The organism is Rhodococcus sp. no. 34, assembly GCF_054589475.1.
This window is the reverse complement of the sequence record NZ_BAAILK010000046.1, coordinates 871,811-929,481: the sequence shown is the minus strand read 5'-3', so window position 1 is coordinate 929,481 and position 57,671 is coordinate 871,811. Positions and strand designations below refer to the sequence as shown.

The following is a 57,671-nucleotide window of genomic DNA, read 5'->3' as shown; positions in this document are numbered from 1 at the left end:
TGGAGCGGGGATCAACATGATGTTGACCAACGACGATCTCGAGGTTGCACTGGCGCTTCGCAGTTGAATTGTGCGTAGCGTGGGGTGATGGACGCAGTGAGAGTGTTGATCACGGGTGCGACCGGATACATCGGCGGACGCCTTGCCCCTCGCCTGGTCGAAGAGGGCCACCGCGTTCGAGTGGTGGTGCGCAGCCCGGAGAAACTACGCGATGTTCCCTGGCATGATTCCGTGGAGATCAAGCGTGGGGATCTGACCGACAGTGCCACCCTCTCAGGTGTTTTCGACGATATCGACGTGGTCTACTACCTCGTTCACGCCATGGGTGGGGGAGGGTCGTTCTCGGATATCGACAAGCGAAGCGCGGAGAACGTCGCCGCCGCTGCCCGCGATGCGGGGGTGCGACGGATCGTCTACCTGGGCGGGCTTCATCCGTCCGACCGAGAGTTGTCGACTCACTTGCAGTCCCGGCTCGAAGTCGGTCGGATCCTGCTCGACTCCGAGGTTCCGACGGTTGTGTTCCAAGCTGGAGTGGTGATCGGATCGGGTTCGGCGTCCTTCGAAATGGTGCGCCACTTGACCAATCGACTTCCGGTGATGACCACACCCAAGTGGGTGCACAACAACATTCAGCCGATCGCAGTGCGTGACGTACTCCACTATTTGATCGCAGCCGCGGCGACGACGCCGGAGGTCAACCGCGCCTTCGACATCGGTGGGCCCGATGTCATGCAGTACGGCGAGATGATGAACACCTACGCCGACGTCGCAGGATTGGTACGCCGACGCATCCTCGTCTTGCCGGTCCTCACCCCGCGTCTGGCAGGTCACTGGGTGGGATTGGTCACGCCGATCCCACGGGGCTTGGCGATGCCACTGATCGAATCACTGCAGAACGACGCGGTGATGCACAACCACGACATCGACGACTTCATCCCGCCTCCCGCTGAGGGCCTCACGCCGTACCGGGAAGCTGTGCGTTTGGCGCTTCGCAAGATCGAGACCGGTGAGGTGGAGACGGCGTGGTCCGGTGCGACGATCGCGGGAGCGCCGTCCGATCCTCTTCCGTCCGACCCGGACTGGGCAGGGGAGGCAGTTTACGTAGACCACCGCGAACGTGACTGTGCTGCGGATCCGAAAACCCTCTGGTCGGTCGTCGAGTCGATCGGCGGCGAGAATGGTTGGTATTCATTCCCTTTGGCGTGGGCCATCCGGGGGTGGATGGACCGCGCGGTCGGCGGGGTCGGACTGCGCCGAGGTCGACGCGATCCCCGTCGGCTCAACACCGGTGAAGCCCTGGACTTCTGGAGGGTCGAAGAAATCGACCGAGGCAAGTTGCTCCGTCTGCGAGCCGAGATGAAGGTCCCCGGCGGAGCATGGTTGGAGTTGCGAGTATCAGAAGGCCCAGCCGGTGCCGACGGACGGCCGGTGGGTTCGCACCTCGATCAGCGTGCGGTCTTCTTCCCTCGCGGGCTCGCAGGTCGGGCGTACTGGTATTCGATCCTGCCTTTCCATGGAGTCGTCTTCCAGGGGATGATCACCAACATCACTGGTGCCGCCGAGCGTGAGATGGCTGCAGTGCAGGAAACGGCTGGGGTGCAGGAATCAGCTGGGGCGAAGGACACGGAAAGTGCCGCCGATTAATTGGTATGACTTCCGAACTTCGGCGCGTTATAGTGAATAGCCCCACGAAAGACGCGGGGCACACACGGGGCTGAACGGTTTCGACTGCGTGTGTTGAGTTAGGGGAAGCGTGTCGGTGCAGGCAAGAGACCACCGTAAGCGTCGCTGCAAACCTATAAGCGCCGATTCCAATCAGCGCGACTACGCTCTCGCTGCCTAAGTAGCGAAGCGTGTCTGTCAGCCCGGGGTTGCCCTCGACCCGGTTCCTGGCATCAGCTAGAGGGCTTTACTGTTCGGCTCGGTCACGGAGTCGGATGGGACATCAAACAGTGACTGGGATCGTCATCCTGGCTTGTTCGCGAGACTGGGAGATCCAAGTAGAGACTTAGCGAACTGCACACGGAGAAGCCCTAGCGATTCAACGTAGGACCCGGGTTCAATTCCCGGCAGCTCCACAACAGGTCGGGCCGGAGAGCACACGCTCTCCGGCCCGACCTTTTTGTTGCCTTGCTGCTGTTTTGTTGCGGCGCTTTGCTGCCGCGCTCGGGACTTCTTGCGATCAGGAGCCGAAGAATCCCAGGTCGACCGAGCCGACGAAGCCGGGAGCTTCCTTGGCCAGCGGCTTGCCGTCCAAATCGGTAGGCAATGCAACGCCCAGGCTCTGGAGGATTGTCGGGGTGATGTCGGCGATCGTGTACGAGTCTGTGTTCGTACCGGCCGCGTATCCCGAGCCGCGTGCTATGACGAATGTCGTTGCTTCCGCGGGTGTCTGACCGCCGTGCCCGCCGATGGGCTTGTGCCCATGATCCGCAGTGACCAGTACGGTCCACTTCTCACCGGTCTTTGCTGCGCGCTGATCGACGGCATCGACAATCTTGCCCACCTGAGCATCGACCGAGGCGATGGACTCTTCGTACGCAGCGCCGTTGGTGCCGCCGCTATGTCCCGCGCCGTCCACCTGATCGAGTTGGGTGAAGATCAGGTCAGGTCCCTTGTCTGTGATGTCGCGGGCGACGGCGTCTGCCGTCGCAGCGTCGGTGGCCGCTCCGGAACCTGCATCGGCAGTGGTGACGACAACGTCGGCTTTCGGCGTGCCGCTGGATGCGATGTTGTCGATGCCGCCCCAGGTGGAGATCGACTCGGTGAGCAGAGAGGGCTGTGCTGTTTCCAACCGTGTGAACACGCTCGGGTAGAGGTCGAAGCGGGCGCCTGCGTACGTGTTGTCCTTGACACCGTGCTTGGTGTCCCAGACTCCGGTCAGGATGGTCGACCACGACGGTCCGGAGATGGTGGTGTGGCCGAGGATGGAAGATTCTCCGCTGGTTCCTTCGGCGATCAGCTTCTGGAGGCGGGGAGCGTCGGCGGTCTTGATGTGGCTGAGCATAGTGCCGTCGAGGCCGATGACAACTGTCTTCTCGGCGGCCGACGGATTGAGGTCGGACGATCCGGGAATTGCTGCAGCAGTTGCAGTTCCGGCAGCAACAGCGCCGGCGAGGAGGAGTGTGATAGCGGCTGAGGTGCGTGCGATTTTCTTGGTCACGCTAAGCATCTTGCGATAGGACTAGACCAATTGCACTACCTGGATGTGAGGGTTGTCCTGTTGTTCACGGCAGATTCAGATTGGACTAGACCAATGTTTCCTCAGGCGGCCCAACCGTCGAGGATGACGCTGACCGCGTGATCGAGGTGAAGGGGCTCGCCGTCCCATCTTGGGATGATCGCGTCGTCGGGTATGTCTCCGCGCAGTAGGCCATCAGCGAATCCCTCGGTCGGTGGTGCTGGGTCGATGACGTCACCATTGGCGTAAAGGAACTCGAACTTCTGCTCGCCGAGAGTAGTGATCGTGAACTGGCCGTCATGCAGCGCGCGGTGGCAGGTGCCGCACAGCATGATCAGATTGTCCAAGTCCGTATTTCCGCCGCGTCCCCAGAATTTCACGTGATGTGCGTGTAAGAAGCGAGTCCGCCCGCAACCCGGTGTGCGGCAACATCCGTCGCGGTAATTCAATGCCAGCATTTGTTTGGCGCTGACGACGCGGGTCCTTCGGCCCAGATTCAAAACGCATCCCTCCTTTGTCGTTCCCAGGCGAAGTTTCGCGTTGCAGAGCACTTCCTCGGCGGCACTTTGGGGGAGCGCGGGTCCACTCGGTACGCGGACGGTGTTCGCTTCGTGGAAGAACACAACTTCGTTCGCGGCGGCCTTGGACGTGCGGTCTGTGACTGCGGCGGTGGCGAGCTCTGCCATCGCGACGAGTCCTGGTCCGATATTTCCGGCCGGGTTCTTTGTAGCCTTCTCGTCGACAGGGCGGATGGCAGCGGTTCGGGTGCGTTCACGTTCCGCCACCGCCAATGCTGCGAGGATTCGGGCGCCGTCCTGTGCGGGCAGGCGTCCTTTGATGACAAACTCGCCCGTATCCGAGTCCCAATGCCAGCGGACCTGAAGATGTTCGGGCGCTTTGCTTTTGCCGGATTCATTGTCGGTTGCTTTACGCAGACCTGCGGCGAGACGATCGATCTGGGCTGCGGGCGCCTCGCATCCGAACCGAACCATCTGCTGTTCGTTTGACGGCGTCGTGACCCGGGTGAGTGCGCGAACCTTCGAGTAGGACAGCCGGCCTTGCTCGAAGGCCTTCCGCATCTCGGGCAAAGGTCGGAGCGCTTTGGCGACGCGAACATATTCCCTGCCGGTGTGCAGGCTCATTCCACATTTCCACGACAGCCAGTGGGCGCACGAATGAAGTCCAGGGCCGGTCCAGCCGCGGTCTTCGTCGAATTTTGACAGGAGGGTAAGGAATCGAGCCGTGGCCGCGGCGATCTGGCCGGCGAGGGCGCAGATTTCCGAGCCGAGCTGATCCACGTCGTCTCGGTTGGAACCCTGCGTATCTTCATCGATCAGTGCTGCGTTCTCGGTTAATGCTGCGTTCATGGTTGCCCCCCGGCTCGCGTTCGACATCATTTCGAATGTACGTTCGATGGTAGATGTGGGTGCCGACACCTTCACGGATACGGGGTGAAAGCGTCCCCGCGGGGACGTCTAACTGCTGCCGATCGAGTACTCGGCGTAGGTGCCGACATCCTTGAAGCCGAGGTTTCGATAGAGCTGTGCGCCGTCGCTGGACGCCTGAAGTACTGCTGTTCGGGCACCTCGCTCGCGGGCGATGTCGAGTGCGGCAAGGGTGACCGCCGAGCCGAATCCGCGTCGGCGCGCCGTTTCGAGTGTGACGACGCCGTACAGTCCCGCGACGTCGGCGGCAAAATGGACCTCGGCTCCGGCGACAGGCTGGGAGTTCGCGTATCCCACGACAAACGAACTCCGCGAGCGCTCATCGAGGATGTCATCGGCGGTGTCTTCGAAGAAACGTATTACTGCGATTGAGGGCGGCGACCAATTGGCGGCCATCACGGCGGCGTAGTCGGCGAGCTGCGAACGAGTCGTCACTCGCTGAACGCACAGTTCTGAGACAGGCGTTGGGCGTGGGACGGCGTCCAAGTCTGCCGTCATCGCTCTTTCTTCCTCGGAGCGCACGCAGCCGAGGGCTGACAAGCGAGCGCCGAGGTCAGAGGGCTTGTCGCGCGGACCTGTCCACCAGGAGAACGGACGACCGGTTGCTCGAAGCCACGCGAGTACGTCGAGTAGTCGTCGGTCTTCTTCCGGGCCTTCAGCAGCAGGTACAGCGAAGCGCGCACCAGCGATGATGTTGAAAGTGTCGTCGGCGAGGCCGCTGTCTGCGACGACAACATCCGCAGTGACCGTGACCGATGCAGTCGGCAAGTGTTCATGCAGGTGGCAGGCATGGGAAACCAAGTTGGCGTCCATGGCGTCGAGGACGTCACCGACGAGTGCTTCACGATTCACAAAAGAAATTCTACGAACCCCATCCAAATGGTTTTCGGCTCCGAATGCCATGCATGACGCCCAACCGACGGCAACAGCAGGACGGTGACCAGCACCTGGTGGTGCTAGTCCTGCCTGGAGGAAAGGTCTCGAGCCATCGCCCGGCTCGCGCCTGGCACCTGTCCAACCTTCGGATGCGCCCGTTCACCGCTCAGCTTCGCCTCTCCGGTGTGAAAGCGGTGCAGGCTCGCTATCGAGTTCGAGGTTGGAACGGTGCGGAGCGCAGTCCGGTCGCCGACGCCCGCGCCGCACTCGACGCGATAACGAAACGTAATTCACAAGCTCAGGTGATCCTGTTGGGGCACTCGATGGGCGGACGGGTCGCCGCCGAACTATGTGGCGATCCGGCGGTGGTCGGTGTGGTCGCGCTGGCGCCGTGGTGGCCCGATGGAACGTCGGTGAATCTGCGTTCGGACACACCACTGTCAGTCCTTCACGGCACGGCTGACTCCTGGACCGATCCGGAGGTGTCGCGGCGAAAGGTCGACGAACTGCAGGCGTCGGGTAAGAGCGCTGAATGGATCGGCATCGACGGCGCAGGCCACTTCATGCTCCGTCGGGCGGCGACTTGGCATCGCCTCGTCGCGGATGCAATCGCAGGAATGAGTCGCGGGGTAGCCGCAACAAAGATGGGAGAACGACGATGAGTTCCGACAAGCGCAAGGTGGCCGTCGTCGGTAGTGGTGTCGCAGGTCTGACAGCGGCGTGGGTGCTCAGTAAGGACAGTGACGTCACCCTCTACGAAGCGGATTCACGGCTCGGCGGGCACGCGGACACCCATTCGGTCACCGACCCGGAAGGGCGAAGCCTCGCCATCGACACGGGGTTCATCGTCCACAACGATCGCACCTATCCGACATTGTTGCGATTGTTCGCAGAACTCGATGTGCCTACGCAGGAATCCGACATGAGTATGTCGGTCAGGTGTGGGGGTTGCGGGCTCGAGTACTCGGGAGGCCAAGGGTTGCGCGGCGTTCTCCCGACGCCGGGGCTCCTTGTCAACGGCAGCTTTCTGTCCATGTTGATGGAGGTCAAGCGCTTCCATCGCCGTGCCCGCGCCCTGCTCGACAACACGGATCCGTCGGCACCCGACCAGACACTGGGAGTGTTTCTGCGCAGCGGCCGGTTCTCCGACTACTTCACCGCTCACTTCATGACTCCGCTCGTGTCGGCAGTCTGGTCGTGTGATCCCGGCTCGGCGCTGAAATATCCCGCGCGGTACCTGTTCTCGTTCCTCGATCACCACGGAATGCTGAGCGTCACTGGATCGCCTACCTGGCGAACAGTCACCGGTGGATCGGGCGAATACGTTCGTCTCGTCGCCAAAAGCATCGGGGACATCCGCCTGAACACGCCGGTTCGCGCCGTCCACCGGTTCGACGATCGCGTCGACATTCGTGACGGCGACGACCAGATCCAGACCTTCGACGCAGCCGTGGTCGCAACGCATCCGCAGCAAGCGCTGAAGATTTTGGCGGATCCGACGCCTGCCGAATCCCAGGTCCTCGGCGCAATGCCGTACTCCGTCAACCACACCCAACTTCACACGGACGAAAATGTGCTGCCCGGCAACACCAATGCGCGCGCGTCGTGGAACTACTACATCCCTGAATGCAACGCGAAGCCGGATCACGTTCTGGTCAGCTATGACATGACGAGGTTGCAGCGGCTGCCGGAGACCGGTCGGCGCTACCTGGTGACGTTGGGGGGAGACGAGATGGTGTCCCCGGACTCGGTGATCGATCAGATGACCTACGAGCATCCGCAGTACACACCCACCTCCGTCGCCGCTCAAGCGCGGCTTCCCGAGTTGGACTCGGACGTGCTCGCGTTTGCCGGTGCGTACCACGGATGGGGCTTCCACGAGGACGGCGCACTGTCCGGCCTGCGCGCCGCCGAACGCGTCGGAGGTCGGTGGCCGTGACTGCACCCATCACGCCGTCCATCGTTCATACGAGCATCCGACACGTACGAACGGAGCCGTTGCACAACGAGTTCGAGTACCGAAGCTACAGCTGGCTCGTCGACGTCGACGATTTGCCCGAGCTTCCGAAGGCTTTGCGGCCCTTGGCGAAGTTCGACGCCGGGGATCACCTCGGCGACCCCACTCGATCGATTCGTGCCAACGTCGAGACTTTTCTGGCAACCAACGGATTGGAGTTCGCCGGCGGTCGCATCCTCATGCTTGCGAACGCGCGTGTGTTCGGCCATGTGTTCAACCCGCTGAGTGTGTTCTGGTGTCTGAACGACGACGGCAGTCAGCGGTGCGTCGTTGCCGAGGTTCACAACACCTACGGCGAACGGCACTGCTACCTGCTCGAAACCGACGAACGTGGCGCGGTTCGCACGTCCAAAGAGTTCTACGTATCTCCGTTCAACGATCTGGACGGCGAGTACCGGATGCGACTTCCGCTACCCGACACCGCGCTCGCGCTCTCGATAGTTCTGGCCCGTGACGGCAAGGCGCCCTTCGTGGCCACGGTGTCCGGTCGTTGTGTGCCGGCGACGACGCGCGAGATCGTGCGCAGTGCGCTCGCCATCCCGCTGGCTCCGCTCCGAGTCGCCGCGCAGATCCGATTTCAAGGAATCCGGCTGTGGGCCAGGCGCTTACCCATCGTTCCCCGACCGCAACATCACCCGCAGGAGGCAGTGCAATGACCACAACCACTCTCGGCACCGAACCTTCCGCTCACGCGATCGAAACCGAGCGGTGGCCGGGCGTCGCCACCGTGCCGAGTGGGCTCAAAGTGCGGGTTGCATCACCGGTTGCCCGCGCCCTGTTCCACAAGGCGGTCGCACGTTTGCCGCTGCGCGTCCAGATGCCCAACGGTGAGTTCTCCGGTGGCGGTAGCCCCGATTCGCCGTTGATGGTCATTCACCGCCCAGACGACTTCGCTGCTCGTGTGGGTGACAGTGGTTTGATCGGATTCGGGGAGTCGTACATGGCGGGCGATTGGGAAGCATCCGACCTCACTGCGGTCCTGGAAGTCTTCGCCTCCCGCGTGGCGACGCTCATTCCCGACTTCCTGCAGCGGCTACGAGGCCTCTACATTCCGAAGCAGCCTCGCAGTGAGCGGAATTCGACGCAGAACACGCGCTCGAACATCTCCCGGCACTACGACCTCTCGAACGAGATGTTCGAACTGTTCCTCGACGACACCATGACGTATTCCAGTGCTCTCTTCGAGGATCTGTCGGTAGGAGCGACCCCGTCGTGGGACGTGTTCGCAGCGGCGCAGCATCGGAAGATCGATCGACTGCTGGATGGCGCAGGTGTCGGACCCGGTTCGCGAGTGCTCGAAATCGGCACAGGCTGGGGAGAATTGGCGATCCGAGCTGCCCAACGGGGAGCGACGGTGCGCTCGGTGACACTTTCGGTCGAACAGCAGGAATTGGCAGCGAAGCGGATAAGCGCTGCGGGACTGGCAGATCGCGTTCAGGTCGACCTTCTCGACTATCGGCAGGTACAGGGGGAGTACGACGCCGTTGTGTCGGTCGAGATGATCGAGGCCGTCGGCCACCAGTACTGGGGAAGCTACTTCCAGACGATCGACGCCCTGCTGGCGCCGGGTGGGCGCGCGGCGATCCAAGCCATCACGATGCCGCACGATCGAATGCTCGCGACCCGCAACACCTACACCTGGGTGCACAAGTACATCTTCCCCGGCGGATTTCTCCCGTCGGTGCGGGCGATCGAGGACGTCACCGAGCGCATGACAACCCTGCGGGTGCGGGAGCGGATGTCGATGGGCGATCACTACGCGCAGACGTTGCGACTGTGGGACGAGCGATTCAGCGCTCGCACCGACGAGGCGTCCGCGCTCGGGTTCGACGCAGTGTTCGCGCGCATGTGGCATTTCTATCTCTGCTACTCCGAGGCGGGGTTTCGGTCGGGGTATCTCGACGTCCAGCAAATTGTTCTCGATCGGAGGAACCAGCGATGACTGCCACAATGGATCGAACGACACAAGGTACCGGCGTTGCGGGTCGTCTCTCGGACATCCTCAGTCCACTTGTCGGCGGCGAACTTCCGGTGCGGTTGACTGCATGGGACGGCAGCACAGCAGGTCCGGAAGATGCTCCGAAAGTGACGCTCTACAGCCCGAACGTTTTGCGACGCTTGCTCTGGAATCCCGGCGAGTTGGGGGCTGCGCAGGCATATGTTCTCGGTGAACTCGACGTCGAGGGCGATCTAGGCGATGCACTCACACACGTGTGGAAGGTGTCTGCCGAGCGGGGGCTCGGGTCGATTACCCCGACACCGTCGCTCGTCTTGGCCGCGGTCAAGGCTGCGCGATCCTTCGGAGCTTTCGGGAGACCTTTGGCTCCGCCGGCGTCGCAGGCTCAGGTGAAGGGGCGCCTGCACAGCCTCGCCCGCGACCGCGAGGCGATCGGGCACCACTACGATTTGTCGAACGATTTCTACCAATTGATCCTCGATGAGAACATGGCGTACTCCTCGGGCTATTGGACTTCCGATGCACCGGACTACACGCTCGAAGACTCACAGTCAGACAAGCTGGACCTGGTGTGCCGCAAGGTCGGTCTCGATCGAGCGCGAGGCTTGCGGTTTCTCGATGTCGGCTGTGGTTGGGGCTCGCTCAGCCTGCATGCAGCGCGGGAGTACGGCGCCAGGGTTGTCGGAATCACGATCTCGGCGGAGCAGAAGGCTTTTGTCGACGCGAAGGTCCGCGCGCTCGGTTTGGAAGACTGGGTCGAGATTCGCCTCCAAGATTATCGAGAGATTCCAGACGGTCCCTTCGATGCGGTCGCGTCCATCGAGATGGGTGAGCACGTCGGTGAGGACAACTATCCGACCTACGTGAAAGCGCTCCACGACAATGTTATTGCCGGTGGCCGTGTGCTGATTCAGCAGATGTCCCGCACTGGCCCGCACCCCGGGGGAGGTCCGTTCATCGAGTCGTTCATCGCGCCGGACATGTACATGCGGCCCGTCGGTCGCACTGTTGCGATGATCGAGGAAGGTGGACTCGAAGTGCGGGACGTCCACGCCCTGCGTGAGCACTACGTGAGGACCGTCGACGCGTGGATCGAGACCTTCGAATCGAACTGGGATCGCGTCGTGGATCTCGTGGGTGTCGAAGTCGCCCGGGTGTGGCGTCTCTACCTCGTCGGCGGAGGAATGGCATTTCGGGACGGCAGGATGGGCGTCGATCAGATTCTGTCGGTCCGGCCGCACGGTGATGGTCGATCGGATATGGAATCGGTCCGGCCGCAGTGGGTGTCGCGGCGATGAACGGATTCGACTGGGGCGCATTCGGAGTGGTCACGCTCACGAGCCTGTTGGCGATCGCCGTCGGAATGGCAGTGACAGCCACCATCGGTGTACGGATCGGGCGGCACAATGTTGTCGACGTGTCGTGGGGCGCCGGCTTCGTTCTGATCGCGCTCGTGTCCGCGGTAGTTGGAACCGGCGACATCTGGCGCCGGTTGCTGATGCTTGCGCTGGTGGCGATCTGGGGTCTGCGGTTGGCGACGCACATGGCGATCAGATCCCGCGGCAAGGGTGAAGACCCGCGGTACGAAGAAATGCTCGGACGAGCGACGGGTAATCGAACGCTGTATGCGATCCGCAAGATTTATCTCACGCAGGGGATTTCGTTGTGGTTCGTCTCCCTGCCGATCCAGGTCGCAGCAGTATCGAACGGTAGCTTCGGGCTTCTTGTTGTGCTCGGAATCGTGCTGTGGATTGTCGGCGTCACGTTCGAGACGGTCGGCGACCGGCAGATGGAGGAATTCAAATCCGATCCGGGTAGCCGTGGCCACATCATGGATCAAGGCTTGTGGGCGTGGACGCGGCATCCCAACTATTTCGGCGACGCATGCGTCTGGTGGGGGATCTTCCTCGTCTCGGCGTCCGTGTGGCCGGGAGTGTTGACTGTCCTCTCGCCGATCGCCATGACGTACTTCCTGGTCTTCGCCACCGGTGCGCGGTTGCTCGAGCGACATATGGAACAGCGTCCGGGTTATCGCGAGTATCAGCAGCGGACAAGTTACTTCATTCCGCGCCCGCCGAAAGCCCGATCCGGGACGTAGGCTCTTTCGGGTGAGGCGAGAGCATGGGTGATCTGAAGCTGCCGGGTGCGGTGGGAGCGGTCGCCGTCGGCGGAGCATTGGGGGCACTGAGTCGATACGGGCTTGGGGAGCTCTTTCCCCACATCTGGACGACACTGGTCATCAACGTCGTCGGCTCGTTCGTTCTGGGTGTTCTCGCGGCCCTCCTCGTCCACAACAAGGTTGGGTACCTCTTTCTCGGCACCGGGTTCTGTGGTGGCTTCACCACTTTCTCGTCCTTCGCGGTTCACGCTGTGACGGAGAGTCCGTGGCGATCGATTCTCTATGTACTCGGGACGCTGATTCCCGCGATCCTCGCCGCTGCACTGGGCAAAGGGCTCGGTGAACGCTGGATCCGCGCGCGGGACGGCGCGCCGGCATGACAGTTCTCCTGGTGGCGCTCGGCGGCGGCGCTGGTGCGAGTGGCCGGTACCTGTTGGCGCGGTATGTGCCCGCGTACAAGGGATTCCCGGCTGCGACGTTCGCCGCGAACGTGATCGGCTGCTTCCTCCTTGGATTGTTCACCGGGGCAGCTCTTTCCACCGAGATGGCCGCACTTCTGGCGACCGGATTCTGCGGTGGCTTGTCCACCTACTCGACCTTTGCGAACGAGAATGTCGGGATGGTCGAGAGGCGCCAGACGGCCCTCTCGCTGATCTACATCGTCGTCAGTTTGATCGTCGGACTGTCCGCTGCGTGGTTGGGAATCCAGATCACGGATTGACGGATCCGGCGCCGAGCGTGCACGCCACGCGGCCAGGGTAGACAATTGTCCACAGTCGCGTCGACACAGTGGTCGACCACCGGGCCGAGGGGGATTCGTGGCGCACGAACGAGCAGGACAAGTGGCTCTGCCAGAGGATCTGATCAATGTTCCTCATCTGGTCACCGCGTATTACACGCGCACTCCGGATCCCGAGAACCCGATGCAGCAGGTACTTTTCGGCACTTCAGGACATCGCGGTTCCAGTCTCGACTCGGCGTTCAACGAAGCTCATATCCTGGCGACAACCCAGGCGATCGTCGAGTACCGCGCTTCGCAGGGAATCGACGGCCCGCTGTTCATCGGCCGGGACACACATGCGCTCTCGGAGCCGGCCTGGCTGTCGGCCTTGGAGGTCCTGGTCGCCAACGACGTCGTCGTCCTCGTCGATTCACGCGACGCCTACACTCCCACCCCGGCTGTCAGTCACGCGATCTTGCGATACAACTCGACGGGCCCGGAGGCCAAGGCCGACGGCATCGTCGTGACACCGTCACACAATCCGCCTCGTGACGGTGGCTTCAAATACAACCCGCCGCACGGTGGGCCCGCGGACACGGATGCGACGTCGGTTATCGCCGATCGAGCGAACGAGCTTCTGCGCAAGGGGCTTTCCGGGGTACGGCGTGTGACGGCGGCACAAGCGCTGGACCGCGTCGAACGCTACGACTTCCTCCGCTACTACGTCGAAGACCTCCCCAGTGTCCTCAACATCGACGCGATCCGCGATGCCGGAATCAGGATCGGTGCAGACCCCCTCGGCGGGGCAAGCGTCGATTACTGGGGCGCGATTGCCGAAACTCACCGACTGGACCTCGAAGTGGTGAATCCACTCGTCGATCCGACCTGGCGGTTCATGACGCTGGATACGGACGGCAAGATCCGCATGGACTGCTCGTCGCCCGACGCGATGGCGTCGCTGATCGGGATTCGGGATCGCTACGACATCGCGACCGGAAACGATGCGGACTCCGACCGCCACGGCATCGTCACTCCCGACGGCGGTTTGATGAACCCGAATCACTATCTGGCCGTTGCCATCGAGTACCTGTTCGCGAACCGGCCAGGTTGGGGCGCAGATACCAAGGTCGGCAAGACCCTCGTGAGTTCCTCGATGATCGACCGTGTCGTGAGCAGCCTGGGCCGCGAATTGCTCGAGGTTCCGGTCGGGTTCAAGTGGTTCGTTCCCGGATTGCTCGACGGGTCTGTGGGATTCGGCGGCGAGGAAAGCGCCGGCGCGTCCTTCCTCCGACACGACGGTTCCGTCTGGACGACGGACAAGGACGGCATCATCCTTGCGTTGCTCGCGTCGGAAATCACCGCGGTGACGGGAAAGTCTCCGTCAGCGCACTACGCCGCGTTGGCCGAGAAGTTCGGGAGCCCGGCGTACGCACGTATCGATGCGCCCGCGACACGCGCACAGAAGGCAGTCTTGGCAAAACTGTCTCCCGACCAGGTGAGTGCAACCGAGCTGGCGGGTGAACCGATCACCGCGACACTGACTGCCGCGCCCGGAAACGGCGCGGCGATCGGTGGTCTCAAGGTGACGACGGAGAACGCGTGGTTTGCAGCGAGGCCGTCCGGCACGGAGGACGTGTACAAGATCTATGCCGAGTCGATGAAGGGCGCCGATCATCTGGCTCAGGTCCAGGCAGCGGCCAAGGACTTGGTGTCCGGCGTCTTGAAGGCGAACTAGCCCGCGGACCGCTCATGTCGCCCGGCTAGAATTCCGGGCGACATGAAAACTCGTGCAGCCAAGCTGCCACAGGAAATTTGGGTACTGGTCGCCGCCAGCTTCGTCATCGCCCTCGGATTCGGGTTGGTCGCCCCGGCACTACCTCAGTTCGCGCGCAGCTTCGACGTATCGGTCACCGCCGCCACGATCGTGATCTCGTCTTTCGCTTTCATGCGGTTGGTGTTCGCGCCGATGAGCGGCACTTTGGTACAGAAACTCGGTGAGCGGCCGGTCTACATCGTCGGCCTTCTCATCGTCGCGGTCTCGACCGGTGCGTGCGCTTTCGCGGGGGAGTACTGGCAACTTCTGCTGTTCCGGTCGTTGGGCGGCATCGGGTCGACCATGTTCACGGTGTCGGCCCTCGGGCTGATCATTCGCATGTCACCGTCGGACAGTCGCGGCCGCGTGTCGGGTCTGTACGCGACAAGCTTTCTCATGGGATCGATCGGCGGCCCGCTGGTCGGCGGTGCGCTGTTGCAGTTCGGTCTGCGGATGCCGTTCATCATCTACGCAATTGCGTTGGTGATCGCCGCGCTCGTTGTCTTCGTGAGCCTGCGTGGATCTCATTTGGCGTCACCGGACAAGGCTGTCGATGTGAAGTCGATGACTCTCACAGAAGGCCTCCAGTCTCCGGTGTACCGGGCAGCGCTCGGATCGAACCTCGCCTTCGGTGGCGTGATCTTCGGAGTTCGCGTTGCCATGGTTCCCCTGTTCGTCGTCGAGTTCCTCGGCCGAGACCCCTCGATTGCGGCCTACGCCCTGACGATCTTCGCCGTCGGCAATGCGTTGGTGTTGATCGTCTCCGGACGACTCTCGGACCGCTTCGGACGCAAGCCCTTTGTCGTGAGCGGCCTACTCATCTGCGGTCTGGGAACCATCGCAATGGGATTCACCGACAACCTCGTGGTGTTCTTCGCCATTGCCGCAGTGACTGGTGTCGGCTCCGGCCTCATGAGTCCGGCCCAGCAGGCCGCGGTTGCCGATGTTGTCGGATCGACGGCCCGAGGTGGACCCGTTCTGGCGGTATTCCAGATGATGTCCGACATCGGTGGGGTAGTGGCGCCGATTTGTGCCGGGCTGATCGCCCAACATGTTTCGTACTCGGCGGCCTTCGCAGTGATGGGAGCCGTCGTTGTCGTGTCGGCGACGGGGTGGTTGTTCGTCCCGTCGCGAACGAAGCCTGTCGAATCCGTTGTAGAAGATCTGACTGATGTGACGGTGCTAACGGATACTCCTGCGCGGACAAACCTGGACTGACCGGGCATTCTGTACTCTCGATCGGGTGGCAATTCGCATCGTGAGTCTTGTGGCCCGATTGGGTTTGGCGGCCGTCTGGCTGATTTCCGGGGGACTCAAGTTCTTTGATCCCGTTCAGACGAAGATCGCGGTGCGCGCCTATCAACTATTGCCCGAGTCACTGGTGGGTCCGGTGGCGACGGCTCTTCCCCTGGTCGAAATAGTCCTGGGCCTGCTGATCCTCGTCGGGTTGGCGGTGCGAGCATCCGCTGCAGTCTCGGTGGTCATCCTCACGGTTCTCATTGCGGTGATCATTTCGGTGTGGGCCAGGGGATTGTCCATCGACTGCGGATGTTTCGGCGGCGGAGGTGCAGCCGACGTCGGCGCTTGGGACTATTCGAAGGAGATTCTCCGCGACCTGGGCTTCTTGGCACTTGCCGTCTGGCTGCTCGTGTTCCCGCGTTCGCCACTCGCGTTGGGGCCCGGATCACGCGCGGCGTTCTCAGTGGATACTCAGTCTTCAGTGGCAAGGTAAGCAATCGGTAAATCGTTTCGACGCACGAAGGACTGCATCAGCGTGAGCACCAAGAGCAGCAAGAACAAATACTCTCCGGAACCGGTCTCGAGCCGCTCCACCTACATCATCGGTGGCCTCGCGGTGCTCGTGATCGCGGCCCTCGTCATCGGCGGTGTCTTGTGGACGAACAGCAAGAACAAGCCCCAGAACGACGGTTACGGCTCCGTGCAGAGTTCCGAAGTTGCCGTCACGGTGCAGGACAACGGAGTGGTGCTGCTCGGCAAGCCCTCCGCCGCGACAACCATTGATCTCTTCGAGGATCCGCTGTGCCCGGCCTGTGCTGCTCTCGAACACCTCAGTGGCCAGGCTCTCGCGGCCGCTGTCGACAACGGTGACGTCGCCGTGCGGTACCACATGCTGAACTTCCTCAACCGGGCGTCGGGCAGCGGTGACTACTCCACACGGGCCGGCGCCGCTCTGCTCTGCGTTGCTCAGGGCGGCGACGCGATCGCGTACTCCGCATTCCACAACAAGCTTTTCGCGACCGACACGCAGCCGGCCGAGGGCGGCAGCAGCGACCACACCAACGACGACCTCGCCCAGATCGCTCGTGATGCGGGCGCATCCGAGGACGTGGCAACCTGCATCTCTTCCGGTATGAACGTCGAAGCCGCCGCGGCCAATGCCGCAGCCGCCAGCCAGGCGCTCAAGGATGTCGGGTCGAACGGGACGCCCACGGTAGTGGCGAACGGCAAGATCGTTGACACGGGCAGCAGCGACTGGGTTTCCAAGCTCTCCTGACGATGGTCCACCAGACGCTTCGATAATTCCGAACGATATCGGGCGATTATTGTCGCTATTCACGAATCAATTGGTCGATCAACATTGATTCATGGAAACTGCCGAACGAGTGAAGTCGTACGAAATTCCGCAGCGCACGGTGGCGTTGAGTGCGCTCCTCGAGGATGTCGGCACGTCGATTCTCACGGCGCCTCGGGGAGCGGACCTTTCACACGAGGTCGGATCGGTAGCAATATACGAGCCCGGTGTGGAGTCCGAACTCGGTCCCAGATCCGTGGTTCTTCTCGTCGGAGTCGAGGGACAGGCGAACATCGCTTCGACGGCGGCCCTGCTGCGCCGCTCCGGCGTTCAGGTTGTGGTGGTCCGGGGCGGGTGTGACCCGGGCGCCGTAGATGGCGAAGTCGCCTCGTGGAATGGCGTCACTGTGTTGTCTGCCTTGCGTGGTACTTCCTGGGCAGACCTGACCGGACTGATCCAGCGAGCGTTGTCCGCGCGAGGATCGAGTGCCTGCGGTCGGTCGGACGGTTCGGACGGAGATCTGTTCACCTTTGCCAATGCGGTCAGCGCTCTCTTGGATGCACCCATCACAGTCGAGGATCGCAATTCTCACGTCATCGCGTTCTCCGGTCGGCAGGACGAGTGTGACGATTCCCGGATTGCGACCGTTCTGGAGCGGCAGGTCCCCGACCAATACCTTCGGCTGATCGAAGAAGCCGGCATTTTCGACAAGATATACCGCAGTAGAGAACCGGTATGGATCTCGGGCGCGTCACTGGGTACTCGCCTCGATCGTGTCGCGGTCGCCATTCGTGCCGGCGACGAATACCTGGGATCGATGTGGGCTGCCGTCGACGGCAACCTGACACTTGCTCGAACGCGCGCGTTGGCGGATTCGGCTCAGCTTGTCGCAGTTCGCATGATCGAACTTCGCACGGCTGCCGATCCTGTGAAGCGGCGACAATCGGAGTTGCTTGCGGATCTGGTGGAAGGTGGTTCCGCTGCGACATCGGCTATGGAACGCGCCGGGCTCGGCTCGGGTTCGGCGATGGTGATCGCGCTGGGTAGACGCTCGGGCCTTCACCGTGACAGACCAGACGGGACCGCTCATCTCGGGCGGCTTGTGGATGCCTTCGCAGTACATCTAGGAGCGGTATACGGCCAGTCAGTAGTCGCGATGATCAACGGCATCGGATATGCAGTGGTGGCGCTTCCCAGTAGATCGCACGGCGCAGACGCGGATGCCGCACGCATCTCGTCGGATTTCCTCGAACGCGTCCGAGCTCATGACGACACAATCCTCGGCGTCGGTCGAGTCATGTCCCGGCCAGAGGACCTCGGACGATCGCGGCGCGACGCCGATCATGCGCTCGATGTTCTACGTACGCGACGCATCGAAGGATGCGTGGCTACCTTCCGGTCGGTGTACGTCGACGCGTTGCTGTTGCAGGTGTCACGGGAGTCCGCCTGCCGAAGGCTTTTCTCTCTTGGGTCCGCTCACGGCTATCGCGCGCCACGACGACGAACATTCGACGGTGTACCTGCCGACTCTCGAGGCGTGGTTAAGCGCATTCGGTGACATCGGAGCGGCGTCTGCATCACTTCACGTGCACCCCAACACGTTTCGGTACCGTTTGGGTAAGTTGCGAAGTCTGCAGCTCTTCGATCTCGACGACGCCGACACTCGGTTTCGCCTGATGGTTCACCTGCGGATACGGCACCTTCAATGATCAGAATGTTGACTTCAAGTATTCCTGGCCCTTCGAATGCGAGAATCGATCAATTCGCCTGTGCGGTGAGCTTGTCAGAGTATGAGGGAGACCTGTGGATCTGCATCGCTTGACCCTGCTCCGCGAGCTCAACTACCGTGGGACCATCGCTGCTGTTGCACAGGCTCTTTCGTACAGTCCGTCCACAATATCTGCACAGCTTTCGCAACTCGAGACTGAGATCGGCGTTCCCCTGCTGGAACCTGTGGGGAGACGCCTGCGTCTGACCGCCCAGGCACAGATTCTCGTCAGGCACACGGAGGCGATTCTGCTCCAAGTCGAGACAGCGGAAGCGGAGATAGCGCATTCGATGCACGAGTTGAGCGGAACAGTACGAATCGCGTTGTTCCAGACTGCGGCGCTTGCCCTGTTGCCTTCCGTGCTGAGTGCACTCTCGCTCGCACATCCGATGTTGCGCATCGAATTCGCGCAGGCGGAAACCGAGCAGGCGTTGCCTCAACTACTCCACGATTTCGACTTGGTCGTCGGTGAGGAGTATCCCGGCCATCTTCTGCCTCGCCCGACGAATGTGTCGATGGTCGAGCTCACCCGTGATCCGATCAGGCTGGCGGGTGCCGGCGAACGCGAAGGCGAGGCAGCGGATTTGTCGGAATTCGCGGATCGAGTGTGGGTCATGGAACCGGTCGGCGCTGCCTCTCGTGCTTGGGCGGTAGAGCGCTGCCGTGCATCAGGTTTCGAACCGGATGTGCCGTACGAGACTGATGACGTCGTAGTGCATCGCAGGTTGGCCGAAGCGGGGTTGGCGCTCGCGCTCCTTCCCGACCTGCTCTTTGTCGGATCCACGTCGTCCTTACCTCTCGTTCGGATCGGCGAACCGGAGTTCTACTCACGAAGCCTCTTCATGGCGAGTAGATCGGGAAGCAGTGCACACCCGGCGATCTTGACCTGTCAAGCGGCCTTTGCCGCCGCTGCCAACTGAACCTGAATCGGCGCGCGCGGCAGCGGTGGCCACGGTGATCGTTCGAAAATTGCGAACGTAATCAGCCGGAAAATGTCGCTTTTCACCAACGGATCACTCGGCCAACATTAGTGGACAAGCAGACGTTGGCGGCTGGCAGCCCAGCTAAGTCGTTGTCCAACAGCAACTGTCAGCCGGTGTCCGATCAATCAACAGCAAGGCAGACCCCATGAAAGCTCGATCAGCGTGCACGATGGCCGTCGTGGTCGCAGGTGCACTGTCGGTAACGTCGTGTGGCGGTGCTTCCGGCGGCTCGAATTCCGGCGAATATGCTTTGGACGGAACATTTGTCACCGTCATCAAGGAGGACCCGGGTAATCTGAACCCGTTGGTAACCAACAAGGTTGCCGCCCAGATCGTCGGCGCATACGCTTACGACTCCCTGGTGGACATCGAAACAACTCCCGGCCAGGTGAGATCGTATCTGGCCGAGAGTTGGGAAGAGTTACCGCAGAAGGTGAGTTACACCCTGCGCCAGGGAATCACATGCGCCGACGGTACGTCGTTCACAGCTCGATCTGCTGCGGACAACATCAACTGGATAGCCGACCCGGTCAACGGCTCGTCGCTACGGGGCAAGGTGGTTCCGGATTCGTCAGTCGCGACCGCGCAGGGAAACACCGTCACTGTGGAGACTTCTGAACCCGCACCGTTCCTGTTCAATTCGATCGGATCGTTGAAGCTCGCGTGCCCGGGCGCGCTCTCCGATCCCGACAGCGTGAAGACGGCCAGCAACGGCACCGGGCTGTTCGAGATCACCGAAGTGGTGGCAAACGATCACATCACTCTGAAGCGTCGCGACGGATACAGGTGGGGGCCCAACGGTGAAACTACCTCCGAGACAGTCGGAGTGCCGAGGACCGTGACGATCAAAATCGTCACGGATCCGAGTACGACGGCAAACTTGCTACTCTCGAAAGGCGTCAACGCGGCTACCGTGACCGGTGCAGACGAGGAGCGGATGGATGCCGCCGGCCTCGAATCAAGGTCGTACGAGACGATGACCGATCAGTTCATATTCAACCAGTTCGACGGCATACCCACTGCCGATCAGGCTGTGCGGAAGGCACTACTGCAGGCTGCAGATCTCGACGCGTACACGAAGATCTCGACTGCCTCGAAAGGTGAACGCGCACAGTCGTTGGCCGTAATCGAGCCGAGAGCCTGTCGGTATGACAGCGTCCAGGGTTCACTCCCGCCGGTAGACTCGGCAGCCGCAGCGAAGACGTTGGACGCTGCCGGCTGGGTGGCGGGCGCTGACGGTAAACGATCCAAGGACGGTCGACCGCTCGAGATCTCGGTGGTGTACATCAATTCAGTTGATGCCAAGGCCGGCGCTGCCGAGTATCTGGCGAAGCAATGGGAAGCGATCGGCGCACGAGTTGAGCTCAGAGGGGGAGACGACAGTTTCGTTCTCGCCAATACTTTCTCGGCGACGGACCGAAGTGCATGGGGGGTCGCTGTCGGGTTGACCATTCAAAGCAACACTCCGACAACCTTCCCCGCCTACTTCTCGGGGCCGGTTCCTCCGGGCGGCACCAACTTCGCCTTCGTGGACAACAACAAGTATTCAGAGGCAGTGGCCAAGGCCGTCTCGTTGCCGGGACAGGAGTCCTGTCCGTTGTGGAAGCAGGCAGAACAAGCGCTGTTCGACAGTGTCGACGTCGTTCCCGTTGCAGTTGCCCCGAACAACATGTACTTCAACGGTGCTGTTTCTCTCAGCAACCCGTTTGCCGGCGTCGTGCCTGGCGCGTCGATACGCGTCCTGCGGTAGCGCAGATGACAACACGACAGAACTTGCCGCGGCCGTCCGCCGCATGGGTCACGTTCCTCGGTCGGCGCATCCGTCGCCTGTTCATATCGATGGTTGTACTCGTGACGATCTCGTTCTTCATGATTCGTCTGATCCCGGGTGATCCGATTCGTAATGCGCTGGGTATCAACGCGACCGAGGATCTTGTATCGGCTCGTCGCAGCGAGATGGGACTCGACCGGCCACTGTGGCAGCAATACGTGCTTTTCTGGAAGGGTTTGCTGACCGGTGATCTCGGTGAATCGTTCACTTTGCAGCAACCAGTCGGAGCGATCATCTCGGATCGGCTGCCGGCGACGCTGGAACTGGCAGTTCTGGCTTTGGTGACGATGATGCTGTTTGCCGTTCCGATAGGTCTGGTAGCTGCCGCGCTCACCCGGGGTGGTCGTCGGCGAGGACTCGAACTCGGATACTCCTCGATCAGCGGATTTGTCGCCGCGGTCCCGGAATTCCTGATCGGCGTGTGTCTGGTCTACGTGTTCGCGATCTCGACGCACGTTTTTCCCGTTGCAGGTAGAGGGGGAGTCGAGTCGTACGTGCTGCCGGTCGCTGCACTGTCGATCGGAAGTATCGCGGCCATGTCACGAATTGTGCGAGCGGAGACGCTGACCGTGCTGGATCAGGATTACATCAGGACAGCACGTTCGAAACGAATGTCGTCGTCGCGCCTTTATCTGCGCCACGCACTACCGAATCTGTTGACGTCTGCTCTGACGATAGGTGGACTTGTGCTCGGCGGTCTGATCGCGGGAACCGTTCTGGTGGAAACGATCTTCGCGTGGCCGGGTCTGGGTCAGACGATCGTTGCGTCGATACGCGGGAAGGACTACCCCGTCGCTCAAGGAGTGATCATTGTCTACGGCTTGATCGTTCTGCTGGTGACCCTACTGGTGGACATCGTCTTGGTCCTGCTCGATCCACGCTCTGCCCTCAAGGAGAATTGACATGGTCGAGATGAGTTCGACCTCGCGGTTCAGAGCGGTGTTCAGGTCGCCGCTCGGGATATCTGCAATGGTCGGTGTGAGTGTGGTCGTGAGCCTAGCGGCGGTGGGACCACTGATCTGGGGTGAGGCGTCGACGGCCACTGATCTCATGGCACTCTCGGCGAAGCCCAGCTCGGAACACTGGTTCGGAACCGATGCTGCCGGCCGCGACGTGCTGGCGCGGGTGATGACCGCTGCGCGGTTGTCGGTCGTGATGGCGTTGTGCGCGACGGCGATCGGCGTCGTTCTCGGTGTCCTGTTCGGATTTCTGCCCGCAGTTCTGCCCGTTCGCACCGCAGCCTTCGTCACCAGCAGCACCGGCATCGCACTGGCATTCCCGGCGTTGTTGCTGACCATCGTGTTTTCGATTTCGATCGGGGCGAATGCGACAGGAGCAGTGTTGGCTATCGGATTCGCCATGGTCCCGGCGTATGCCCGATTGGCGCAAACGATGTCGGCGTCGGTCGCCGGTCGTGATTTCATCTCTGCAGCAGCGACCCTCGGTGTCTCTCGGACAAAGATTCTGCTGCGGCACATCCTGCCGAATGTCCGAGAGCCCCTGATCGTGAATGCCAGTATCAGCGCAGGCGGATCCTTGATTGCGTTTGCCGGGCTCTCGTTCCTCGGTCTCGGAGTGCAAGCACCCGATGCAGATTGGGGAAGGTTGCTCAATGAAGGCCTGAGCAAGATCTACGTCAATCCGGCAACCGCATTGGCACCGGCCGCGGCCGTGATAATAGCCGGGCTCGTTTTCACGCTGTTGGGTGAGACTCTGGCTCGCGCATACGGAATCGATTCGATAATCGGCAGGCGACCCAGGTACTCGGAGCCTATGGATCCGATCGAGGTTGTCGGCGATGTGGAAGTGCGGGATGAAATAGTTTTGAGGGTGCGGAACCTTGTCGTGTCGGCGCCTCGAGGCGACAATTGGAACGAGTTGGTCAAGGGTGTCAGTTTCGATATTCGCCGCGGCGAAATCGTCGGCATAGTCGGGGAATCCGGCTCCGGGAAATCCCTGACATGTATGGCTGTCGCGGGTCTACTCGAGGATCCGCTGACCGTCACCTGTAATTCGGTGCGCTTCGACGGCACCGAGCTCAGCCAGAACGGCCGCGTGCCGAACAAGACAAAATCGGCGCGATTAGCACACCAACTCGGAACACGTTTGGCGATGGTATTCCAGGACCCGTCTACTTCGCTGAATCCTGCGGTGAAAGTTGGCCCTCAGGTTGCAGAGTCCGCGATTCTGCATCAAAAGATGAACCGGAGAACCGCTCTTGCCCGAGCCGTCGAGCGGCTGGCGGCAGTACGGATCAGCGATCCCGAACGGCGTGCGAATCAGTATCCACATGAATTCTCTGGTGGGATGCGCCAACGCGCGATGATTGCGATGGGACTGATGGGCGCGCCTGCACTGATTGTGGCCGACGAGCCGACGACGGCCCTCGATGTGACCGTTCAGCGTGAAGTCCTGACCCTCCTTCAATCGATCAATCAGCAGGAAGAATCGGCAATTCTTCTGGTGTCGCACGATATTGCCGTCGTGACGGCACTGTGTTCTCGGGTTCTGGTGATGTATCGCGGATGCATCGTGGAGGACATCGCCGTAGTCGATCTGGTTGCCGGCGCCGCACGCCATCCATATACCCGCGCGCTGCTCGACGCCGTTCCGAACATGGATGCAGTACCGGGGTCCGCGTTTGCCACTATCTCGGAAGACGCCGTCTTCGAGTTCGAACCCGAGGCGGTACCGTTGTGAGCACGCTCGAATTTCGTGATCTTTCAGTTTCTTTCGGCAGTGGGCGCAGTGCCACGCCGGCAGTTCGCCAGGTTGACCTGCTCGTGCCGACCGGGACCGTGGTCGGCCTCGTAGGTGAGTCCGGTTCGGGTAAATCCACGATCGCACGGGCAGCGGTCGGATTGCACGAACCGTCGTCGGGTCAGATTCTTCTCGACGGCGTCGACATTGTTCGTGCGCGGGGGAGTAATGCCCGACTTCGTCAAACTATCCAGATGGTATTTCAGGATCCGTTCTCGTGTCTGGACCCGCGCATGACGATCGGAGCGTCGATCGACGAGGCTCTGACCGTTGCCGAGCGCAGGACGGGTAGTCGATCGAGCAGTCGTGAAAGGAAAGCGCGCACCGACGAGTTGCTGTCGATGGTCAGCCTGGATCCTGGCCGGGCGGCCTCGTTACCGGGAGGATTGTCCGGTGGCCAACGTCAGCGTGTTGCCATAGCTCGGGCACTTGCAGCAGAACCGGCTGTGTTGCTTGCGGACGAAATCACCTCGGCTCTTGATGTTTCCGTCCAGGGTGCGGTTCTCAATCTCCTGATGGACATCCAGCGGAGTCATTCTCTGACGGTGCTGTTCATCAGTCACAATCTCGCAGTCGTTCGGCAGGTGTGTGACGGGGTCGCTGTGATGAGTGGCGGCGTCATCGTCGAGCATGGACCGGTACTCGACGTGCTCGAACGGCCTCAGCACGCATACACGCGTGAACTCATCAGCGCTGTACCGCGTTTCGGTGTCCCGCTCACACCCAGAGGTGGCTCGACATCGTGAACCGCGTTGTGGGACAGCGCGGGAACGACACCGATCTCGAGTGAAAACAGGCTCGCGATTCCCGTAGAACATTGGGCAGTCGCGGATGAGGGATTCCCCGCCGTTCCGACGGCGGGGAATCGTCGTCTCTGGTTCGACGGCGTCGAGGGTTTCGTAGCGAGACACTAATTTCGAGCCGAAGTCGTTTGTCACGAACAAGATTTCAATCTTCTGATTCAGCAGAGTGGTGTAGATGGGTTCGGCCCATGACCATTCAACAGGAGGCTGAGAATGCACGTTTACATTTCCGTCGACATGGAGGGAATCGCGGGGATTGCCACCTTGGACCAGACCGTGCGCGGTGGTACCGGCTATGCGCGGGCGCAAGTGCTCATGACGGAGGAGACCAACGCTGCGATAGCAGGGGCATTCGACGCCGGAGCGACGGCTGTCGTCGTCAACGACAGTCACGGTTCGATGGACAACCTACTGCAGGCGGACTTGGACCCCCGAGCCCGCCTGGTCTTCGGTTCGCCGAAGATGCAATGTATGGCGGAGGGGCTCACGACTGAACACGATGTCGCTCTCTTCATCGGGTATCACGCGCCCGCTGGTGGCCCCGGCCTTCTCGCCCATACCTTTTCGAGCTTGTTCGCAGACGTGCGCCTGGATGGCCGCACCGTCTCGGAAACTGACATCAACACGCTGTACGCCGCGACTCAGAGTGTGCCGGTAGGACTCGTCACCGGAGACGACATCATCTGCGGTTTGGTCGACGCAGCTTCACCGACTACCGAGACTGTAGTGGTCAAGACTGCACACGGGTGGTCGGCCACGAATTCGCTTCCTCCGAAACTCGCACGCGAGAAGATTCGCGAGGGCGCGCAGCGTGCTGTGCGAAAAGCTGATTCGTTGAAGCCTGTGGAATTGAGAGACGAGTGGGTGCTCGAGATCGTTCATCCTACGACTACAAGCGCCGAGTTGGCGGAAGGAGTTCCCGGCTCGCGACGGACTTCTGATCGTGCGGTCGCTCATCGACTCGGGAACGTCGAAGACATTCTGGGATTGATCACGGTGAACGCACAGATGGCGTCGTCAGGCTTGAGGAGCTTGACCAAGTGGATGTGATTGACCGCGTAGTGGATCCGTCGACTTCGACGAACTCACTTCGACGGATATTTGCGCTGTTCCTCCATCGAACTCCCCGAAAGTATGGAACTCATGACTGCAACTGAAGATCTGTCCTGGTACATGAACCCCGGCGCCCGCGCATGGCGAACTACGCAGTTGGGCGGTGACGCCCATACCTTTCATCGTGGTCTGCCCGGTTACCTTCCGACGCCGCTCGTCGAAATCTCTTCGCTGGCACATGAATTGAACGTCAGCAAGGTCTTCGTCAAGGACGAGTCCTCGAGACTTGGACTCCCAGCTTTCAAGATCCTCGGTGCTTCCTACGCAATATCGAGGGCATTGTCTCGGCGATTCGGATACGCAGACGAGGCATTGCCCCTGCGCGAGTTGCGAGATCGACTGGTAGACGAATCCGTGCGACTTGTTGCCGCGACGGATGGAAATCACGGACGTGCGGTCGCTCATGTCGCTCGTGACCTCGGTCTACCCGCTCGGATCTTCTATCCGGCGTCCTTGACAGTTGCTGCCAAGGATGCAATCGCGGAGGAAGGCGCGGAAACGGTGGAGACGGACACGTCTTACGACGAACTTGTAGCGGCTGCATCGGAATCCGCGCAAAGCGAGGGATCGGGTGCCGTCCTGATCCAGGACACGGCATGGCCTGGGTACGAAGAGGTGCCACGCTGGATCGTCGAGGGATATTCGACTCTCTTCGCGGAAGCTGACGAACAGCTACTCGCGGTGGGAATCGACCGTATCGACATGGTGGTTGTCCCCGTCGGGGTCGGATCGCTGGCGCAGGCCGCGGTGAGGCATTACCGCTCGATTCCGCATCCTCCGGTGATACTCACCGTCGAAGCGGAACGCGCGCCTGCTCTGGTCGCATCACTTCACGCCGGGAGAAGCGTGTCGGTGCCGACCACCGACACGATCATGGCCGGCCTGAACTGCGGCACACCGTCAGCGGTGGCGTGGCCGTCGCTCCTTGCCGGGGTCGATGCCGCCGTGACTGTATCCGAGGACGAGTCGGTCGCCGGCGTAGGTCGATTTGCCGAGCTCGGGGTCGATGCAGGGCCCTGCGGTGCAGCGACTCTAGCCGGGGCCAGGCGCGTGTTGATCGATCCGGCAAGGCGGGCACAGACGTTGGTGCCTAGTGACGCTGTCGTGCTTTTGTTCAGCACGGAAGGAAGTGCTGCGAATCCGCTCCCGGCTCCGATCGTCACAGTGGGCGTTGTGCCCTCGTGATCACCTCGGATGGTGCCGTGACTCCAACTGTCGAACCAGCGGGACGGGCGCTTCGAGGACCACGCCCCACCGGGGCTGCACGATGCTGACCTTGCGCGATGGGTCTGTCCTTGTATTGACCGACCGTATTAATCACCCGGCCGAAGTGCTGATTGTCGGGATCTACCAGGATCCGGCCGGGCCGGTGATCGCCGCGCCAGGAATAGGCGTCGACGCGCGAACCGCCGCCGAGTTGGCTGCACTTCTGTCCGCTGTGGGCGCTACCGGGAAACCTGAAGAGGTCACGCGAATTCCAGCACCCTCGGAGACAGGCGTTCGCAGTGTGGTGGCCGTGGGACTAGGCGAGCAACTCGCAGTCGACGACGAGCAGATACGCAAGTCTGCGGGTGCTGCTGCGCGCACACTGAGCGGAGTCGAATCCGTGGTGTGCACAATGTCCCTGCTCGATCTCGCCGCCACCGCTGAGGGTCTGGCGCTCGGCGCGTTTTCCTTCGATGCTCACAAGGCCGATCGACCCGACAGGGTGGGCAGCTGTCCGCTGTCGACGATCCTCCTCGTGGTGACAACCCCGTTGTGCGAAAGTCTTCTGAGCGTGCTTCGCCGATCGGTGGCCCTCGTCGACGCGGTGACCTCGGTCCGTCAGCTGGTCAACACTCCGCCAAACCTCCTGTACCCCGAGGAGTTTGCGCGGCGGGTGCAGGATCGCACCGAGGGGTCGGGCCTAGTCGTGCAGGTGCTCGACGAATCAGATCTTCTTCAAGGAGGATTCGGCGGGATTCTCGGAGTCGGACAAGGCTCGGCCAGGCCGCCCAGACTGGTCCGCATGCACTACTCGTGCGCGGTCGCCGAAGCGCCGACGGTCGCTCTGGTCGGCAAGGGAATTACGTTCGACACCGGCGGAATTTCGATTAAAGCGGCAGTCGGCATGGAACATATGACTTCCGACATGGCCGGCGCCGCAGCTGTCCTGTTCACTTGCATACTCGCCGCAGAACTTGCTGTGCCGGTCAACGTGATCGTCTACGCACCGATGGCGGAGAACATGCCGTCGGGATCGGCGCAACGTCCGGGTGACGTCGTGACTCAGTACGGCGGGACGACCGTCGAAGTCGTCGATACCGACGCCGAAGGACGACTCGTGCTTGCCGACGCGATTGTGCGCGCCTGCGAAGACGAGCCGGATTACCTCATCGACGTTGCCACCCTGACCGGTGCGCAGACCGTCGCGCTGGGGAGCCGAACGTCGGGGGTGATGGGGACCGCCGAGTTCCGCGATCGGGTAGCAGCAATCGGCCTCGAAGTCGGGGAGCGCGCGTGGGCGATGCCGTTGCCCGAAGAACTGCGTGAGGTTCTCGAATCCAACGTAGCCGATATCAAAAACATTGCCCCACAACGTGAAGGGGGCATGCTAGTTGCAGGACTTTTTCTGCGAGAGTTCGTCACGTCATCGGTTCAGTGGGCACACGTCGATATCGACGGTCCGGCCTACAACATCGGAAAGCCTTGGGGGTACAACGGAATGGGCGGAACTGGCGTTCCGGTCCGAACTCTTTTCGCCGTTGTCGAAGATATTGCGCGCCATGGCTGAAGTGCCCTGGTACCAGGGTGCCGGGATCTCTGGTACCTGAGTACCAGTCCAGATGGACGTGAAGACGATGTGGCCGAATTAATTGAGCGACAACATTGTTACGTGAAAGTTCATCGATTTCGAGAGGAAGTAACTGTGTACAACACTCAACGTGATCGAAAGGCTCGCAGGTCGAGATTTTTCTCGCTTGCCGTGTGTGCAGCCCTTGTTGCGGGCGCCTCAATTGCTTGCAGTTCCGGCTCGAGCACGGCGTCGCCAGGGTCGATCGATACCGGATCGTCGTCGGCGGGTTCGTCTTCGCCTGACAGACCTCTCGAACCCGCCTTGACGGCGAAACTCGATGCCTTGCTTGCGGGCGCCGTGGACGGCGCCGGGATTCCCGGCGCGATCGTGGGTCTCTGGAGTTCGGAGGGGAGCTATGTTCGGGCGACCGGCGTTGCCGATACAAGCACGTCAGAACCGATGAAATCGGACATCTATCATCGAATCGGCAGTGTGACAAAGACATTCACAGTTACGGCGTTGTTGCAACTGGTCGACGAATCGAAGGTCGGCCTCGATGATCCGATCTCGCGCTACATCGGCGGAGTTGCGGAAGGTGACAACATCACTCTGCGTCACCTGGCCGGGATGCAGAGTGGACTAGTCGACTACACGGAGAACGAGCAGTTCGTCACGGATTTTCTGGTAGATCCACGAGCGCCGTTGAGTCCGGAGCAGTTGCTGTCGTACATCGACGGAATGCCTTTGAAGTTTCGACCGGGTACTGAGGTTTCGTACTCGAATACGAATACCGTGCTACTCGGTTTGGTGGTGGAAAAGGTAACTGGCAAACCTCTGCGTGAGGTGATCAAGTCGAAGGTGACCGATCCGTTGGGTATGTCGCACACGGTGTTGCCCGTATCAAACGAGTTCCCGAGTCCGCACGCTCAGGGGTACACCGATCAGACAACCGACGGCAGTGTCGTCACGGCAACTGACTGGAACCCTTCCTGGGGGTGGGCAGCGGGCGCGATGACATCGAACCTCGCGGACATGAGGATCTGGGTGCCTGCGGTTGCCAAAGGGACATTGCTGAAGCCCGAGACGCAGCGCGAACGCCTGCGAACGGTCTCGCTCGAAGCGGGCGAGGACGGATCCGGTTACGGACTCGGCATCTTCAACATCAACGGGTGGATTGGTCACAACGGGAGCCTGCCCGGGTACAAGACCGTGGCCGTGTATCTCCCGGAGAAGGACATGACCCTTGTTGTGATGGTCAACTCCGACGTCAGTGGTGAGAACACCAACCTCGTCGGCTCTCTCCTCACGCCGATCACTCAGTTGATCAGCCCAGGCAACGTCTACGAGTGATCGAACGGGTGCGGACGCAGTGAGCGGGTGTCCGCACCCGATGGTCACTGAGCAGGCGATTTGTTGCCCAGGAGCCAAATGGTGTAACTTTCTTCGAGCAAGCGGAAAGCAGAAAAGCCGCTGCAAGTTCGACTGTAAGAGTTAATTCAATACGGGGCTATGGCGCAGCTGGTAGCGCACCACACTGGCAGTGTGGGGGTCAGGGGTTCGAGTCCCCTTAGCTCCACCCAAAACAAATGCTCTGCACCAATCGGTGCAGAGCATTTGTTGTTTTCGTGCGCAATACTGTCCGCTGTGAGGCCTGATCGGCCCGTGCATCTCGGTACAGAGACCAGCGACGGAATGGGGAATCGTGCGCGCACACGTGGTGGTGATCGGTGCAGGATATGCGGGCGCCATGGCAGCGAAGCGGCTCCATCAGATGATCGCGGCTGGCTACGACGCGACGGTCTCGTTCGACAGGGCGCTACCGCGTGCGGCACACCGAGTCTTCGGAGAGGTGACGACGATCGAGGCGGGGCTCGGCAGGCTTACCCTCGACGACGGCAGTGTGCTCGACTACGACTATCTGGTCTACGCAGTCGGAAGTGGGCAGTTACCCAGCACTATCGGCGGGGCGGCGGAGCACGGGTTCAGCGTCTCCGAATTCGAGGACGCGGTTCGCCTCGAATCCAGACTGGCGACACTCGACGGGAAGGCTACGGTCTGCGTTGTTGGCGGCGGTCTCACCGGAATCGAGACTGCCGCAGAATTGGCTGAGCAGCGTAGCAGCCGAATCACTTTGGTGACCGGAGGAATCGTGGCCCCGGATCTGTCAGAGCGTGCGCGATCTGCAATTCTCAGAACATTGACCGATCTTGGGGTCGACATCGTCACCGAATCCCGGGTGACGCGGATCGACGGTTCGTCCTGCGAGCTTGCGGGAGGCGCACGGGTGGAGGCAGATTGCACGATTCTCGCGACAGAATTCGGGGTCCCCGATCTGGCGCGCCGAAGTGGCCTTCCCGTCGACGGTCTCGGTCGTCTGAAGGTCGACGACCGACTCGAATGCTCGTCCCACCCCAACATCGTCGGTGCGGGTGATGCGGTCGCAGTCGGTGATCTTTCACTGAGGATGAGTTGTCAGGCTGCGATTCCCTTGGGAGTCCATGCGGCCGAGACGATCCTGCATCGACTCGAAGGTTCCGCGCCGCGCCCGGTGGCTCCGAAGTTCGCAGGCCGGTGCATCAGTCTCGGGAGGCGGCGAGGTGTGTTCCAGCGGACCACTCGTGTCGACGACGCAGCGGGCATGTTCATCGCAGGCAGGGCGGGTGCGTTCGTCAAGGAACGAGTGTGTTCGTCGACGACCGAGTGGGCACTCACTCCGCGCCGCTCTTTCTTCTACAGCTGGACATGAGCAGCGCTGGTCACGCTCGATCACAGACTCGATCGATGATCGCCGCAGTCTTGCGGACGTACGGTTGGCGGACGACGTCTTCGTGGCACGCGTCGACGTCGTCGAAATCGAGTGAGCCCGTGGCAATGAGTGACCAGATCTCGCGTCCACGGTTGTTGGTGGCTCCACGGATCACGGTGACGGGCGCGGCGCATGCTCGTATCCGATGCTTCCGGAGCGCCTGGCCTCCGATGTAGAGGAACACGGTCCACTGGGTGGCCGGCGGGTACTGCAGAATGCCGGCGAACAGCGTGCGGATCCACATCGCCGCGACGGTGCGCCTGGTCGGCTTCCAGCGGGCATTGGTGGATGGTTGTGGTGCGAGGTCGACGATCGACGGATCCAAACTGATGCCCGCTCGACCGGCCAGTCGTGCGGCAGCCTCGGTGGAGATTCTGGTGTCGAGAACGGTGACGTGTTCGACAGTGTCACCTGACTCGGACAGCTGTGTCGCCATTTCCAGCGCCACGTAGCCGCCGTACGAGTATCCGGCGAGGAGGTATGGCCCGGTGGGCTGAATCTTCTTGATTTCGAATATGAAACGGCGGGCGCTTGCTTTCACCGACCGGTCGGGTAGTCCGCGAGATTCGAAGCCGTGTGGCTGAAGTGCGTAAACCGGCCGATTGGTGTGAAGCGCTTTCGACAAGGTGGACAGCGTCGTCGATGGGCACCCCGCTCCGTTCATGATGAACAGCGGTCGCCCGGACCCTTCGAGCTTCAGTGGCACCATCGTGTTGTGACAGACGCGATCATCGGGATCGATTCTGCGCCGATCCACCAGCGCTGCAAGGTCTTTGACGGTACTGGCGGCCGCGAACTCCGCCGCCGTGATCCGGATCCGGAACATGTCGTGAATCTTTGCCACCACTTCGGTTGAAGCAAGCGAATCGCCGCCGAGTTCGAAGAAGTCGTCCTCACGGTCGATGGAGTCGATGCCGAGAATCGACTCCCAGATCGAGGACAACCACAATTCGGCGGGCCCGGCGAGAGTCGGTGGAGTGGACCGCACCTCGACGGAGGGCAGCGCTGTTCGATCGACCTTTCCTCTTTCGTTGCGGGGCAACGCCGGCATCAGAACAAAATGTCGGGGGAGCATCCAGACCGGCAGATATGTCGCCAATTCGCGCCGCATCTCGGCGCCCGACCGTGCCATCACGGCTTTGGTCAGGACCACGTAGGCGACGATCTCCGGTCGATCGTTCTCGAGGACGACGGCCACGAAAACATCGGCGACGCCGGGAATTCGACGAATATGCGCCTCGACTTCCATCGGTTCCACCAGGTAGCCCCGAATCTTGACGGCGTCGTCGACGCGTCCCCGAAGTTGCAGTTCTCCGCGTTCGTCGATGCGGCCCCGGTCACCGGTCCGGTAGATGCTCACTCCGTCGCCCAGGCGCGTGAATCGTGTTGCAGTTCGATCCGGGTCGCCGTGGTATCCGTCGGCAAGATCACTGGAGACAACCTGAATCTCTCCGATCTCTCCGTCGGGGAGAGGCACGCCGTTCACATCGACGATCTGTACGTCCTTGCCGTCGCGAGCACGTCCGGCCGGCACCACTCCGACGGGTAGTTCGGAATGTGGTGGGAACGCGTTGTACGCGACGACACCGGTCTCGGTGGTGGCCAGCCAGTTGACGTACGTGACGCGAGCGAAGCCGTGACTGCGATGGCGCGCGTAGTCCTCGCCGTGAACTGCTTCTCCGTACGTTACGACGACGCGTAGGGAACCGATCGAATCATCATTTGCTGCATCGCAATCGAGATCCGACCACGCCCGCAGAAAGGACGGTGCACAGTGCGTGGTCGTGATCGAATTCTCGATCAGCCAGTCGTCGATTCCCGAGACGCCGTCGATACGTGGATCCCAGCAGAAGACCGTGACTCCGTTCATCAGGCCCATGATCAGGGCCGTGATTCCGGCTCCGAAACTGACGGGCAACAGGTTCCCGATGTGATCATCGGGTCGCAGGTCGATTGCTGCGGCAAGTTCGTCGGCCTTGTTCAGGCACATGGAGTGGCTCAACACGACTCCCTTGGGTGCCCCGCTGGTGCCTGACGTGAACGCGATCATGGCAGGGTCGGAACTCGATGGTTCCAGCGCGCTGTCGAATCTGAAGCCCGTCGCAGCAGACTCGTCGAGTATCGACTGCAGCGCGACGGCGCCCGAGGTGCTCATGATGTGCGCTCGGCGGGCCTCGGGGAGTTGTGGGTCGATCATGACCAAGGGCCGACCGGAAATCAGAGTGGCGAGGATGGCGGGCACCGACTCGGCCGTTGGTTCGAGATCGACCGCAACCGGGCGTGCCCCGTGTGACCCACGTAGGCGAAGTTCGCGGACCAATGCGTCGGTTCGGAGTTCGAGTTCGGCGAAAGTGATCCGGTCGCGCGGAGTCACGACGGCAACGGCGTCGTGCTGCATAGAGGTGACTCGGCGCCACCTCGACTCGATCGTCTCGTCGATGACTGCATAGCGAGTGCGTTCTAGACCTAAGTCGACAACCTTCATCACAGTAGCTCCGTCCGACTTTCAGCTATCTTTTAGCAAAGACTACATAAGGTTTGTGAAGTAGGTCCATAACAAACCAAAAGTAGTTTTACATACCGCCCCATCCTCCAGTCCGGCAGCTCCGAATGCCTTGAGGAACCAATGCCGATCGAGCGTTGTACAGACGAGGAGCAGTGACATGAAGTGGTCGGGGCGAAGTGCGATTGCGATTGCGGGAGTGTGCGCCGCAGTGACGATGTTTTCGGGAACCGCGCAGGCGAGCCCAATCTGGGAACCCTTGCAGCCGGTGGCGAACCTGGACGTCGCGCGCTACGTAGGGGAATGGAACCAGGTGGCGGCGATTCCTCAGCCCTTCAACCTCGCGTGCGCGAAGGACACCCGGGCGAGTTACGGGATTGTCGATTCCACGAACGTGAGCGTGAAGAACACGTGTACGACGTGGACCGGTCAAGCCAACGAGATCGTCGGGAATGCCCGAGTTACCGATCCAGCAACGGGTGCCCAGTTGCATGTGAGCTTCCCCGGGGTGCCCTCACAGGAAAGCTTGGACGGCCCACCCAACTACATCGTCACCTACATTGCCGACGACTATTCGTGGGCACTGGTGGGCGATCCGCTCAGGCTTTCCGGGTTCGTGCTCTCACGGTCGGCGGTCGTCGACGCGGCAGGCTGGAGTGAGATCCGCCGGGTCGCCGAATCCCGTGGATACAACGCATGCACGATCCTGACGTCACCGACCACCGAGGGCACGTCGGACATCCGTCCGCTCTGCACGGTGTGAGTCTGCTGTCAGCGTGAACCTTCCGGAGCCACACTCCACTACGATCACTGATCGGTACGTGTGGTTTCGGAAGGTTGTGTGGTGGCGAAGAAGCAGATTCCCGTAATAGTCGTCGCAGGCTTTCTCGGTTCGGGCAAGACGACGCTGCTCAACCATCTTCTGCGTAACAACGACGGTGTACGCATCGGCGTGATCGTCAACGACTTCGGCTCCGTCAACATCGACTCGATGATGGTCGCCGGTCAGGTCGATTCGATGGTCTCTCTCAGCAACGGCTGTTTGTGCTGCGCTGTCGACGTCTCGGACATGGACGAGATGCTGAACAAGTTGGCGCACCGGCAGTCCGGGATCGACGTGATCGTCATCGAGGCCAGCGGGCTTGCCGAGCCGCGGAACATGATTCGACTCGTCCTCGGAAGTGAGAACCCGTCTGTCGTCTACGGCGGCCTGGTGGTCCTGGTCGACGGAGCCAATTTCTCCACCGTTCGCCGCGAACATCCCGAGCTCGATCAACATGTCCGCCTGGCAGACCTGGTGGTAGTCAACAAGATCGACAGCGTTCCGGTCGCCGAACGCGAGCGATTCACGACCGAAATTCGTAAGTTGAATCCGCGAACGCCGATGGTGGAAACCTCGCACTCGCGGATAGACCCCGCTCTGTTGTTCGATACCGGCGAGGTGACCCCTCCGGCTCCGGGCGATCAACTGAGCCTCGACGAGCTCCTGCGCGACGGGCACGACGACGATCACGAGGACGGCTCGTGTCACCACGATCACCTGCACCACCGCTACGAATCGGTTGATTTCGCATCGGAGACGCCTCTCGATGCCAGGGCTCTGACGCACTTTCTCGAGAATCAGCCGTCGGGTGTTTACCGCATCAAGGGCTTCGTGAACTTCGAGATTCCGGGCTACACAGGAAAATTCGAGATCCAATCGGTGGGTGATCATGTCCGGATCACGCCGCTGCGATGGAAGTCGGGCGAACCTCGAACCACGCAACTGGTCGTGATCGGCACCGGGATGGATTCGGGGGCGGTCGGCAGCGCGCTCCGCGCCTGCATGCGCGAAGAAACGGTCGAACCGCACCCCGACGCCATGCTGGGATTGCACCGCTATACCGTCGGGGCGTGAGTGAATCAGCTGTATCCGTGTACGAAGCGATTCGGCGACGCCGAGACGTTCGCGCCGAGTTCTCGGGAGAGATCGTCCCCGACGAAACTCTGATGCGCATTCTCGACGCCGCCCATCGCGCGCCGAGCGTGGGAAACACGCAACCGTGGGATTTTGTCGTCGTTCGTAATCCGGAGACGCTCGACACCTTCGCGGCACACGTCGCCGATGCCCGGGTGAAATTCGCGCAGTCCTTGCCCGAGGATCGCCGCTCGACGTTCGACCCCATCAAGATCGAGGGAATCGCCGAGAGTGGTACCGGCATCGTCGTCACTTACGACCCGTCGCGCGGTGGCCCGAACATCCTCGGCCGTCATACCGTCGACGACACCGGGCTGTTCTCGGCGGTACTGGCAATTCAGAATTTGTGGCTCGCCGCGGTAGCCGAGGAGATCGGCATCGGCTGGGTTTCGTTCTACGACGAGAAGTACCTCACCGAACTCATGGGCATTCCGTCACCCGTTCGCCCCATTGCGTGGCTGTGCGTCGGGAAGGTGACCGAGTTTCAACAGGTTCCGGATCTCGAACGCTTCGGATGGCGACAGCGCCGGCCATTGGCCGACGCTGTCCACTACGAAACCTATTGAGTTGTACCGGGGGCCTAGCGTGCGGGACGGCCACCGGTGGAGCCTGCGGTGCGAGCGCCGCCGCCGGTGCGGGGACGGCGAGCGCCACCACCGGCATGTTCCTGACGGGCAGCTCCGCCGGTGCGAGCACCGCGTGACTGACCGCCCTGTCCGGAGCGAGCCTGACCCGAACGTGCTGCGCCGCCGCGTCCACCCTGGCCGGCGGGACGCTGCCCGCGTCCACCGTTCGGCTGGGCCGGAGCCTTCGGAGCCGGCGTGACGTGCGGTGCGATGTCGCCGACCAACTTGACGACGTGCTCGGAGTTGGCAGTCGAACGAACCGGGGTCACCTTGATGGCCGCCTTACGCATGAGGATCGCGAGATCCTTACGCTGCTCGGGCAGAACCACGGTGACCACGTCGCCGGCGCTGCCTGCTCGAGCGGTGCGACCACTGCGGTGCAGGTAAGCCTTGTGCTCTGCCGGCGGATCGACGTGGACGACCAACTCGACGTCGTCGACGTGGACGCCACGCGCTGCGACGTCGGTGGCGACGAGGACGCGCGCTTCACCGGCGGAGAATGCCGCCAGGTTACGGTCGCGAGCAGCCTGCGAGAGGTTGCCGTGAAGGTCAACGGACGGGATGCCCGACTCGGTGAGCTGGCGAGCCAACTTGCGAGCCTGGTGCTTGGTGCGCATGAACAGGATGCGACGACCGGTACCGGAAGCGAGCTTCTCGACCAGAGCCTTCTTGGCTTCGACGCCGTCGACGTCGAACACGTGGTGCGTCATTGCGGCGACGGGGGAGTTGGCCTCGTCGACCGAATGCATGACCTCGTTCTTGAGGAAACGCTTGACGAGCTTGTCGACGCCGTTGTCCAGCGTTGCCGAGAACAGTAGACGCTGCCCGTCCTGCGGGGTGGACGAGAGGATGCGGGTGACGACGGGCAGGAAGCCGAGGTCGGCCATGTGGTCGGCCTCGTCGAGCACGGTGATCTCGACGGCGTCGAGACTTACGAACTTCTGCTTCATGAGGTCTTCGAGGCGACCGGGGCAGGCGACGACGATGTCGACTCCGGCCTTGAGAGCCTGAACCTGGCGGTGCTGCGAGACACCACCGAAGATCGTGGTCACGCGCAAGCCGTATGCGGCGGCCAACGGTTCGAGGGTTGCGGTGATCTGGGTGGCGAGCTCACGCGTGGGTGCGAGGACCAGGCCGAGCGGTCGACCCGGACGACGCTTTCCTCCGGACAGTTCGCCGGCGAGGCGGGAGACCATGGGGATGGAGAACGCGAGGGTCTTGCCGCTTCCGGTCTTTCCGCGGCCCAGTACGTCGCGCCCCGAGAGAGTGTCGGGGAGGGTGTCGATCTGGATCGGGAACGGAGAAGTGATTCCGCCGTCTTCGAGAGCTTTCACCAGCGGTGCGCGCACACCGAGGGCTGCGAAGGTGGTAGCGGGCGTAGAGATGTCAGACAAGTGTGTTCAGAGCCTTTCGGGCACGTGTTCGTGCCCGGATGCCGACACGGGAATTAACCGGTCGAACAATCAAGCACAGTGGTGGCGGCGCTGCCGGTCGGCAGGCTTCTTCGCCGTAAGAAGAGCGGGTGCATTGAGCACTCAGCAAGAAAATTTGCGTTCTACGACGCTGGATGCCCGATTTCAGGCACCTAGTGATCGCAACTCTACCTTCCCGGAGCGTTCGACCTACAACCCGACCCATTCGGAGACGCCGTTCGCGAAGTGTTGCCGCTTCCAGATCGGTACCTCGTGCTTGATGCGCTCCACCAGTTCGGCGCACGCGGCAAACGCCTCCGCTCGATGCGGCGCGGCGACGGCGGCGACCAGTGCGAGATCACCGATCTCGAGGTGACCGACGCGATGGATCGCAGCAACCGGCAGGCCGGTCGAGGCCGCAACCTCTTGGCAGCACGTCTCGAGGAAGCGTTCGGCATCCGGATGCGCTTGGTACTCCAACGCCGAAACCGCTTGACCTCCATCGTGATTGCGCACCGTTCCCGTGAACACCACAACAGCGCCGTTCTTCGGACCGGCCACGGCGGCGTCGACGGTGTCTGCGTGAATCGGTTGCTCGGAGATCCGAGCCAATAGCTCACTCATCGTGCGCTCCTCCGCCTGCGACCTGCGCGAGCAGGTGATCGATGATGGGTCCGAGGACGGCGAGACCGTCCTTCACTCCACCGGGAGAACCCGGAAGATTGACGATGACCGTCGTACCTGTGAGACCTGCCACACCACGGCTCAGCGACGCGTGCGGTGTCTTCTCGAGGCCCTTGGTCCGGATCGCTTCTGCGACGCCGGGCAACTCACGGGTCAAGACTGCCCGGGTAGCTTCCGGGGTGGCATCCGTGGGGGAAGCCCCGGTGCCGCCGGTACTGATGACGAGTGACGGGGAGCCCTCCTTGGCGTCAGCGATGCCCGCCGCGATGTCTGCGTCGGCGTACACAAGCGGTCCACGTACCTCGAAGTCCCGTTCACGTAGCCAGGTCGCGATCGTGGGTCCGGTGGTGTCGGGTCTGGTGCCGTTCGCACCGCCGGTGGAAGCCACGAGGACGGTCGCGGACCGTGCCGAGGTGAAGGTGTGCGCCGGAGCTGTCTGTGCGTTCTGAGTGTCGCGGGTCCAATGTCCGCGCTTACCACCGTCTTTGGTGAGCAGACGAACACCGTTCATGGTAGCTCCGGGGTCCACCGCTTTGACCATGTCGTGCAAGGTCAGGCCGGCTACCGCGACGGCGGTGAGTGCTTCCATCTCGACGCCGGTCTGTCCGCGAGTCTTCGCCGTCGCCTCGACGGTGATCGATGTTTCGGTGAACCCGAATTCCACCTTGACCGACGAGAGCGCGAGTTGATGACACAGCGGGATCAGTTCGGAGGTCTTCTTCGCACCGGCGATTCCGGCGATGCGCGCGGTGGTGAGGACATCAGCCTTGGGCATGCCGTCGGCGCGGACGAGGCGAACTACCTCGGCGGTCGTGACGAGTTCGCCGGCGGCGACGGCGATACGCGTCGTCTCGGCCTTGGCGCTGACGTCGACCATGCGCGCTCGGCCCTCGCTGTCGACGTGTGTCAATTCGGTCATCAGTGTCCTTTGAATCAGATCGAGTGAATCAGATCGAGGAAGTCGAGAGCGGGACGACGTCGACGAGATCGCCCGCGCCGAGCTCGGTCACGGCGGCGGGGATGTCGATCAGGACGTCGGCCCACGCCATGGCTGCAACAAGGTGCGATCCGGGTCCGGCAACGAGTTCGATTCCGTCCGCAGTTCTGCGTGCCCGCAGGAACTGCCGCTTGCCGTCCACCGAACGCAGCGGTGCAGTCAACGGGAGTCGCTCGCGCGGGATCTCGGGCAGGCCCGCGGCCCGGCGCAGTTCGCCCCGTGCGAAGACCTCGAAGGAGACCATCGTGCTCACCGGGTTGCCCGGGAAGCTCAGTACCGGCACTTCGTTCACCACTGCAGTGCCTTGCGGACCGCCCGGCTGCATTGCGACGTGGCCGAAGTGTGCTCCCAGAGGCGTGAGAGTTTCCTTCACCACCTCGAAGTCGCCCATGGACACTCCGCCGGAGGTGAACACCAGATCAGCGACCGAGGTTGCGTACGAGAGCAATTCGCGAAACTCGGCGGGGTCGTCGCTGCTTCGGGCGACGGATACGACATCGGCGCCGTTGGCTTCGGCCAATGTTGCCAAAGCTGGACCGTTGGAATCGTAGATCTCACCGGGTTCGAGAGTTGTTCCGGCACTTTTCAGTTCGGCGCCCGTCGTAATTATCGCGACCCGTGGCTTCGTGTAGGTGTCGAGCGAGGCCAGGCCCACAGCACTCAGCGCGGCGATATGGCGAGGTTCCAAGTGCGTTCCGGCCGTGACCAGTAGCATTCCGGCGGTGATGTCGCTGCCACGTTCGCGTACGAATTCGCCTACCGACCTGCCCCGTTCGATCGTGACGACGTGCTCGGTGACACCCGTTGTGTCCTCGACCGGAACAACGGCGTCGGCACCCTCGGGGAGCGGAGCACCGGTCATGATGCGAAATGCCGATCCTGGAAGGTGTTTCGGTGGTTTTCCGCTTCCAGCGGCGATCACGCCTCGAACCGTCAGTGTGGTCGGAACCGAGGCCACAGAAGCAGCATCGACGGCATACCCGTCCATCTGCGAGTTGCGGAAGAGTGGCAGGTCTACCGGCGATGCGATATCCGAGCAAGTTATGCGCCCCAACGCTTCTGCCGTCGGAACTGCCGTCGGAGAGAGGGTGTGCAGGCCGGTGAGCAATCCGGAGATGTGCGACGCGTGTTCCTCGACCGAACGCGCGCTCATGACAGTAACCTCGACAACCTCGACATGTTTTGATCCTAGGCGGTGTGGTCCGTCCGACACACGGAGTACGGCTTTCGGTCATACTGGAGCAATACGGAAGTTGGTGAAGTGATGACAGTGGTCTCGATGGGAATTCCCACCGTGCGGTTCGACGCTGCCTCCCTCGCCGGTCGTCCCGAGACGGATCTCCTGGTCGACAGGTTCGGGCGTGTTGCCAGAGATCTGCGAGTCTCGATCACCGAGAAGTGTTCACTTCGTTGCACGTATTGCATGCCGGAGGAAGGCTTGCCGGCCATCGCTGCGGAAGATCTTCTGAGTGCCGACGAGATCATTCGAGTAGTCGGAATCGGCGTCGAACGAGTCGGTATTCGCGAGGTGAGATTCACCGGCGGCGAACCGCTGATGCGTAGTGACCTCGAAAAGATCATCGGGGGGTGCGCCGCGCGCGTGCCAGGAATTCCACTTTCCATGACTACCAACGCCGTTGGGCTCGAACATCGTGCCGCAAAGCTGGCTGCAGCTGGTTTGACCCGCGTGAATGTTTCCCTGGATTCGGTTGATCGCGCCCATTTCGCTGAATTGACGCGTCGAGACAGGTTGCCGTCCGTTCTCGCGGGAATTCGAGCGGCAGCTGCTGCCGGGCTCGCGCCACTGAAGATCAATGCGGTGCTGATGCGTGAAACGCTCCACGGCGCGGCGGATCTTTTGCAGTGGTGCCTCGAAGCCGGCGTCGAATTGCGCTTTATCGAGCAAATGCCTCTGGACGCAGACCATGCATGGGCACGCGAGAACATGGTGACCGCGGCTGAATTATTGTCCGTTTTGGGAAGCCGTTTCGAATTGGAAGCAATCGGCCGTGAAGATCCGTCGGCTCCTGCCGAAGAATGGCGTGTCGACGGGACCACGATGACGGTAGGGATCATCGCTTCCGTGACCCGCTCGTTCTGCAGTGAATGCGATCGGACGCGAATGACCGCAGAGGGAACAATTCGGTCATGTCTGTTCAGTGACCGTGAAGTTGATCTGCGTGCCGCGCTCAGGGCCGGAGCAAGTGACGACGAACTAGCGGATTTGTGGCGCGGTGCGATGTGGAACAAGTGGGCTGGGCACGGCATCGACGCCGCGGACTTCGTTCCGCCGGAAAGAAGTATGGGAGCGATTGGTGGCTGATCCGCATTCGATCTCGGTTCGTTACTTTGCTGCTGCAGCGGATGTATCCGGTTGCCGTAGCGAGGTAGTCGCCATCTCGCCTGACAACACACTTGCCGAGTTGGTGGCGGTGCTGGTCGGGCGATACGGACCGGAGATGGAGCGAGTGCTGTCGGTCTCGGCTTTCCTCGTCGGTGACGAGTTGACCCGCGACGTCTCTCGAGCCTCCGGTAGCGCTGTCGATATTCTTCCGCCTTTCGCTGGAGGCTAGTCCGAGAATTGCCGGCGTGGCTATTTGTGGGCTGCCGACGTATTGTCCTTTTTCGGTTTGCCGGTCCAAATATTTATATCTTGATCACTCCAGCTCAAGTGGCATCTATCTCCGTTTTCTCCATTGTTGGTCAATTGTCCAGCATTGGTCGTTTTGTTTAGTTTCTCCTACTTTTGGGGGAGCGAATGCACTTCGAATTGCCAAGGTGAATTGTCATCTGTTTGGATGACAAAAGAAATACCTTCGCTGTTGGTAATTGTCGACATGTGTTAATTTTGGCGCAATTCCACTCGGGATATGTGAAAGGTATTTCAATGTCGATTAATTCCACGCGCCGTGTCGGAGTCGTCGTAGCGCTCCTCGGGGCAGCTGCACTCACCGCTCCGGCAATTGCTACTGCGCTTCCGTCCACCGGTTCTCTCGGCTCTTCTGCGCCGGAAGCCTCGTGCTCGACCCTGTCCACCGAAGCGACGCCGAACGGGTGGGGCATCCCGTTCACCGACGAGAAGGACCAGACCGCGTCGTACTCGGCCGACAACGTTCTCGACAAGGACGGCTCGCTGAAGCTGGCCGTCGACGGTACCGGCGATCGTTCGGTTTCCTACCATTCGGCCGGCGGTATCAAGCTGTCCGACGCAGTCGGCAAGGCGATCGGCTTTGCCGAGCGCGCCGCCACGCCGACTGCGGCGTTCCAGCTCCGCCTCACCGGAACGACCGGCGGAAAGTTCGAGAACGGATTCACCACTCTGGTATGGGTCCCGGGACCCGACGCGACGCCGACGGCTGACGGCGGCGTTCACGCGGATCTCCAGAAGGGCGTGTGGTGGAGCACTCAGAACATCGACGGCGCCAAGGACCGCGTGTCAGTGCCTTTGGCTGACATCGTCGCCGCGAACCCGAACGCGGTAGTCGACCACTACGGCGTCAGTGTGGGCACCGGTTCCGCCGCCACGTCGACGCTGGTCGATGCAGTGCAGTTCAACGGATGCACCACCAACTTCGCGAAGAAGGATCCGGCTTCGGGAACGGGTTCGCTGGGCGACGTCTTCGGCAGCCTGTTCGGTAGCTAGTCGCTGGTATGAGCTCTGGTAGGAGTTACTTCCACCAGTCATCGAGGGGTGTGACCGGCACCGTGCGCTTGTGGCGAGTGTTGGTGAACATCTTCTCGAGCTTCTGGGCTACCTCGGAGGAAACGTCCTTTCCTTCGAGGTAGTCGTCTATCTGTGAGTACGTGACGCCGAGGGCAACTTCGTCGGGTAGCGCGGGTCGGTCGTCCTCGAGGTCGGCGGTCGGCACCTTGCGCCACGTGCTCTCGGGTGCGCCCAATTCCTGCAGCAATGCAGCGCCCTGGCGTTTGCTCAAGCCGGTGAGCGGCGTGATGTCGACACCGCCGTCACCGAATTTCGTGAAGAAGCCGGTAATCGCTTCTGCGGCGTGGTCGGTACCGATCACGAGGTAGCCGAGCTGACCGGCAATCGCATACTGAATGACCATTCGTTCGCGCGCCTTGATGTTGCCACGGACGAAGTCGCGTAGTTCGCCGTTCCCCAACGCCTCGGAGGCCTCACGGGCCGTGGCGTCGGCGCCAGGCTTGACGTTGACCGTGAGAGAGCGGTCCGGCTTGATGAAGCCGAGCGCGATCTGAGCGTCGGATTCGTCGGCCTGCGCGCCATAGGGGAGTCGAACGGCGACGAACTCGGCCTCGTGGCCTTCTTCACGAAGTTCAGTGACCGCGCGTTGGGCGAGGGCTCCGGCGAGCGTGCTGTCCTGACCGCCGCTGATTCCCAGAACGAACCCTTTGGCGGGGGTCGAGCGCACGTAGTCCTTCAGGAACTGGACTCGCGCGCGAACCTCCGCTGCGGCGTCGATTGTCGGCTTTGTGCCGAGTTCTTCGATGATGCTTTCACGCAGTGTGGCCATGAATGGACTCTAGCGATGTGAGCAGGCGCGTGCAGTGCCACCGTATCCAGGGCGGTACGGTCGCGCACATGAGTGCGAACAACGTTCTGGTGGTCAGTGCGACGAAGTCGGAAGCGGCCTATGTGCCGCAAGGATACGAACTGCTGATCACGGGGATTGGAAAGGTCAGTGCTGCAACAGCAGTCGCCTCTGCTCTCGCGCGGTACGAGCGGGAGAAACTGCCGCTGGTCGTCAACATCGGGACCGCCGGTGCGCTGCATGCGCACCACGGTGGCCTATATGTTCCCGGCGTCGTCATCAATCACGACATCAGCAGCACCGCGATCCGAGCGCTGGGGCACGACGTCGCGGACCGTTTGGTGCTCGCCGGCGGTGACGACTCGGTGTTGGCGACCGGCGACGCATTCATCGCCGACGCTGCAACCCGGGACGCCCTTGCACAGCGAGCCGATCTGGTCGACATGGAGGGGTTTGCCATCGCATTCGCAGCGCAGGCTGCGGGTGCTACCTGCCGACTCGTCAAACACGTCAGCGATCACGCGGACGACTCGGCCTTGGACTGGCCCGCGATGATCGATGCCAGCGCCCGCGAGTTGGGGCGCTGGCTGCTCGACAACGTCTGATCGAGCCTGCAGCGTCTGGTCAAGCCTCCGCAGTCAGTATCAATCCGGTGTCGTCCGGCTTGCGCAGGGTCAGCGTGTCGGCGTCGACGGTGTAGCTCACTTCGCCGTCGAGCACCGCCAGGATCTGGCGCTCGATGTCCATGTTCTCCTCGGGGCAAGCCATACGCGTGGTTGCCATCGGCGTGAACGTGACTGTGGTGTCGGACGTCTGGGCGCTTCCGGTCATGCGATTGCATCCGGTGCTCCCGCTGACCGAACCGTCTGCGGCAATCGTCAGTTCGGGAGCTGACGTCTCCAGAGCCAGGCTCGTACTGATCGCATCGGGACTGATGAGGGACGTGACAGTCCACGTCGTGCCCTGCAGCGGTCGATCCGGCGTGACGATTTTCTTGTCCTGCAGGGTGACTGTGGCGTCCTTCGATGTCAGGACGAGGGTGTCGCCGTCGAGGCTCCACGCCGGCGCAGCGGTCAGCAATGTTGTTGTCCAGGAGTCGGATTCGGCGATGCCGGGAGGGCAGCCCATCATGGTCGACGCCATGGTGCCGGTGGTCAGCTTGCCGTCGGTGAACTCGACCGAACCGTTTGCCGTGTTGCATCCGGCGCTCGCGGACACTCGACCGGCCTGGCTGAAGTCGAGAGTCAGCGGGCCGCCGCCGGGAATTTGTGTTCCATCCACGGAGGTCGAGATGAACACACGACCGGAGGGATCCGTCTTGTCCTCGGGGGAGTCGGACGAAGCGGAGCAACCGCTTACCGCGGCGATGGTCAGGAAGCCGATGACGGCAGCAGCGATGCGCATGGGCTCACATTAAGCGGTGGGACGGATCGGGGGAGTCAACATCGAGTAACGCGCCGGGCAAGGTCTTCCCAGCCGGCGGCCAGACGCTCGGTGGTCATCCCGAGATCGCGCACCTGATGAAGGACGAGCGACGCTTCGAGCGGTGCCAACAGTGCTGAAGCGAGCAGATCGAGGTCGCCCTCGACGCCGGCTCCTCGAAGAAGCCCGATGACGTGAGCGATGCCGAGAGCCCGGGCCGGACCGCCGAAGCGGTATTCAGGAGCGTTTTCCGCCGCTCGGAGGACTTCGCCCTGTACTTCCACCATGGCGATCCGGGCTCGTCCGAACGCGATGAGGCGCTCGATCGGCGGCGCGCCCGGACCCAACGGTGGGGGGCCGAACATGAATGCCTGCTGCAGTTCTCGCTCGGTGTGATCGAGCAGTGCCTGCATCAGTCCCGATCGATTGCCGAAGCGTCGAAAAACTGTGCCCTTGCCCACACCGGCTCGGCAAGCGACGGCATCCATGGTGACCGCGTCGACACCTCGTTCGGCGACGAGGAGTGCTGCTGCGTCGAGCAGAAGTACGCGGTTACGTGCTGCGTCGCCGCGCTCGACCGGCGCGGCGCCGATCTGGGGGAGGGGGATTGCGCTCACGGGATCAGGTTACAGGGCTGTGGAATGTAAGTGGACCGCGGTCCGTTTAGTTGATATAACTTTCAACCGGAGCCACCAACCGCACCACTCTCGAAGGAATCTCGTTATGTCACAGACCAATGTTCTCGTTCTCGTCGGCAGCTTGCGCGCCGGATCCGTCAACCGCCAGCTTGCCGAGACGGCTGTGTCCGCCGCACCCGAGGGTGCCACGCTGACGGTCTTCGAAGGCCTCGCCGACGTCCCCTTCTACAACGAAGACATCGACGTCGAGGGTGCTTCCATCCCCGCTGTCGACGCACTGCGCTCCGCTGCGAGCGACGCGGACGCGTTCCTGCTCGTCACCCCCGAGTACAACGGCACCATTCCCGCGGTTCTGAAGAACGCCATCGACTGGATCTCGCGTCCGTACGGTGTCGGTGCAGTCAAGGACAAGGCTGTCGCAGTCATCAGCGCTTCGCCCAGCGGCAACGGCGCCAAGTGGGCACACGAAGACACCACCAAGGCAGTCCGTATCGCCGGCGGCAAGGTCGTCGAGGACACTGCACTGAGCATCGGTGGGACCGGCGCACTGTTCGGTGAGCTGCACCCGCGTGAGAACGCAGAGGTGCTCGCTCAGGTCTCCAAGGTCGTCTCCGACCTCGTCGACGCCGGCAAGCAGCACGTCAACGCGTAATTCGTTTCACGAATGAGGGCCATGCCGGAAGGTGTGGTCCTCACTCGTATGCGCGCTAGAGCCCTTCGCGTTCCATCGCGTCGTCGACCGCGTCGCGAACCGACTCGAAATCCTTGCCGGCCATCATCGCTTCGCCCATCGCAGCATCGATACGGTCGGCGACGGCGGCGTACCGACGCTCCCAGTTCTCCTTGTCCTCCCGCCAGTAACCCATCACGTGCATGCGGTTTGCCGGGATTTCCCATGTTCGACGCAGGTGGGTGCGGATGCGTCTGGCGGCCGCGGCCTCGACTGCACACCAGATGTAGCCCTCGCCGGGAGGCAGGGCAGCGCCGGCCAATTCGGCGAGCAGCGAGTCCGATTCCTCGATCCATCGGTAGTGAGCGTCGGCGCGCGTCGTGAACGTCTGCTGTTCACTCGGCGCGGGTACCTGCGCGATGACGTGGATCGGTAGACCGTCGGGTGCTTCTTCGAGAATTCGCCCGATCGCGGGCAGAGCGGCGTGATCGGCGACCATCAGCAGCCAGTCGCAACCTGCCGGCGGCGTGAACCACCCGCTCGCCGTCGAGAGGTGAACGGTCTCGCCCGGTTGCGCATTCTCGGCCCAGAGTGCAGCTCCGCCGTGGCCGTGGAGAACGAAGTCGATCTCCAGTTCGTTCTTCGAGGGCTGCCAGCGCCGGACCGTGTAACTACGGGCGTGAGGGGGATCGAGGGGGAATCTGACGAGCACCCGTTCGTCGGGGCTCCCGCTCGTCTCGAAGTCGCTCAGGCCCTCCCCACCGAAGGTGATTCTGCGCATCAACGGTGTCACCTGCTGTGTTCTCGTCACGGTTGCCTCGTGGCGTGGAGCCTCGTCCTTCGGGGGTGTTTCCACGACGCTCATGGTAGGTCCGTGGCGCGACTCCGAGAGGCTGACGAGCACAAAAAGAAACTGTGACGCGCGACACGCCGACGCGCCGGGAAATGAAGGCGCTGAACTGGGGCGACCTGGGAATTCCAACGATGTGACTCACAACATCTCGCGTTATGTGTTTCTGTCGGCCACTAGGTGTAGTGTCTTGAGCACTGAGAGACCACAACGCGGAACGCCTCGAGCGAGACTCCGGCAATCGGTCGTATCGGTGCTGAACATCACTACATCGGCCTTTGTTGGCTAAGCGAAAGAGGGACTCTCATGAGCATCACCGTCTACACCAAGCCCGCTTGCGTTCAGTGCAATGCCACCTACCGCGCCCTGGACAAGGCCGGTCTCGAATACAACGTCATCGACATCACCGAGGATGCCGAAGCCCGCGACTACGTCATGGCTCTCGGGTACCTCCAGGCACCCATCGTGGTTGCCGGTGAAGATCACTGGTCGGGCTTCCGTCCCGATCGCATCAAGACCCTGACCGTCGCTGCTTGAAGCGCCGCAGTGTCGGCGGTGGACACCTCCGCCGACACATCTGAGTAGTTCCGGGCACCGTACAAGAAAATGGTGACAACCGATGACTTCGCTGGTCTATTTTTCCAGCGTGTCGGAGAACACCCACCGATTCGTTCAACGTCTCGGCCTGCCTGCGACACGTATACCTATCCATGACCGTGACGGCTCATTTCGTGTAGACGAGCCCTATGTGCTGATTCTGCCCACCTATGGTGGCGGGGTCACCGTGACAGGGCGCGACACCAGTTATGTACCGAAGCCGGTCATTCGTTTTTTGAACAATCCACACAACAGGTCGTTGATCAGAGCAGTGATCGCGGCGGGAAACACCAATTTCGGTGAGTCCTTTTGCTATGCAGGAAACATCATTTCCCAGAAATGCCACGTTCCTTTTCTGTACCGGTTCGAACTCATGGGCACTGCCGAGGACGTCGACCGGGTACGAGAAGGCTTGGGGGAGTTCTGGAATCATCTCGAAACAGAGAAGGAGCACGGGCAGTGGCGCCAACCATCACTGACACGATCGCGGCAGGAAGCGTAGAGCGTGATGCGCGCGGCGGCGATTCCACCAACGGTCTCGACTACCACGCACTCAATGCCATGCTCAACCTGTACGGCGCCAACGGTGAGATCCAGTTCGAGATGGATGTCGCTGCAGCCCGTCAGTACTTCTTGCAGCACGTCAACCAGAACACCGTGTTCTTCCACAATCTGGACGAGAAGCTGGACTACCTCGTCGAGGAAAACTATTACGAGCCCGAGGTTCTCGATCAGTACTCACGTACTTTCGTGAAGTTCCTGATCGATCACGCGTACGCCAAGAAATTCCGCTTCCCGACGTTCCTGGGTGCATTCAAGTACTACACCTCGTACACGCTCAAGACCTTCGACGGTAAGCGCTACCTCGAGCGTTTCGAAGATCGTGTCTGCATGGTTGCGCTCACCCTGGCCGCAGGCAACGAAGACCTGGCCGTCGAACTCGTCGACGAGATCATCGCCGGACGCTTCCAGCCCGCCACCCCGACGTTCCTGAACTCGGGCAAGAAGCAGCGCGGTGAGCCCGTGTCCTGCTTCCTGCTTCGTATCGAAGACAACATGGAGTCCATCGGTCGCTCCATCAACTCGGCACTGCAGCTGTCCAAGCGCGGTGGCGGAGTTGCCTTGCTGCTCACCAACGTTCGTGAGCACGGCGCCCCGATCAAGAAGATCGAGAACCAGAGTTCGGGTGTCATCCCGATCATGAAGCTTCTCGAGGACTCGTTCTCCTACGCCAACCAGTTGGGTGCGCGTCAGGGCGCCGGTGCTGTGTACCTGCATGCGCACCACCCCGACATCTACCGGTTCCTCGACACCAAGCGTGAGAACGCCGACGAGAAGATCCGTATCAAGACGCTCTCACTCGGCGTCGTGATCCCGGACATCACGTTCGAACTGGCGAAGAAGAACGAGGACATGTACTTGTTCTCGCCGTACGACGTCGAGCGCATCTACGGAGTTCCGTTCTCCGACATCAACGTCTCCGAGAAGTACTACGAGATGGTCGACGACAAGCGAATTCGCAAGTCCAAGATCAAAGCTCGCGAGTTCTTCCAGACCGTCGCCGAATTGCAGTTCGAATCGGGCTACCCCTACATCATGTTCGAGGACACGGTGAACCGGGCAAACCCGATCGAAGGCAAGATCACGCACTCGAACCTGTGCTCGGAGATCCTGCAGGTTTCGACGCCTTCACTGTTCAACGACGACCTGTCCTACTCGAAGGTCGGCAAGGACATCTCCTGCAACCTGGGTTCGCTGAACATCGCGAAGACCATGGACTCGCCCGACTTCGCCAAGACCATCGAAGTGTCGATCCGCGGATTGACGGCAGTGTCCGACCAGACGCACATCTACTCGGTGCCGTCGATCGAGCAGGGCAACAACGACTCTCACGCCATCGGCCTCGGTCAGATGAACCTGCACGGATACCTCGCTCGTGAGCGGATCTTCTACGGCAGCGAAGAAGGCATCGACTTCACGAACATCTACTTCTACACCGTGCTCTTCCACGCACTGCGTGCGTCGAACAAGATCGCCATCGAGCGCGGCTCGTACTTCAAGGGTTTCCCGGAGTCGAAGTACGCCTCGGGTGAATTCTTCGACAAGTACACCGATCAGGCTTGGGAGCCTGCAACCGACAAGGTTCGCGGACTCTTCGCCGATGCGAAGCTGCACATCCCCACCCAGGACGACTGGCGTGAGCTGAAGGCTTCGGTTCAGAAGCACGGTATCTACAACCAGAACCTTCAGGCCGTCCCGCCGACCGGCTCGATCTCGTACATCAACTACTCCACCAGCTCCATCCACCCGGTGGCGTCGAAGATCGAGATCCGCAAGGAAGGCAAGATCGGCCGCGTCTACTACCCGGCGCCCTACCTGACCAACGACAACCTGGAGTACTACCAGGATGCCTACGAAATCGGGTACGAGAAGATCGTCGACACCTATGCTGCCGCAACGCAACACGTCGACCAGGGCCTGTCGCTGACGCTGTTCTTCAAGGACACCGCAACCACCCGCGACATCAACAAGGCGCAGATCTACGCGTGGCGTAAGGGCATCAAGACGCTGTACTACATCCGTCTGCGTCAGATGGCACTCGAAGGCACCGAGGTCGAGGGCTGCGTTTCCTGCATGCTGTAAAGGGCTCCGCCCCCGTGCGCCTTTTCGGTAGTGGTTACTACCGAAAAGGCGCACAGGGGTATCAGGCCGGCGGACGGCCGGGACCGTGCATCTTGCCGGCGTTCTTCGGCATTCGACCGTGCTCGGTGAGTGCGCGCCGAAGGAGAAACTCGATCTGGGCGTTGGTACTTCGGAGATCGTCGGCGGCCCAGCGGGCAAGCGCGTCGTGCACCGCTGGGTCCAACCGAAGAAGGATCTTCTTACGCTCGGATCGCGGAGCTGGATCCGTGGCCATGTGGCCTTTCCTTTACTGGTAGAGCGAACCGGTGTTGAGCACCGGTTGTGCGTCGCGGTCGCCGCACAGCACGACCAGAAGGTTACTGATCATCGTGGCCTTGCGTTCCTCGTCGAGTTCGACGACGTGCTTTTCCTCGAGCTGCTTGAGTGCCATGTCGACCATGGACACCGCACCTTCGACGATTTGCTTGCGGGCGGCGATCACTGCACCCGCTTGCTGGCGCCGAAGCATCGCGCTGGCGATTTCGGGTGCATACGAGAGCCGGTTGATGCGTGTCTCGATAACTTCGACACCCGCCGCACGTACGCGGGCGTGAACCTCCTCCGACAAGGTGGTGGTGATGATATCGGCGTTCTCGCGCAACGAGACTCGGCCTTCGGCGTCGTACGGGTAGCTACCGGCGATATGGCGGACGGCCGCCTCGGTCTGTACGGAGACGAACTCCTCGTAATCGTCCACCTGGAACGAGGCGAGCGCTGTGTCGGCCACCTGCCAGACGACCACCGCCGAGATCTCGATGGGATTGCCGTCGGCGTCGTTCACTTTCGCCTGACCGGTCTCATGGTTTCGGATGCGCGTCGAGATCGATCGACGGACCGTCAGCGGGTTTGTCCATCGCAGTCCCGGCGTGCGCAAGGTGCCGCTGTACGAGCTTCCGAGAAGTTGCAGAACTCGGGCTTGATTAGGTTGCACCAAGGTCAGGCCCATCAGGAGGGGGAGTGACGCGATGAACAGCACCACTCCGACCGGAATCAGGGCGAAGAGTCCCAGAACTCCGCCAACGACGGACAGCGCGATTCCGGCCAGGAAGAGAAGGACGCCGCCGAGGAGCATCCAGCTGCCGGACAGGTCCCAGCCTGGGCGTTCGGCGATCGTTGTGGTGGCGACACCGGTCGGTTTCTCGGCCACGGTGGGTGTGCTGGTCATGCGAGACTCGCTTTCCATCGGTAAGTGATATTTAATTGATATCACATTTTTTGTACTCGTGGAGGGGCGCGTGCGACACATGTTGTTGTGTTGGCATCGCGAACCCGACACAACGGGTAGTGTTCAGGCAAGCCAACATTCGGCAGTATCTCTCTCGCTAGGTAGGAATTATGGTCAAGCTGGTCAGTCGCGTTTCCGCCATCAACTGGAATCGCGTCCAGGACGAGAAGGACGCCGAGGTATGGGATCGCCTCGTCAGCAACTTCTGGCTGCCCGAAAAGGTGCCGGTCTCCAACGACATCCCGTCCTGGGGAACGCTGACCGCGCAGGAGCAGCAGCTCACCATGCGCGTCTTCACGGGCCTGACGCTGCTCGACACCATCCAGGGAACGGTCGGCGCCGTCAGCCTCATCCCGGACGCGATCACTCCCCACGAAGAAGCGGTGTACACCAACATCGCCTTCATGGAATCGGTGCACGCGAAGAGTTACAGCTCGATCTTCTCGACGCTGTGCTCCACCCCCGACATCGACGACGCGTTCCGCTGGTCGGAGGAGAACCCCAACCTGCAGCGCAAGGCGCAGATCGTTCTCGACTACTACAACGGCGAGTCGCCGCTCAAGCGCAAGGTCGCATCGACGCTCCTCGAGAGCTTCCTCTTCTACTCCGGCTTCTACCTGCCGATGTACTGGTCCTCGCGAGCCAAGCTCACCAACACCGCAGACCTCATCCGCCTCATCATCCGCGACGAGGCCGTGCACGGGTACTACATCGGCTACAAGTACCAGAAGGGCCTCGAACAGCTCACCGAGGCCGAGCGTGAAGAGCTCAAGAACTACACGTTCGAGTTGCTCTTCGAGCTCTACGAGAACGAGGTCGACTACACCCAGGACCTCTACGACGGCGTCGGTCTGACCGAGGATGTCAAGAAGTTCCTGCGCTACAACGCCAACAAGGCGCTCAACAATCTCGGCTACGAAGGCCTCTTCCCGAAGGATGAGACGGACGTCAATCCGGCTATCCTGTCGGCACTTTCACCGAATGCGGACGAGAATCACGACTTCTTCTCCGGCTCGGGTAGCTCCTACGTCATCGGCAAGGCAGTCAACACCGAAGACGACGACTGGGATTTCTAGAGCGACCCTGCACCCAACGAAGCCCGACTCCTGCACACGCGGGAATCGGGCTTCGGTCGTCGATGGGGGAGTGGGTCAGCGCTGAAACCACGCTTCCGGCTTGTCCAGCAACGCTTTTGCGAGGCGCAGACGCGAGGTTTCCGTCATGTCCGAAGGCAGTGCGCTCGGCGCGAACCACGCGACCTCGAGGTTTTCGTCGTCCGCCACGTGTGCATCTCCGCCGGTCCACCTGGCCAGGAAACACACGTCGAGGTACTGAGTCACGTCGCCGTTGGGGTACGTAATGGGCTCTGTGACATCGACACTCGTGATCCGAATCAATTCGGCGTCGACGCCGGTTTCTTCCTTCGCCTCGCGCACCGCCGCCGCCGACGGTTCCTCCCCAGGCTCGAGAACGCCGGACACGACGGCCCACTGACCGTTGTCGGCGCGGCGGGTGAGCAGGATCCGGCCGTCGTCGTCGCGGATCACGACGCTCACTCCGGACAGCCAGAGCGGCGCATGACCGACCTTCTCGCGCAGTGCAACAATGAATTCGGGGATCGGCATGATCAGAACCCGAACTTCACGGCTGGGGCGAACCGCTTCGAATGTCGGAGTTGTGGTTCGTTCCGGTCAGCTCGCATATCCGTTCAAGGTTCCCTTCAAGTCCGCCAATACGGCACGGGCAGCAGTCATCCCGTTTCCGTTCCAGATGCCGTCTTCCGCTACGAACACACGTCGGTCGGTGGCAGCGGCGAGGTCCTGCCACTGGTCGCTCTTCATGACCTCGGTGCCGTAGCTACGACCGTTCGGCCCGTCGAAGAGGACGTAGATCAAGTCCCCTTCGGCGGCGCTGAGATCGTCGGCCGGAATCGGTGCCGTGGTCGCATCGGTCAATCGCTGCGCCGGTGGGCGCCGGACGCCGACGTCGCTGAGGATCTGTCCGGCGAAGGATGCAGGGCCCTCGATCTGCAGGTCCTTCGAACCGAACCGAACCACTGATGCCTGCGTCTGCGATGCATTCAATGCGTCGCCGAGCTGCACGACGTCCTGCTGGTAGCGGTCCAGCTCCGTCGCAGCCGCGGACGAACGGCCCAGTGCCTGGCCGGCGAGGGCGAACTGCGCTTTCCAGTACACGGGATCCGAGCCCGCGAACACGGTGGGGGCGATGGCGTCGAGTTGCCCGTACAAGCCGTCGGACGCCGGACTGGACCCGAGGATCAAGTCCGGCGCGGCGGCCTTCACGGCGTTGACGTCAGGTGCGCTCACGGGGCCGACACTCGGAATCTCCGAGATGCCGAAACCCAGGTACGACGGTTGAGGCGAGTCGACACCGGTTGCGGCGCCCACTACCCGCTCCCACAGACCGAGGGCGCACACGGCGTCCATCGAGACACTGTCGAGGACCACGATCCGTTGGGGATCGGAAGGAACCTCGGTTTCACCCGCAGTGTGTACGACTCGACGCTTCACCCCGGGGCCCGCTCCCGGGTCGGCTTGCGTCGGCGTCGGGCACGCGGTGGCGGTGTCGCGTTCGATGCCCATCACGCCGGCACCGGCGATCGACGTAGTGGTCCGGACGATGGTGCTCGCCGGATCGTCCGACGAGTCGGACGAGCAACCACCGAGGACGAGCATCGTGGCGGTGATCCCCAGGATCGAGACACGACGAACGGACGTGCGGGCGGTCGTGCGTGAGAGAACAGACGTGCGTGAGAGAACAGACAAGTCGACGGCTTCCTGTGTGAGCGGGCGCCGTTCAGGTTAGCTGTTCGACTCAGCTGTTCTGCTTGTCCACCTCGAACGTGTCCGAGAGGTCGTCGAGGATCATGTGGGCGCCCTGGATGCTGACCGGCGACATCCAACGTGAATCGTCCACGTCGACCTTGCGTCCTCGAAGCGTCTGCCACAGCGGGCTCTCGAGGAACGGCTTCGCAGCTTCGGCGCTCTTGCCCTCGGCGTCCTGCCAGGTGCTGATGAAGATGACGTCCGCGTCGGCTTCGTTGATCAGCTCGGGGCTGATCTTCATCATGATGTTGCCGGCATCGGCGGGGTCGGGTCCCTGGTTGTCCGGGCGCTTCAATCCGGCGTCCTGAAGAACGATGCCGCTGAACGAGGTGGTGCGGTAGAGACGTGCGGTCGGTTCACCGGCGAACCGGACTACCGAGATGACCGGGTTGTTCGCCTTCTCGTTGATTTCCTTGCCGACGGCAGCCGCGCGTGTTTCGTATTCGGTGATTTTCGCCTCGGCCAGCGATTCCTTGCCCAGCGCTTCACCGACTACGCGGATGTTGTCCTTCCACGTCGGACCGGTCGTCTGGGTGAAGACGGTGGGCGCGATTGCGGAGAGCTGCTCGTAGTTCTTCCCGTCGCGGACCTCGGCGGAGATGATGAGGTCCGGCTGCAGTGCGGCGATCTTCTCGAGGCTTGCACTGCTGACCGTGCCGACCGAGACGGCGTCCGCGGCGAATTCCTCCCGCGAGGATCCGAGGTAGTCGGGCAGACCGGGCTCGCGGTAGTCGACGTAGCCGACGAGCGGGGATTCGAGGAGAAGGACGGCGTCGGTGAAGCTGTTGTCGAGCGCGACGATCCGCTGGGGTGCTGCCGGGATTTCGGTGCTTCCACGGAAGTGTTCGATCGTGCGGGGGAATGCGCCCGACTCGGTCGAGGTGGTGGTTGCAGCGGGCTCGTCGTTACTCGAGCAGGCTGGAACGACCAAGGCGATCGAGGCTGCGACGGCTACCAGCGCGGCGCGGCGGGGAAAGAATTTCACTGAATACTCCTGAGGTGAGTTAGGCGAGGGTGACCTTATCAGTGGAGGAGATGGCCGAAAACGGACACCGGCCGAATTCTTCGACGGGTACGACACGCCGATTCGGATGTGGGTTCGGACTCCCGAGGGAACATAAACCGCAGGTCGTTCGTTTGGTGCCCCCAAAAACGGATGCTCGAGTACGACGCAGAGTAGGACCGGGTCGCGGTGCCTCGGAGTCACGGTCTACGATTCGATGAGCGCAAGCCAGAAGCCGTTGTCCGCAGCCCGGGCGACGGACCCTGCGGGCGCAACCAAGGGCTCTTTCACGGAGTCTGCGGAGCGACCAAAGGCACATTCAGGAGGATCAGTGACTGCCGTAGCGCCCCAGCCAGTCCCCACGATAGCGCCGGCCAGGCCTTACCCGCCGCGGCAGGGACCCAAGGGCTCATTCATTTTCAAGATGATCACGACCACCGATCCCAAGGTGCTCGGAATCATGTACTTGGCGACTTCCATCGCCTTCTTCCTCATCGGTGGCCTCATGGCACTGATGATGCGTGCCGAACTTGCTGTACCCGGCATGCAGTTCCTTTCCAACGAACAGTTCAACCAGCTGTTCACCATGCACGGCACGATCATGCTGCTGCTGTACGCGACCCCGATCGTCTTCGGCTTCGCGAACTACATTCTTCCGCTCCAGATCGGTGCACCCGACGTCGCGTTCCCGCGCCTGAACGCGTTCAGCTACTGGCTGTACCTGTTCGGTGCGATCATCACGACGGCCGGATTCGTCACGCCCGGTGGCGCAGCAGACTTCGGTTGGACGGCGTACACGCCGCTGACCAGCGCGCTGCACAGCCCCGGCGTCGGCGCCGACCTGTGGGTCTTGGGTCTGGCCGTCGCCGGCCTCGGCACCATCCTCGGTGGCGTCAACATGGTCACCACCGTGATCTGCCTGCGCGCACCCGGTATGACCATGTTCCGCATGCCGATCTTCACCTGGAACATCTTCATCACCAGCATCCTGATCCTGCTGGCGTTCCCGCTGCTGACCGCTGCATTCATGGGCCTGTTCGTCGACCGCCATCTCGGTGGGCACATCTTCGACCCGGCAACGGGCGGTGTGCTCCTGTGGCAGCACCTGTTCTGGTTCTTCGGTCACCCCGAGGTGTACATCATCGCGCTGCCGTTCTTCGGCATCGTTTCGGAGATCTTCCCGGTCTTCAGCCGTAAGCCGATCTTCGGCTACAGCGGCCTGGTGTACGCAACGTTGGCCATCGCCGCTCTGTCGATCGCAGTGTGGGCCCACCACATGTACGCAACCGGCGCTGTTCTCCTGCCGTACTTCTCGTTCATGACGTTCCTGATCGCCGTGCCGACAGGTGTGAAGATCTTCAACTGGATCGGCACGATGTGGAAGGGGCAATTGACCTTCGAATCACCGATGCTGTTCTCGATCGGCTTCCTGATCACCTTCCTCTTCGGTGGTCTGTCGGGCGTCATCCTCGCGAGCCCGCCGCTCGACTTCCACGTCACGGACAGCTATTTCGTCGTCGCCCACTTCCACTACGTGGTCTTCGGC

The 57,671-nt window shown here is 61.8% G+C and carries 56 protein-coding genes, 1 tRNA gene and 1 other RNA gene (1 of these 58 cut by a window edge); 41 read left to right on the top strand and 17 right to left on the bottom strand.

The annotated features are described in order from the left end of the window. The 3 genes from ACYP01_RS25595 to ssrA form a co-directional block, all read left to right on the top strand. Positions 1-67 carry the end of an NAD(P)/FAD-dependent oxidoreductase gene (locus ACYP01_RS25595; RefSeq protein ID WP_378503923.1) on the top strand. Its footprint begins 881 nt before the window's first position, so the window shows 67 of its 948 coding nt (coding positions 882-948); its start codon lies off the left edge, out of view; the stop codon is at positions 65-67. A 20-nt stretch (positions 68-87) separates the two neighbouring features. Continuing rightward, positions 88-1,644: an SDR family oxidoreductase gene (locus ACYP01_RS25590; RefSeq protein ID WP_277376900.1), complete on the top strand. Its 1,557-nt coding sequence runs from the start codon at positions 88-90 to the stop codon at positions 1,642-1,644. Between the two features lie 66 nt (positions 1,645-1,710). After that, positions 1,711-2,081, top strand: a transfer-messenger RNA (tmRNA) gene (gene ssrA, locus ACYP01_RS25585). Between the two features lie 101 nt (positions 2,082-2,182). Here the strand turns inward: ssrA and ACYP01_RS25580 are convergent. From ACYP01_RS25580 to ACYP01_RS25570, 3 genes are all read right to left on the bottom strand, one after another. Next, the gene (locus ACYP01_RS25580) at positions 2,183-3,172 is read right to left on the bottom strand and encodes an alkaline phosphatase family protein (protein ID WP_459683035.1); all 990 of its coding nucleotides are present in this window, start codon (positions 3,170-3,172) and stop codon (positions 2,183-2,185) included. A 92-nt stretch (positions 3,173-3,264) separates the two neighbouring features. Further along, complete coding sequence (locus ACYP01_RS25575; RefSeq protein ID WP_459683034.1) at positions 3,265-4,548, bottom strand: HNH endonuclease signature motif containing protein; 1,284 nt, start codon at positions 4,546-4,548, stop codon at positions 3,265-3,267. A gap of 108 nt (positions 4,549-4,656) precedes the next feature. Further along, the gene (locus ACYP01_RS25570; protein WP_459683033.1) at positions 4,657-5,478 is read right to left on the bottom strand and encodes a GNAT family N-acetyltransferase; all 822 of its coding nucleotides are present in this window, start codon (positions 5,476-5,478) and stop codon (positions 4,657-4,659) included. 53 nt (positions 5,479-5,531) lie between these two features. On the opposite strand from ACYP01_RS25570, the gene ACYP01_RS25565 reads away from it, so the two are divergent. From ACYP01_RS25565 to ACYP01_RS25445, 25 genes are all read left to right on the top strand, one after another. After that, positions 5,532-6,164, top strand: coding sequence for a dienelactone hydrolase family protein (locus ACYP01_RS25565; protein ID WP_459683032.1), 633 nt, complete (start codon positions 5,532-5,534; stop codon positions 6,162-6,164). Then, a complete protein-coding gene (locus ACYP01_RS25560) occupies positions 6,161-7,441 on the top strand; it encodes an NAD(P)/FAD-dependent oxidoreductase (RefSeq protein ID WP_221741973.1) in 1,281 nt (426 codons plus the stop codon). The genes ACYP01_RS25565 and ACYP01_RS25560 overlap by 4 nt, the downstream gene beginning before the upstream one ends. Continuing rightward, positions 7,432-8,175 carry a DUF1365 domain-containing protein gene (locus ACYP01_RS25555; protein ID WP_042450068.1) on the top strand — a complete coding sequence of 248 codons (744 nt, stop codon included), beginning with the start codon at positions 7,432-7,434 and terminating at the stop codon, positions 8,173-8,175. Before ACYP01_RS25560 ends, ACYP01_RS25555 begins: the two co-directional genes overlap by 10 nt. Beyond that, positions 8,172-9,461, top strand: coding sequence for an SAM-dependent methyltransferase (locus tag ACYP01_RS25550; protein WP_158170461.1), 1,290 nt, complete (start codon positions 8,172-8,174; stop codon positions 9,459-9,461). The genes ACYP01_RS25555 and ACYP01_RS25550 overlap by 4 nt, the downstream gene beginning before the upstream one ends. Continuing rightward, a complete protein-coding gene (locus tag ACYP01_RS25545) occupies positions 9,458-10,774 on the top strand; it encodes a class I SAM-dependent methyltransferase (protein ID WP_459683031.1) in 1,317 nt (438 codons plus the stop codon). The genes ACYP01_RS25550 and ACYP01_RS25545 overlap by 4 nt, the downstream gene beginning before the upstream one ends. After that, complete coding sequence (locus ACYP01_RS25540; RefSeq protein WP_099697432.1) at positions 10,771-11,574, top strand: DUF1295 domain-containing protein; 804 nt, start codon at positions 10,771-10,773, stop codon at positions 11,572-11,574. Before ACYP01_RS25545 ends, ACYP01_RS25540 begins: the two co-directional genes overlap by 4 nt. A 23-nt stretch (positions 11,575-11,597) precedes the next feature. Continuing rightward, positions 11,598-11,975 (top strand): fluoride efflux transporter FluC, encoded by a 378-nt coding sequence (locus ACYP01_RS25535; protein WP_021334356.1) that lies wholly within the window; start codon positions 11,598-11,600, stop codon positions 11,973-11,975. Then, positions 11,972-12,316 (top strand): fluoride efflux transporter CrcB, encoded by a 345-nt coding sequence (crcB, locus tag ACYP01_RS25530; protein ID WP_019747865.1) that lies wholly within the window; start codon positions 11,972-11,974, stop codon positions 12,314-12,316. The genes ACYP01_RS25535 and crcB overlap by 4 nt, the downstream gene beginning before the upstream one ends. A gap of 97 nt (positions 12,317-12,413) precedes the next feature. After that, positions 12,414-14,051: a phosphoglucomutase (alpha-D-glucose-1,6-bisphosphate-dependent) gene (gene pgm / locus ACYP01_RS25525; RefSeq protein ID WP_321999717.1), complete on the top strand. Its 1,638-nt coding sequence runs from the start codon at positions 12,414-12,416 to the stop codon at positions 14,049-14,051. A 42-nt stretch (positions 14,052-14,093) separates the two neighbouring features. Then, positions 14,094-15,347: an MFS transporter gene (locus tag ACYP01_RS25520; RefSeq protein ID WP_003942326.1), complete on the top strand. Its 1,254-nt coding sequence runs from the start codon at positions 14,094-14,096 to the stop codon at positions 15,345-15,347. Between the two features lie 25 nt (positions 15,348-15,372). After that, a complete protein-coding gene (locus ACYP01_RS25515; protein WP_003942318.1) occupies positions 15,373-15,861 on the top strand; it encodes a MauE/DoxX family redox-associated membrane protein in 489 nt (162 codons plus the stop codon). 42 nt (positions 15,862-15,903) lie between these two features. Next, on the top strand, positions 15,904-16,644 hold the full coding sequence (locus ACYP01_RS25510; RefSeq protein ID WP_459683030.1) for a DsbA family protein: 741 nt from the start codon (positions 15,904-15,906) through the stop codon (positions 16,642-16,644). Between the two features lie 91 nt (positions 16,645-16,735). Then, the gene (locus tag ACYP01_RS25505) at positions 16,736-18,220 is read left to right on the top strand and encodes a PucR family transcriptional regulator (RefSeq protein ID WP_459683029.1); all 1,485 of its coding nucleotides are present in this window, start codon (positions 16,736-16,738) and stop codon (positions 18,218-18,220) included. Then, positions 18,177-18,371: a helix-turn-helix domain-containing protein gene (locus tag ACYP01_RS25500; protein WP_459683028.1), complete on the top strand. Its 195-nt coding sequence runs from the start codon at positions 18,177-18,179 to the stop codon at positions 18,369-18,371. The genes ACYP01_RS25505 and ACYP01_RS25500 overlap by 44 nt, the downstream gene beginning before the upstream one ends. 94 nt (positions 18,372-18,465) lie before the next feature. Continuing rightward, positions 18,466-19,350: a LysR family transcriptional regulator gene (locus ACYP01_RS25495; protein ID WP_054826112.1), complete on the top strand. Its 885-nt coding sequence runs from the start codon at positions 18,466-18,468 to the stop codon at positions 19,348-19,350. A gap of 208 nt (positions 19,351-19,558) precedes the next feature. Beyond that, positions 19,559-21,163, top strand: a complete 1,605-nt coding sequence (locus ACYP01_RS25490) for an ABC transporter substrate-binding protein (RefSeq protein WP_315873043.1) — start codon at positions 19,559-19,561, stop codon at positions 21,161-21,163. Positions 21,164-21,168: 5 nt separating this feature from the next. Further along, the gene (locus ACYP01_RS25485; RefSeq protein WP_054831917.1) at positions 21,169-22,146 is read left to right on the top strand and encodes an ABC transporter permease; all 978 of its coding nucleotides are present in this window, start codon (positions 21,169-21,171) and stop codon (positions 22,144-22,146) included. 103 nt (positions 22,147-22,249) lie between these two features. Then, positions 22,250-23,944: a dipeptide/oligopeptide/nickel ABC transporter permease/ATP-binding protein gene (locus ACYP01_RS25480; protein WP_459683027.1), complete on the top strand. Its 1,695-nt coding sequence runs from the start codon at positions 22,250-22,252 to the stop codon at positions 23,942-23,944. Then, a complete protein-coding gene (locus ACYP01_RS25475; protein ID WP_459683026.1) occupies positions 23,941-24,750 on the top strand; it encodes an ABC transporter ATP-binding protein in 810 nt (269 codons plus the stop codon). The genes ACYP01_RS25480 and ACYP01_RS25475 overlap by 4 nt, the downstream gene beginning before the upstream one ends. A 270-nt stretch (positions 24,751-25,020) precedes the next feature. Next, positions 25,021-25,857 carry a M55 family metallopeptidase gene (locus tag ACYP01_RS25470; protein ID WP_459683025.1) on the top strand — a complete coding sequence of 279 codons (837 nt, stop codon included), beginning with the start codon at positions 25,021-25,023 and terminating at the stop codon, positions 25,855-25,857. Positions 25,858-25,950: 93 nt separating this feature from the next. After that, complete coding sequence (locus ACYP01_RS25465) at positions 25,951-27,105, top strand: diaminopropionate ammonia-lyase (RefSeq protein ID WP_459683024.1); 1,155 nt, start codon at positions 25,951-25,953, stop codon at positions 27,103-27,105. A gap of 82 nt (positions 27,106-27,187) precedes the next feature. Further along, positions 27,188-28,693 carry a leucyl aminopeptidase gene (locus ACYP01_RS25460; protein ID WP_315873048.1) on the top strand — a complete coding sequence of 502 codons (1,506 nt, stop codon included), beginning with the start codon at positions 27,188-27,190 and terminating at the stop codon, positions 28,691-28,693. A 69-nt stretch (positions 28,694-28,762) separates the two neighbouring features. Beyond that, positions 28,763-30,046 (top strand): serine hydrolase domain-containing protein, encoded by a 1,284-nt coding sequence (locus ACYP01_RS25455; protein ID WP_459683023.1) that lies wholly within the window; start codon positions 28,763-28,765, stop codon positions 30,044-30,046. 153 nt (positions 30,047-30,199) lie between these two features. Continuing rightward, positions 30,200-30,272, top strand: a tRNA-Ala gene (locus ACYP01_RS25450). 126 nt (positions 30,273-30,398) lie between these two features. Next, entirely contained in the window at positions 30,399-31,442 is a 1,044-nt protein-coding gene (locus ACYP01_RS25445; protein ID WP_459683022.1) for an NAD(P)/FAD-dependent oxidoreductase, read from the top strand. A gap of 10 nt (positions 31,443-31,452) precedes the next feature. Here ACYP01_RS25445 and ACYP01_RS25440 read toward each other — a convergent pair whose 3' ends face one another. Then, on the bottom strand, positions 31,453-33,987 hold the full coding sequence (locus ACYP01_RS25440) for an AMP-binding protein (protein ID WP_459683021.1): 2,535 nt from the start codon (positions 33,985-33,987) through the stop codon (positions 31,453-31,455). Between the two features lie 178 nt (positions 33,988-34,165). Between ACYP01_RS25440 and ACYP01_RS25435 the strand changes: the two genes are divergently transcribed. The 3 genes from ACYP01_RS25435 to bluB all read left to right on the top strand — a co-directional run bounded on the left by ACYP01_RS25435 (position 34,166) and on the right by bluB (position 36,528). Next, positions 34,166-34,768 carry a lipocalin family protein gene (locus ACYP01_RS25435; RefSeq protein ID WP_459683020.1) on the top strand — a complete coding sequence of 201 codons (603 nt, stop codon included), beginning with the start codon at positions 34,166-34,168 and terminating at the stop codon, positions 34,766-34,768. A gap of 81 nt (positions 34,769-34,849) precedes the next feature. Then, the gene (locus ACYP01_RS25430) at positions 34,850-35,902 is read left to right on the top strand and encodes a CobW family GTP-binding protein (protein ID WP_459683019.1); all 1,053 of its coding nucleotides are present in this window, start codon (positions 34,850-34,852) and stop codon (positions 35,900-35,902) included. Beyond that, positions 35,899-36,528 carry a 5,6-dimethylbenzimidazole synthase gene (gene bluB, locus ACYP01_RS25425; RefSeq protein ID WP_007731309.1) on the top strand — a complete coding sequence of 210 codons (630 nt, stop codon included), beginning with the start codon at positions 35,899-35,901 and terminating at the stop codon, positions 36,526-36,528. Before ACYP01_RS25430 ends, bluB begins: the two co-directional genes overlap by 4 nt. Before the next feature lie 14 nt (positions 36,529-36,542). On the opposite strand, the gene ACYP01_RS25420 is transcribed toward bluB, so the two are convergent. From ACYP01_RS25420 to ACYP01_RS25405, 4 genes are all read right to left on the bottom strand, one after another. Next, positions 36,543-37,982: a DEAD/DEAH box helicase gene (locus ACYP01_RS25420; RefSeq protein ID WP_459683018.1), complete on the bottom strand. Its 1,440-nt coding sequence runs from the start codon at positions 37,980-37,982 to the stop codon at positions 36,543-36,545. Between the two features lie 228 nt (positions 37,983-38,210). Beyond that, complete coding sequence (locus ACYP01_RS25415) at positions 38,211-38,624, bottom strand: molybdenum cofactor biosynthesis protein MoaE (RefSeq protein WP_003944730.1); 414 nt, start codon at positions 38,622-38,624, stop codon at positions 38,211-38,213. Next, entirely contained in the window at positions 38,617-39,603 is a 987-nt protein-coding gene (moaCB, locus tag ACYP01_RS25410; protein WP_054187785.1) for a bifunctional molybdenum cofactor biosynthesis protein MoaC/MoaB, read from the bottom strand. The genes ACYP01_RS25415 and moaCB overlap by 8 nt, the downstream gene beginning before the upstream one ends. A gap of 28 nt (positions 39,604-39,631) precedes the next feature. Further along, complete coding sequence (locus tag ACYP01_RS25405) at positions 39,632-40,834, bottom strand: molybdopterin molybdotransferase MoeA (RefSeq protein ID WP_003944714.1); 1,203 nt, start codon at positions 40,832-40,834, stop codon at positions 39,632-39,634. 111 nt (positions 40,835-40,945) lie between these two features. On the opposite strand from ACYP01_RS25405, the gene moaA reads away from it, so the two are divergent. The 3 genes from moaA (at position 40,946) to ACYP01_RS25390 (ending at position 43,324) form a co-directional block, all read left to right on the top strand. Continuing rightward, the gene (gene moaA, locus ACYP01_RS25400) at positions 40,946-42,004 is read left to right on the top strand and encodes a GTP 3',8-cyclase MoaA (RefSeq protein WP_047271625.1); all 1,059 of its coding nucleotides are present in this window, start codon (positions 40,946-40,948) and stop codon (positions 42,002-42,004) included. Next, on the top strand, positions 41,997-42,254 hold the full coding sequence (locus ACYP01_RS25395) for a MoaD/ThiS family protein (RefSeq protein WP_003944706.1): 258 nt from the start codon (positions 41,997-41,999) through the stop codon (positions 42,252-42,254). The genes moaA and ACYP01_RS25395 overlap by 8 nt, the downstream gene beginning before the upstream one ends. A 314-nt stretch (positions 42,255-42,568) precedes the next feature. Beyond that, positions 42,569-43,324 (top strand): hypothetical protein, encoded by a 756-nt coding sequence (locus ACYP01_RS25390; RefSeq protein WP_003944763.1) that lies wholly within the window; start codon positions 42,569-42,571, stop codon positions 43,322-43,324. A gap of 25 nt (positions 43,325-43,349) precedes the next feature. On the opposite strand, the gene nadE is transcribed toward ACYP01_RS25390, so the two are convergent. Then, the gene (gene nadE, locus ACYP01_RS25385) at positions 43,350-44,174 is read right to left on the bottom strand and encodes an ammonia-dependent NAD(+) synthetase (protein WP_459683017.1); all 825 of its coding nucleotides are present in this window, start codon (positions 44,172-44,174) and stop codon (positions 43,350-43,352) included. A 68-nt stretch (positions 44,175-44,242) separates the two neighbouring features. Here nadE and ACYP01_RS25380 point away from each other — a divergent pair, with 68 nt between their 5' ends. Next, on the top strand, positions 44,243-44,797 hold the full coding sequence (locus ACYP01_RS25380) for a nucleosidase (protein ID WP_459683016.1): 555 nt from the start codon (positions 44,243-44,245) through the stop codon (positions 44,795-44,797). A 19-nt stretch (positions 44,798-44,816) separates the two neighbouring features. On the opposite strand, the gene ACYP01_RS25375 is transcribed toward ACYP01_RS25380, so the two are convergent. Next, positions 44,817-45,596 (bottom strand): META domain-containing protein, encoded by a 780-nt coding sequence (locus ACYP01_RS25375; RefSeq protein WP_459683015.1) that lies wholly within the window; start codon positions 45,594-45,596, stop codon positions 44,817-44,819. 35 nt (positions 45,597-45,631) lie between these two features. Continuing rightward, positions 45,632-46,231 (bottom strand): TetR/AcrR family transcriptional regulator, encoded by a 600-nt coding sequence (locus tag ACYP01_RS25370; RefSeq protein WP_003944690.1) that lies wholly within the window; start codon positions 46,229-46,231, stop codon positions 45,632-45,634. A 106-nt stretch (positions 46,232-46,337) separates the two neighbouring features. Between ACYP01_RS25370 and ACYP01_RS25365 the strand changes: the two genes are divergently transcribed. Then, positions 46,338-46,904, top strand: a complete 567-nt coding sequence (locus tag ACYP01_RS25365) for an NAD(P)H-dependent oxidoreductase (protein ID WP_459683014.1) — start codon at positions 46,338-46,340, stop codon at positions 46,902-46,904. 55 nt (positions 46,905-46,959) lie between these two features. Here the strand turns inward: ACYP01_RS25365 and ACYP01_RS25360 are convergent, their stop codons facing one another. Further along, on the bottom strand, positions 46,960-47,787 hold the full coding sequence (locus tag ACYP01_RS25360) for a siderophore-interacting protein (RefSeq protein WP_459683013.1): 828 nt from the start codon (positions 47,785-47,787) through the stop codon (positions 46,960-46,962). 291 nt (positions 47,788-48,078) lie between these two features. On the opposite strand from ACYP01_RS25360, the gene nrdH reads away from it, so the two are divergent. The 3 genes from nrdH (at position 48,079) to nrdE (ending at position 51,012) form a co-directional block, all read left to right on the top strand. Then, positions 48,079-48,309, top strand: a complete 231-nt coding sequence (gene nrdH / locus ACYP01_RS25355; protein ID WP_003944717.1) for a glutaredoxin-like protein NrdH — start codon at positions 48,079-48,081, stop codon at positions 48,307-48,309. Between the two features lie 82 nt (positions 48,310-48,391). Beyond that, positions 48,392-48,871, top strand: coding sequence for a class Ib ribonucleoside-diphosphate reductase assembly flavoprotein NrdI (gene nrdI, locus ACYP01_RS25350; protein ID WP_003944767.1), 480 nt, complete (start codon positions 48,392-48,394; stop codon positions 48,869-48,871). After that, complete coding sequence (gene nrdE / locus ACYP01_RS25345; protein ID WP_003944756.1) at positions 48,829-51,012, top strand: class 1b ribonucleoside-diphosphate reductase subunit alpha; 2,184 nt, start codon at positions 48,829-48,831, stop codon at positions 51,010-51,012. Before nrdI ends, nrdE begins: the two co-directional genes overlap by 43 nt. A 61-nt stretch (positions 51,013-51,073) precedes the next feature. On the opposite strand, the gene ACYP01_RS25340 is transcribed toward nrdE, so the two are convergent. Continuing rightward, entirely contained in the window at positions 51,074-51,286 is a 213-nt protein-coding gene (locus ACYP01_RS25340; protein ID WP_003944723.1) for a type II toxin-antitoxin system antitoxin, read from the bottom strand. Positions 51,287-51,298: 12 nt separating this feature from the next. Further along, positions 51,299-52,216 carry an SPFH domain-containing protein gene (locus tag ACYP01_RS25335; protein ID WP_003944699.1) on the bottom strand — a complete coding sequence of 306 codons (918 nt, stop codon included), beginning with the start codon at positions 52,214-52,216 and terminating at the stop codon, positions 51,299-51,301. 170 nt (positions 52,217-52,386) lie between these two features. On the opposite strand from ACYP01_RS25335, the gene nrdF reads away from it, so the two are divergent. Continuing rightward, entirely contained in the window at positions 52,387-53,352 is a 966-nt protein-coding gene (gene nrdF / locus ACYP01_RS25330; protein WP_003944744.1) for a class 1b ribonucleoside-diphosphate reductase subunit beta, read from the top strand. 75 nt (positions 53,353-53,427) lie between these two features. Here nrdF and ACYP01_RS25325 read toward each other — a convergent pair whose 3' ends face one another. The 3 genes from ACYP01_RS25325 to ACYP01_RS25315 form a co-directional block, all read right to left on the bottom strand. After that, the gene (locus ACYP01_RS25325; RefSeq protein ID WP_064075196.1) at positions 53,428-53,901 is read right to left on the bottom strand and encodes an NUDIX hydrolase; all 474 of its coding nucleotides are present in this window, start codon (positions 53,899-53,901) and stop codon (positions 53,428-53,430) included. A 66-nt stretch (positions 53,902-53,967) separates the two neighbouring features. Continuing rightward, complete coding sequence (locus tag ACYP01_RS25320; RefSeq protein WP_459683012.1) at positions 53,968-55,062, bottom strand: iron-siderophore ABC transporter substrate-binding protein; 1,095 nt, start codon at positions 55,060-55,062, stop codon at positions 53,968-53,970. A gap of 49 nt (positions 55,063-55,111) precedes the next feature. Continuing rightward, positions 55,112-56,107 (bottom strand): ABC transporter substrate-binding protein, encoded by a 996-nt coding sequence (locus ACYP01_RS25315; protein ID WP_042450041.1) that lies wholly within the window; start codon positions 56,105-56,107, stop codon positions 55,112-55,114. A gap of 349 nt (positions 56,108-56,456) precedes the next feature. Between ACYP01_RS25315 and ACYP01_RS25310 the strand changes: the two genes are divergently transcribed. Further along, positions 56,457-57,671: cbb3-type cytochrome c oxidase subunit I (locus tag ACYP01_RS25310; RefSeq protein WP_459683010.1), on the top strand; the 1,215-nt coding region annotated here is incomplete at its 3' end.

Coding starts and splice junctions, on each gene's coding strand:
- ACYP01_RS25325 (WP_064075196.1), bottom strand. CDS start 53,901: ATGCCGATCCCCGAATTCATTGTTGCACTGCGCGAGAAGGTCGGTCAT.
- ACYP01_RS25440 (WP_459683021.1), bottom strand. CDS start 33,987: ATGAAGGTTGTCGACTTAGGTCTAGAACGCACTCGCTATGCAGTCATC.
- nrdI (WP_003944767.1), top strand. CDS start 48,392: ATGACTTCGCTGGTCTATTTTTCCAGCGTGTCGGAGAACACCCACCGA.
- ACYP01_RS25535 (WP_021334356.1), top strand. CDS start 11,598: ATGGGTGATCTGAAGCTGCCGGGTGCGGTGGGAGCGGTCGCCGTCGGC.
- ACYP01_RS25545 (WP_459683031.1), top strand. CDS start 9,458: ATGACTGCCACAATGGATCGAACGACACAAGGTACCGGCGTTGCGGGT.
- nadE (WP_459683017.1), bottom strand. CDS start 44,174: ATGGCCACACTGCGTGAAAGCATCATCGAAGAACTCGGCACAAAGCCG.
- ACYP01_RS25565 (WP_459683032.1), top strand. CDS start 5,532: ATGACGCCCAACCGACGGCAACAGCAGGACGGTGACCAGCACCTGGTG.
- ACYP01_RS25340 (WP_003944723.1), bottom strand. CDS start 51,286: ATGGCCACGGATCCAGCTCCGCGATCCGAGCGTAAGAAGATCCTTCTT.
- ACYP01_RS25560 (WP_221741973.1), top strand. CDS start 6,161: ATGAGTTCCGACAAGCGCAAGGTGGCCGTCGTCGGTAGTGGTGTCGCA.
- ACYP01_RS25550 (WP_158170461.1), top strand. CDS start 8,172: ATGACCACAACCACTCTCGGCACCGAACCTTCCGCTCACGCGATCGAA.
- ACYP01_RS25485 (WP_054831917.1), top strand. CDS start 21,169: ATGACAACACGACAGAACTTGCCGCGGCCGTCCGCCGCATGGGTCACG.
- ACYP01_RS25405 (WP_003944714.1), bottom strand. CDS start 40,834: ATGAGCGCGCGTTCGGTCGAGGAACACGCGTCGCACATCTCCGGATTG.
- ACYP01_RS25470 (WP_459683025.1), top strand. CDS start 25,021: ATGCACGTTTACATTTCCGTCGACATGGAGGGAATCGCGGGGATTGCC.
- ACYP01_RS25415 (WP_003944730.1), bottom strand. CDS start 38,624: ATGAGTGAGCTATTGGCTCGGATCTCCGAGCAACCGATTCACGCAGAC.
- ACYP01_RS25435 (WP_459683020.1), top strand. CDS start 34,166: ATGAAGTGGTCGGGGCGAAGTGCGATTGCGATTGCGGGAGTGTGCGCC.
- ACYP01_RS25335 (WP_003944699.1), bottom strand. CDS start 52,216: ATGACCAGCACACCCACCGTGGCCGAGAAACCGACCGGTGTCGCCACC.
- ACYP01_RS25590 (WP_277376900.1), top strand. CDS start 88: ATGGACGCAGTGAGAGTGTTGATCACGGGTGCGACCGGATACATCGGC.
- ACYP01_RS25460 (WP_315873048.1), top strand. CDS start 27,188: ATGCTGACCTTGCGCGATGGGTCTGTCCTTGTATTGACCGACCGTATT.
- ACYP01_RS25465 (WP_459683024.1), top strand. CDS start 25,951: ATGACTGCAACTGAAGATCTGTCCTGGTACATGAACCCCGGCGCCCGC.
- moaCB (WP_054187785.1), bottom strand. CDS start 39,603: ATGACCGAATTGACACACGTCGACAGCGAGGGCCGAGCGCGCATGGTC.
- ACYP01_RS25490 (WP_315873043.1), top strand. CDS start 19,559: ATGAAAGCTCGATCAGCGTGCACGATGGCCGTCGTGGTCGCAGGTGCA.
- nrdF (WP_003944744.1), top strand. CDS start 52,387: ATGGTCAAGCTGGTCAGTCGCGTTTCCGCCATCAACTGGAATCGCGTC.
- ACYP01_RS25575 (WP_459683034.1), bottom strand. CDS start 4,548: ATGAACGCAGCATTAACCGAGAACGCAGCACTGATCGATGAAGATACG.
- ACYP01_RS25365 (WP_459683014.1), top strand. CDS start 46,338: ATGTCACAGACCAATGTTCTCGTTCTCGTCGGCAGCTTGCGCGCCGGA.
- ACYP01_RS25380 (WP_459683016.1), top strand. CDS start 44,243: ATGAGTGCGAACAACGTTCTGGTGGTCAGTGCGACGAAGTCGGAAGCG.
- nrdH (WP_003944717.1), top strand. CDS start 48,079: ATGAGCATCACCGTCTACACCAAGCCCGCTTGCGTTCAGTGCAATGCC.
- ACYP01_RS25520 (WP_003942326.1), top strand. CDS start 14,094: ATGAAAACTCGTGCAGCCAAGCTGCCACAGGAAATTTGGGTACTGGTC.
- ACYP01_RS25505 (WP_459683029.1), top strand. CDS start 16,736: ATGGAAACTGCCGAACGAGTGAAGTCGTACGAAATTCCGCAGCGCACG.
- ACYP01_RS25540 (WP_099697432.1), top strand. CDS start 10,771: ATGAACGGATTCGACTGGGGCGCATTCGGAGTGGTCACGCTCACGAGC.
- crcB (WP_019747865.1), top strand. CDS start 11,972: ATGACAGTTCTCCTGGTGGCGCTCGGCGGCGGCGCTGGTGCGAGTGGC.
- moaA (WP_047271625.1), top strand. CDS start 40,946: ATGACAGTGGTCTCGATGGGAATTCCCACCGTGCGGTTCGACGCTGCC.
- ACYP01_RS25375 (WP_459683015.1), bottom strand. CDS start 45,596: ATGCGCATCGCTGCTGCCGTCATCGGCTTCCTGACCATCGCCGCGGTA.
- ACYP01_RS25360 (WP_459683013.1), bottom strand. CDS start 47,787: ATGAGCGTCGTGGAAACACCCCCGAAGGACGAGGCTCCACGCCACGAG.
- ACYP01_RS25580 (WP_459683035.1), bottom strand. CDS start 3,172: ATGCTTAGCGTGACCAAGAAAATCGCACGCACCTCAGCCGCTATCACA.
- ACYP01_RS25390 (WP_003944763.1), top strand. CDS start 42,569: ATGTCGATTAATTCCACGCGCCGTGTCGGAGTCGTCGTAGCGCTCCTC.